Origin of the sequence: Rhodobacter capsulatus (assembly GCF_005144475.1) — a bacterium.
In the GTDB taxonomy this organism is placed as follows: Bacteria; Pseudomonadota; Alphaproteobacteria; order Rhodobacterales; family Rhodobacteraceae; genus Rhodobacter; species Rhodobacter capsulatus_C.
Genome location: NZ_SWJZ01000082.1, coordinates 55,791 through 96,233 on the forward strand (window position 1 = coordinate 55,791; position 40,443 = coordinate 96,233).

The following is a 40,443-nucleotide window of genomic DNA, read 5'->3' on the forward strand; positions in this document are numbered from 1 at the left end:
TGTCGAGCACCGGCGGCAGATCGCCTGCGACTTTCGGAATGTTGCGGATGAACCAGGCCGCCTGTTCCGAGGCCGGGCGGCAGAAATAGAAGAAGTGATAGCCGCCGACCGGCACGCCCGCCGCCCGCGCCGCGCTGGCGTTCAGATCGAAGCCCGGATCGACGCGGTCGCCGCCCTCGGTCGCCTTGAGCCAGGCAAAGGACACCCCCGCCCGCCGCGCCGCCGCCCAGTCGATCGCGCCCTGATACCGCGAGGCGTCAAGCCCGTGCACCGCATAATGCGCGGGCGTGATGCCCTGCCATTCATGCGGATCGGTGTCGCCAAAGCTCGAGGGCAGGCCCGGAGCGCGGTGATCGGCGGCGTCAAGCCTGCCGGGGGTCTCGAGCCGCCCCTTCACCGGACCGGAATCCGGTCGGCCGCCGCAGCCAAGAACCAGCGCGCAAAGCGCCGTGGTGAAAAGGATCGTGGAAATCCGCATGCCTGCCTCTGCCCGTGCTGGTCTGATTTGGCCCAAGGGTGACGCAAAACGCCCCCGCTGTCACGGGGGCGTGGCCGGGCTGGCGGAAATTTGCGACGCTCAGGCGGTGGTGGTGCCCGGTTGCTCGGCGGCGAGTTCGTCCCAGCAGGCAAGGGCATGCGCCGCATACATCATCGCCGGGCCGCCGCCCATCTGGATCGCCACCGCGCAGATGTCGGCCAGCTCTTCGCGGGTGCCGCCCGCGCGCATCATCGCGCCGATGTGAAAGCCGATGCAGGGCTCGCAGCGCTGCGCGATGCCCATGGCCAGCGCGATCCATTCCTTCTGCCGCTTGTCCATCACCCCGTTCTCGGTGATGGCCTTTTCCATTTCGCCAAAGCCGCGCATCGCCTCGGGGATGACCTTGCGCATCACCCGCAGCTCGCCGCGCATCGTCTCGATCTTCGTCTTGTAGCTCATCTGGGCCTCCTTATTTGAGACCTAGATATATTCACAGGTTGGAATGTCAATCGAAACGCGACGGGGCGAGCGCAGACAGAAGCACGCGGTCAAGCGCGGGGGCACGGCCCGCGATCAGATCGGCGACCAGCTCGGCCGCCGCAGGCGCCAGCTGGAAGCCATAGCCGCCCTGACCGGCCAGCCAGAAAAAGCCGGGGGCCGCGGTGTCAAAGCCGATCACCGGGGCGCGGTCCGGCGCAAAGGTGCGCAGCCCGGCCCAATTCGCCAGCAGCCGCGTCACCGGGGCGGTCACCGCCTCCTCATAGCGCGCCAGCCCCTCGGCCAGCACCATGTCATCGGCCCAGGCGTCCTGCGGTTCGGCCGGGTCCTCGTCGGCGGGCGAGACGATCAGCGCCCCGGCATCGGGTTTCATGTACCAGTCCTCGCCCCCGCCGATCACCATCGGCCAGCGGCGCACCTCCATCCCCTCGGGGGCGGGGATCCGCGCCATCGAGCGGCGCAGCGGCGTGAAGCCGAGGGTCTTCACCCCGGCCAGCGCGGCCACCTGATCGACCCAGGCGCCCGCGGCATTGATCAGGATCTTCGCGGTGAAGACGAGGCCCCCGGCCTCGACCTCCCAGCCGGTGGGCAGGCGGGTGATCCGGGTGGCGCGGGACCGGGTGCGGATCGTCGCGCCAGCCGCCCGGGCCTCGCGGGTGTAGCGGGCCAAAAGCGCGTCGGTGTCGATGTCCTTCGCCCGGTCGGCGTAACCGGCAAAGGCCACCGTTTCGGGGTTCAGGATCGGCCAGAGCGCCTGCGCCGCGGGGATCGTCAGCTCTTCCAGTTGAAAATGCTCAAGATGGTCGCGGAACCGGGCCTCGTGCCCCGCGTCATCCACCACCATCAGCCCGCGCGGGGTGAGCAGCCCGGACCCTTCGTAAAAGTCCTGCGAGGCGAGCGAGAGCGCCACCACCACCGGATTGCCGTAGCGCGGTTCATAAAGCGCGGCCGAGCGGGCGGAGGCGTGATAGGCCAGATCGGCCTCGGCCTCGAGCAGGGTCAGGCTGCCGAGCGGGGCCAGACGGGCGGCCGCGGACAGCCCCGCGATGCCACCGCCAAGAATGAGAAAATCGGTCTGCATGGCAGCAGGTTAGTGGGGCGCCCGGGCAAAGAAAAGGGAGATTGCATCGCGGCTTGTCGCGGGCGTAGGCTGAGCGCAGCCAAGGAGGGTGCGATGAAACAGGTTTGGATGCTTGGACTTCTGCTGGCTCTGGCGGCTTGCGGCGACAGCGTGCCGCTGGTGCCGTTCCTTTGAACCAAAACGGCCGGAACGAGGTTTCGTTCCGGCCTGTCCTCTCGCGCGCGGGGGCTTTCTGGTCGTGGCTCAGAGCCCCGGCCATATCGCCAGAACGCCGCGCTGGTCGAAGGTGGCGCCGCGCTTGGCGCCGAAATTGAACTGGGCCCCAAGGCCGAAGTAGGTTTCCGACCCGGCATTCTCGATTTCGGCGCTGCCAAGCTGGGCGGTGAGCGCAAAGCTGTCGATCCGGTATTCGGCTTCCAGTTGCGCCCGTGACAGGTCGTAGCCTTCGACGTCGAGAGTGTCGTAGGACGCGCCAAGGGTGAAAGCCTCGGTCGCGTCATAGCCGACGCCGATCCCCATCAACGTCCCGTCGATGTTGGCAAACTCTCCACCGGCGACATAGGCGTCTCCGTTGAACTGGCCTTGTTCGAAGCCGACTTCGGCGCCGTAGAAATTGTAGCCCTTGCCCTCGATCTCGTCACGGCCGAAGAAGGCCCCAAGCGAGGCGTTCTCGCTGGCATGATAAAGGCCGTGCAGCGCAACGCTGGCGGTGTCGGCATCCGAGAGGCCGAAGCGGCCAAGCGACAGATCGCCCTGCAGGCCGAAGTTGCGGTCGAAGCCGAGCTCAAGACTGCCCGAAAGGGCGGTCTTGCTGACGGTGCCTGCGTTGTCGTCGGTGAAGGCGCTGTAATCGATGCCAAGGCTGGCGCCTGTGACTTCTGCGGCCTGAGCGGCCGGGGCGCCGAGCGCGCCACATGCCAAGATGCAAAGGAAAATGCGTTTCATTCCTGCCTCCAAAATTGTTGTTTGGACGATCCTAGGCAGGACAAAGGGGGTGCACAACCTTGGATTGCCGCTCCTTGTGGCGACAACGTGACGCACCGCAGTATGATGTAGTGGCCCGCAAGATATGGAGCACGGAGCCGCTGGGGCTCCGTGCTGTGAGATCACGCCTGCAGCGGCCGGACCGAGATTTCGCCCTCGGCGCGGCTCTTCATCGCGGCGACGGCGGCGATGGAGGCGGCGGCGGTGGTGAAATAGGGGATCTTGTCATAAAGCGCGACGGCGCGGATTTCGCGGCTGTCCGACACCGACTGGTTGCCGTCGGTGGTGTTGAAGACCAGCGCGATATCGCCGTTCTTGAGGCGATCGACGATGTTCGGACGGCCCTCGTAGACCTTGTTCACCGCCTCGGCCTCGACGCCCTTTTCCTTCAGCCAGGCGCCGGTGCCGCGGGTGGCAACGAGCGTGAAGCCCATGGCGATCAGATCGCGCGCGGCCTCGGCCAGATCGTCCGACTTGTCGGCATCCTTGATCGACAGGAACACCCGGCCGCTTTCCGGCAGATGCGTGCCCGCGCCCATCTGCGCCTTGAGGAAGGCGCGCGGGAAGTTGCGGTCCCAGCCCATGACCTCGCCGGTCGAGCGCATTTCCGGCCCGAGCAGCGTGTCGACGCCCGGGAAGCGGGCGAAGGGCAGCACGGCTTCCTTGACCGAGAACCACGGCGTGTTCGGATCGGCCAAGGTCATCGGATCGGCGAAGGGCAGGGGGGTCTCCGGGCCCACACCTTCGGGATAGGCGGCGCGCTGCGGGAAGTTCGCCATCGGCTCGCCCGCCATCAGCCGCGCCGCGATCGAGGCAATGGCCGAATCGGTGGCCTTCGCCACGAAGGGCACGGTGCGGCTGGCGCGCGGGTTGACCTCCAGCACATAGATCACCCCGTCCTTGATCGCGAATTGCACGTTCATCAGGCCGACGACGCCCAGTGCCAGAGCCATCTTCTCGGTCTGCGCCTTCAGCTCTGCCACGGTCTCGCGCGAGAGCGAATAGGGCGGCAGCGAACAGGCGCTGTCGCCCGAATGGACGCCCGCTTCCTCGATATGCTGCATGATCCCGGCGACATGGACGGTCTTGCCGTCCGAAAGCGCATCCACATCCACCTCGATCGCGCCCGAAAGATAGCTGTCGAGCAGCACCGGGCTGTCGCCCGAGACATGCACGGCGGTGGTGATGTAGCGCTTCAGATGCTCGGTGTCGCGCACGATTTCCATCGCGCGGCCGCCCAGAACATAAGACGGGCGAATGACCAGCGGATAGCCGACACGGCCCGCGATTTCAAAGGCTTGCGCCTCGGTCGCGGCGATGCCGTTGACCGGCTGCTTCAGCTCCAGATCGTTGAGCAGATGCTGGAACCGCTCGCGGTCCTCGGCCAGGTCGATGGCGTCGGGCGTAGTGCCAAGGATCGGGATCCCTTCGGCTTCGAGCGCATTCGCCAGTTTCAAAGGCGTCTGGCCGCCGAATTGCACGATCACCCCGTGCAGCGTGCCGTTGTCCTGTTCGACGCGCAGGATTTCCAGCACATGTTCCAGCGTCAGCGGTTCGAAATAGAGCCGGTCCGAGGTGTCATAGTCGGTCGACACCGTTTCCGGGTTGCAGTTGATCATGATCGTTTCATAGCCCGCCTTCGTCAGCGCGAAGCAGGCATGGCAGCAGCAGTAATCGAATTCGATCCCCTGACCGATCCGGTTCGGGCCGCCGCCGAGGATCACCACTTTCTTGCGGTCCGAGGGCCGGGCCTCGCATTCGACATCGCCCATCGCCGGGACTTCGTAGGTCGAATACATATAGGGGGTCTGCGCCTCGAATTCGGCGGCGCAGGTGTCGATGCGCTTGAAGACGGCGGTGACGCCCAGATTGCGCCGCGCGCGGCGGACCTGGCCCTCGTCGCGGCCGGTCAGCTTCGCCAGACGCGCATCGGTGAAGCCCATCATCTTCAGCTTGCGCAGGCCCTTTTCGTCGAGCGGCAGGCCATGCTTGCGGATCGCGGCCTCGGCCTCGACGATCTCGCGGATGCGGGCCAGGAACCACGGATCGAAGGCCGTGGCGGTGACGATTTCGGCGTCGGTCAGACCGTGGCGCATCGCCTGTGCGATCAGCCGCATCCGGTCCGGGGTCTGGCGGGAAATCGCCTTGATCACCGCGGCCTTGTCGGGCGCGCCCTCGATGGCGATCTCGTCAAAGCCGGTCAGGCCGGTTTCCATGGACGCCAGCGCCTTTTGCACCGATTCGTGGAAGGTCCGGCCAATCGCCATCGCCTCGCCCACCGATTTCATCGCGGTGGTCAGCTCGGCCTTGGAGCCGGGGAATTTCTCGAACGCAAAGCGCGGGATCTTCGTCACGACATAGTCGATGGTGGGTTCGAACGACGCGGGCGTGACCTTGGTGATGTCGTTGTCGAGTTCATCGAGCGTGTAGCCCACGGCCAGTTTCGCCGCGATCTTCGCGATCGGGAAGCCGGTGGCTTTCGACGCCAGCGCGGACGAACGCGACACCCGCGGGTTCATCTCGATCACCACCATGCGGCCGTCGGCCGGGTTGATCGCCCATTGCACGTTCGAGCCACCGGTCTCGACGCCGATCTCGCGCAGCACGGCGATACTGCCGTTGCGCATGATCTGATATTCCTTGTCGGTCAGCGTCAGCGCCGGGGCGACGGTGATGGAATCGCCGGTGTGCACGCCCATCGGGTCGATGTTTTCGATGGAACAGACGATGATGGCGTTGTCGGCTTTGTCGCGCACCACCTCCATCTCGTATTCTTTCCAGCCCAGAAGCGATTCATCGATCAGCACCTGCGCGACGGGCGAGGCATCGAGACCCGAGCGCACGATGGCCTCGTAATCATCGCGGTTGTAGGCGACGCCGCCGCCGGTGCCGCCAAGAGTGAAGGCCGGGCGGATGATCGCCGGAAGGCCGATGTGTTCCAGATCGATCAGCGCCTGCCGCACGCCCGCAGAAATGTCGTATTTGCCGTTGTCCAGCTTCGGCGCGGCGATGATCGTGGCTTTCGGGTTTTCCAGCCCGATCCGGTCCATCGCCTCGCGGAAAAGCTTGCGGTCTTCGGCCATTTCGATGGCCTGACGGTTGGCGCCGATCAGCTCGACGCCGAATTTTTCCAAAACGCCCATGTCGGCCAGGGCAAGCGAGGTGTTGAGGCCCGTCTGCCCGCCCATCGTCGGCAACAGCGCGTCGGGGCGTTCCTTTTCGATGATCTTCGCCACGACTTCGGGCGTGATCGGCTCGATATAGGTCGCATCGGCCATTTCCGGGTCGGTCATGATCGTCGCCGGGTTCGAGTTCACCAGAATGACCCGGTAGCCTTCCTCGCGCAAAGCCTTGCAGGCCTGGGCGCCGGAATAGTCGAATTCGCAGGCCTGCCCGATGATGATGGGGCCCGCGCCGATGATGAGGATGGACTGGATGTCGGTTCTCTTCGGCATGGGGGGCCCCTTCATGGCATGGCGCGGCAAGACGCACCGGGCCGTGGGGGTCCGGTGCGCAAATTGATGGGGGTTATAGTCAGGTCGCGGCGCGGTGCAAGCATCATTCCATGCGCGGCGGGCGGATTTGACCGCGGCCGCGGGCGGGGTGGCTTGACTTTGCCCGGCCTTCGCGGTTGATCGGGCGTCGATACGACAAGCCCGGGAAAGGGGAGAGTGATGCACGCCTATCGCAGCCATACCTGCGCCGCCCTCAGCGCCGCGAATGCGGGTGAGGAAGTTCGTCTGTCCGGCTGGGTGCATCGGGTGCGAGATCACGGCGGCGTGCTCTTCCTCGACCTGCGCGACCATTACGGCATCACGCAGATCCTGTGCGACGGCGACAGCCCGGCCTTTGCGGCGCTGGAAAAGGTCCGCGCCGAATGGGTGATCCGCATCGACGGCAAGGTGAAGCTGCGCGATGCCTCGCTGGTGAACACCAAGATCCCGACCGGCGAGATCGAAGTTTACGCGAAAGAGATCGAAGTTCTGGGCCCGGTCGAGGGCGATCTGCCGGTGCAGGTCTTCGGCGAGCCGGAATATCCGGAAGAAACCCGGCTGACCTATCGCTTCCTCGATCTGCGCCGCGACAGCCTGCATCAGAACATGATGCTGCGCTCGAACGTGGTGCGCTCGCTGCGCAACCGGATGTGGGACCGCGGCTTCACCGAATTCCAGACGCCGATCATCACCGCCTCCTCGCCCGAAGGGGCGCGCGACTTTCTGGTGCCGTCGCGGCTGCATCCGGGCAAGTTCTATGCCCTGCCGCAGGCGCCGCAGCAGTTCAAGCAGCTGATCATGGTGGCGGGGTTTGATCGCTACTTCCAGATCGCGCCCTGCTTCCGTGACGAAGATCCGCGCGCCGACCGCAGCCCGACCGACTTCTATCAGCTCGACATCGAGATGAGCTTCGTCAAGCAGGAAGACGTCTTCGCCGCGGTGCAGCCGGTCATTCAGGGTCTTTTCGAGGAATTCGGAAAAGGCAAAAAGGTCGATCCGAACTGGCCGCTGATCGCCTATCGGGATTCTCTGATGTGGTATGGCTCGGACAAGCCCGACCTGCGCAACCCGATCAAGATGGCCGATGTGTCGGAACACTTCAGGGATTCCGGCTTTGCGATTTTTGCGAAACTTCTGGAAAACGACGGCACGGAGGTTCGGGCGATCCCCGCGCCCACGGGCGGCTCGCGCAAGTTCTGTGACCGGATGAATGCGTTTGCCCAGGCGAACGGGCTGCCGGGCATGGGCTATATCTTCTGGCGCAAGGCCGAGGACGGGTCGATGGAAGCCGCCGGTCCGATCGCCAAGGCGCTGGGCGCCGAGCGCACCGAAGCCATTCGCACGCAGCTGTCGCTGAACGAGGGCGATGCCGTCTTCTTCCTCGGCGGCAAGGCCGAGCAGTTCGAATCCGTCGCGGGCAAGGCCCGCAACGAGATCGGCCGCGAGCTGGGCCTGACCGAGACCGACACCTTCCGCTTCGCCTGGATCGTCGATTTCCCGATGTACGAGAAGACCGACGAGGGCAAGATCGACTTCTCCCACAACCCGTTCTCGATGCCGCAAGGCGGTCTCGAGGCGCTGATGGGCGATCCGCTCAAGGTCTATGCCTATCAATATGACCTCGCCTGCAACGGCTATGAGCTGGTCTCGGGCGGGATCCGCAACCACCGCCCCGATATCATGTTCAAGGCCTTCGAGCTGGCGGGCTACCCGAAGGAAGAGGTCGAAAAACGCTTCGGCGGCATGGTCAAGGCCTTCCGCTACGGCGCACCGCCGCACGGTGGCTGCGCGGCGGGCATCGACCGCATCGTGATGCTGCTGGCCGACACCGCGAACATCCGCGAGGTCATCATGTTCCCGATGAACCAGCGCGCCGAAGACCTGATGATGGGCGCGCCTTCGGAACCGATGAACGAACAGCTGCGCGAATTGCGGCTGCGGGTGCTGCCGAAAGAGGCGTGATCTTCACGCAAGCGTGAGCGAGAGGATGCCGAAGGTGACGACGGCATCCTTTCGTTTCTGCGTATCCTCTCTCGCAGGCGTCTGGGCGGGAGGGCAGGATGGAATTTTCGCAACTGGCGCAGGTGCGCTTCGGCTACGGCCCCGCGCCGGGCAAGCCCGGTCCTGCCGATGCCGAGACGATGCTGGCGACGCTCTCCGGTGCCGATGATCTGGCGGCGCGCTGGCCGGGGCTGACCACGGCGCAGGCGCTGGCCGAAGGCCGACGCTTTCAGGCCGCGCGGAAGGCCGCCAAACATGCCGATCCGGCCGGGGCCGAGGCCGCCGAAGCGGCGCTGACTGCGCAAAAGCAGCACATGGCGGGGCTCTTGCGCGACAATCTGCAGCTGTCGCTGGCCCGCGCGGTCGAGGCGCCGGACGGCTTTCGCGAAAGGCTCTGGGCGTTCTGGCGCGACCATTTCACCGTGATGGCGAAGCGGCGTCAGGATGTCGGTCTGTCCTGTGCCCACGGCGAGGCGCTGCGCCCCCATATCACCGGCAATTTCAAGACCTTGCTGCGGGTGGCCGAAACCCATCCGATGATGCTGATCTATCTGGATCAGACCTTTTCGATCGGGCCGAATTCGCGCCGCGCGCAAAAACGCCCCGGGCTGGGGCTGAACGAAAACCTCGCCCGCGAGGTGATGGAGCTGCACACGCTGGGGGTGGGCGGGCGCTACACGCAGGCGGATGTGCGTCAGCTGGCCGAGCTGTTCACCGGCATGCAGGCGGATTCGGGCGAGGATTTCGCCTTTGCGCCGAATCTGGCCGAACCGGGGGCCGAAACGGTTCTGGGCAAAAGCTATGGCGGCGATCCGGCGCGGCTTGAGGATATTCACGCCGTGCTGGAGGCGCTGGCGCTGCATCCTGATACCGCGCGGCATCTGGCGTGGAAACTGGCGGTGCATTTCGTCAGCCCCGAGCCCGATCCGGCGTTGGTGACGGCGATGGCCGAGGCCTATGCCGCGGCCGGGGGCGAGCTGATGCCGGTCTATCGGGTGCTGCTGACGCATCCGGCGGCGCGGCAGTCGCAGTTTGCCAAGGTCCGCCAGCCCTTCGACCATGTCGCCACCGGCTTTCGGGCGCTGGGTCTGGACGGGGCGGCGGTGATGGCCTGCGACGAGCGCATGATCCGCGCCACGGCGCTCGCGCCGATGCGGGCGATGGGGCAATCCTGGCTGGTCACGGACGGCCCCGATGGCTGGCCCGAGGAGGAGGCCGAATGGATCTCGGCGCAGCAGCTGGCGGCGCGGATCAACTGGGCGATGCGGGTGCAGACGCTCTTGGGGGTGCGGCCTGCGGATCCGATGGCCTTTGCCGAAGCGGCGCTGGGGCCGCGGCTTTCCCCCGCGCTGGCGCAGGCGGTGCCGCGGGCGGAAACCCGGGCCGAGGCGGTGGCGCTGGTGCTGGCCTCGGTCGAATTCACAAGGAGATGAACCGATGCTGACACGGCGTTTCTTGCTGAAAAGCGCGCTGCTGGCCGGGTGTTCGGCGGCGGCGCATCCGTTGACGACCGCGGTCACCTTTGCCGCCGTGCCGGGGGATCGGCGGCTGGTGGTGATCCTCCTGCGCGGCGGCATGGACGGGCTTGATATCGTGCAGCCCCATGGCGATCCGCTGCTGGCGCAGCTGCGGCCCGGCTTCGCCCTCGGGCCCGCGGCGGGGGCGGCGGATCTGGACGGGTTCTTCGGGCTGCATCCGCTGCTGGTGCCGAAGCTTCTGCCGATGTGGGCGGCGGGCGAGCTGGGCTTTGCCCATGCCGTCTCCACCCCCTACCGCGACAAGCGCAGCCATTTCGACGGCCAGGACATGCTGGAAGCCGGGACCGGCATGGATGTGCCGGTGTCGATGATCCGCGATGGCTGGCTGAACCGGCTGTTGCAAAGCCTGCCCGGGGCCACGGCCGAGACCGCCTATTCGGTCGGCGAGGAGGAGCTGCGCATCCTGTCCGGCGCGGCGCCGACGATGTCCTGGACGCCCGAGGCCTGGCTGGGCCTGTCCACGCAGGGGCGGCGGCTGCTCGAATCGATCTATCACGACGACCCGCTGTTTCGCGATGCCGCGGAAGATGCGCTGCGGATGACCACCCCCGAGGCGGAGATGGTCGGGGACGAGGCGGTGCCCGCGCCGCGGCGGCGCCCGGGCAAGCCCGAGGGGGTGAAGGTGCCCGGCCGCGATCCTCTGGCGGCCTTTGCCGCGGAACGGCTGCGCGGCGCGGCACGGATTGCGGCCTTTTCGCTGACCGGCTGGGACACGCATCGCAGTCAGGTCAATGCCCTGCGCCGCCCGGCCGAGCAGCTGGCGGCGGCGCTGACGACGCTGAAGACGGAGCTTGGCCCGGTCTGGGGGGAAACGCTGGTGCTGGCGATGACGGAATTCGGCCGCACGGCGCGGCAGAATGGCACGGCGGGTACCGATCACGGCACCGGCGGCGCGATGGTGATGGCGGGGGGCGCGCTGAAGGGCGGCAAGGTCTATGGCCGCTGGCCGGGTCTGGCCGAAGCCGATCTGTATGCCGGGCGCGACCTTATGCCGACGGCCGACAGCCGCGCCTATGCCGCCTGGGCGTTGGCGGGGCTTTTCGGCACGCCGCGCGACGCGCTGGAACGCACGATCTTTCCGGGGCTCGAGATGGGGACCGACCCGCGCTTTCTGGCGTGACTCAGGTGAAGAAGGCGGTCCAGGCGGTGCCGCCGACGGCGATGGCCAGGCTGGTCGCGCCGAGGCTGAAGCTGGTCCAATGCGCCACGTCGATCAGGCGCTGGTCGGTCAAAAGGCGCTGGGCTCGGGCTTTCATCACGGTCCTCTGGCAGGGGGAACATCAATCAGCATCCCGCCGGATTGCGGCGGGAATCGGGAAACATTCGTGCCTTTGCGCGACAATTGCGTCGTCGCGTCCGGGCGGTTAGCCTGATCCGAAAGGGGAGGGTGAAGATGAAACGATTTGGTGAGGCGGTGACCGGCTGGACGGCGCCGCGGTTTCCCGATGCCAGGGTGATCGACGGCCGGGCCTGCCGACTGGAGCGGCTGGAGGAACGCCACGCTGATGCGCTGTTTCGCGCCAACAGCGCGGACGAGGCGATCTGGGATTACCTGCCCTATGGGCCGTTCCCCTCCGAAGCGGGCTATATCCGCTGGGTCGGCGACATGGCGGCCTCGCGCGATCCGCTGTTCTATGCGGTGGTGGAAAAGGAGACGGGGCTGGCCTCGGGGGTGATGTCCTATCTGCGAATCACGCCAGACATGGGGGTGATCGAACTGGGGCACATCAACCTGTCGCGCGGGCTCTCGCGCTCGACCGCGGCGACCGAGGCGATGATCCTGATGATGTCCTGGGCGTTCCGGGCCGGCTATCGGCGGTTCGAATGGAAATGCGACGCGCTCAACATCCCGTCGCGCCGGGCCGCCGAACGGCTGGGGCTGAGCTACGAGGGCACGTTCCGGCAAGCCGCGATCGTCAAGGGGCGCAACCGCGACACCGCCTGGTTTGCCGCCACCGACAAGGATTGGCCGGGCCTGCAGGAAGCCTATGAGGCCTGGCTCTCCCCTTCGAATTTCGATGCCAAGGGGCATCAGATCGAGCGCCTCTCGGACCTGACGCGGCTGGTGCGCGTTGCCGCGGATCCGGTGCTGGCTGGGCAGTAGGGCTTTGCGTATTTGAGCCAGGAAAAAGCCGCGGGTTTCTTCTTGGTCCAAATACGCCCTTGTCCAGATCACCCCGGGGCGCGCGGTCTCAGAACCCCGAAGCTGCGGCAAGGCGGGCCTGCACGATCCCGGTGAGGCGCGAGATCGCGGCCGGGCTGGGGGCGGTCTTGCCGCCCAAAGCGGTGGCCGCCGATTCAAGATCGCCGTCATGCGCCGAGCGCGCCACCCCGGCGAGGAATTGCGCCACATAGCCCAGCACCGCGCCATCGGGACCGGCGGCCAGAACCTCGGCCACATGGCTCAGATCGTCGCGCAGCGCCAGCGGATCGGGCGAGACCTTGTCGTCGTTCATCGGCCGCACCCCGGCCGGGCGCACATCGGGCGGCAGGACCGAGAGCACCCGGGCCTGAAAGGCCACCAGCGAATCGAGCGGCTTTTCCATGAAGGCATCCGCCCCCGCCGCCATCGCCTGGGGCATCATCCCCGGATCGCCGGAAAGCCCGATCACCGCCGGGCTGCCGGGGCCATGGGCCTTGATATGGCGGATCAGATCGGCCCCCGAACCGTCGGGCAGGCCCATGTCCACCACCACCACGTTCGGGCGGTAGGTGGCCAGATGCCGATGCGCCGAGCGCAGGCAATCGGCGCGGCGGATCCGCGCCCCCGAACGCAGGCACAAAAGCCGCACCGCCTCGGAAGCGAAGCGGCTGTCTTCGACCAGAAGCACGGTCAACCCCAGCAACGGGCGTTCCGCGGTGGCGGGTCGGCAGGAGAGGAAGGAGTTCAGATCGTCGGTCATGGCGCCACCCTGGCAGAGGAATTGCGGTCCCATGAGTTAACGTTGCATTTGCCTAACGTTGGGTTAACGCAAACAACGAAAGCCAGGCTTGCATCGCGGTTTTCGCCCCCCTATGCGGGGAAAAGCAAAGGGAGGCCCACCATGATCGGACGTCTGAACCATGTCGCCATCGCCGTGCCGGATCTTGCGGCAGCGTCGGCGCAATATGCCAACACGCTTGGCGCAAAAGTAAATCCGCCGCAGGACGAGCCGGACCACGGCGTGACCGTGGTCTTCATCGAACTGCCCAACACGAAGATCGAGCTTCTTTACCCTCTTGGTGAAAACAGCCCGATTCAGGGCTTTCTGGACAAGAATCCCTCGGGCGGGATCCATCACATGTGCTTCGAGGTCGAGGATATCCTCGCCGCACGCGACAAGCTCAAGGCCGAAGGCGCCCGGGTGCTGGGCACCGGCGAGCCGAAGATCGGCGCGCATGGCAAGCCGGTGCTGTTCCTGCATCCGAAGGATTTCAACGGCTGCCTGATCGAGCTGGAGCAGGTGTAAGGCTTTCGGCTGGCGCGGTTACCGCTGCGCCAGCCGGTGAAACAGATGGGTGAAGGCCGCGGCCCCCACCACCGGCACGGCCAGGTTCAGGACCGGCACCGTCAGCGGCAGCGCCATCAGCGCGCCCGAGGCCCAGATCGTGCCCTTGTTGGCCGCATAAAGCGCCTTCGCCTCGGCCCGGCCCATGCGCCGCACCGCCGCCATCTGGAAATATTCGCGCCCGAGCAGATAGCCGTTCAGCGCGAAGAAGACGACGGGCGCCAAGGGCCCGACAAACAGATAGACGATCAGCGCGACAAGGTTCGCCCCCAGCACGACGCCGAAAAACCGCAGACTGTCGCCCAGCGTTTCCGACAGGCCGAGGCGACGCACCGGCGGCAGGCCGGGGTAATGATGGCGCTCGACCAGCTCGGCCACCTCGTCGAGGAAGAAGCCGGTGAAGATCGAGGCCACCGGCACCATCAGGAAGACCGAGGCGATCAGCATCACGCCGATCGAGGCGATCGACAGCGCCGGGTCGATCCAGCCGATTTCGCCGAAGAAGGGCAGGGTGATCGTGTCGGGAACGAACCAGCCGATCAGCTCGAAGAGGCCGAACCAGACGACGAGCAGCAGAAGGATGGCGAGGCCGATGCCCTTGAGCAGAACTTTCAGCGCGCCGGGACGGGCCAGATCGGCCCAGCCGCGCAGGAAGATGTCGAAGATCATGCGCTTACCCATGTGATGAGACGGTCAAGATCGGGGCGGGGGCGTTCGGGCGGCGGCGCCGTCTCGGTGCCGATATGGATCAGCCCCGCGACCCATTCGCCGGGGGCCAGCCCCAGCGCCGGGGCGGCAAAGCGCAGATCATGCGCCACCCAGCCGGTCAGCCAGGCCGCCCCCCAGCCCGCGGCCAGCGCGGCATTCAGAAGCTGCATCCCCGCCGCGCCAACCGACAGGGTCTGCTCGATCGCGGGCACCTTTTCGGTGGGCCGGGGCACGGCGATCAGCGCGACGCAGAGCGGGCTTTGCGCGAATTGCGACACGCCCTTGGCCGCCACCTCCTCGGGCAGAAGATGGGTGGCGGCGAATACCGCGGCTTCGTCGGCCAGCCGTTCCAGCGCGGGCTTTTCCAGCACGACAAAGCGCCAGGGTTCCAACTTGCCATGATCGGGCACGCGCGCGGCGATGGTCAGGATCTCGCGCAGCGCAGCGCGGTCGGGCGCCGGGGCGGCGAGCAGCTTCGGCGGCCGCGAGCGGCGGGTGGAAAGGAAGGTGAGGGTCGTCGCGTCGCGCAGGGCGCGATTGACGGTGCCGGGGGGAATCTCCATCGCACATCTCCTGTCTGCGCAAGATATCGGCGGTCGCGGCACGGATTGCAAGGACGGGCCTTGCCCGGCCGGGCGGGCGCGGTAGAAGGGGGCATGAGTGATCTGAGCCATCTTGCGCAACCGGGCGCGGAAATCGCGCTGCGCGTGACCCCCAAGGCCTCGCGCAACGAGATCGTCTTGGCGGAAGATGGCCTGCGCGCCTATGTGACGGTGGTGCCCGAGGCCGGCAAGGCCAATGCGGCGGTGGTGAAACTGCTCGCCAAAAGCCTGGGCGTGGCGAAATCGCGGCTGACCCTGATCCGGGGCGAGACCGCGCGCGACAAGGTGTTCCGCCTCGAGTGAGGCGGCCCGGGCAGGGGGCGCCGCCCCCTCTTTCGGCTGCGCCGAAATTCACCCCCGGGATATTTGAGGCAAGATAAACGGGCGCCTTTCACCTTGGTGCAAATATCCCGGGGGGAGGCCGCAGGCCGAGGGGGCAGCGCCCCCCTGCCCGCCGTGTGGATCGCGCAACGTCCGGGCGGATTTTCCCCCTGCGGCATCGGCGCATCTGGTCGCTGACGAATTTGTGAGTTTTCCTGACCAAAGGGTCGAAGCGGATCTTGGTTCGCATTTGGGCGCAGACAGTGCGCATGCCGGGCGGGTCGGGCTGTTCGGGAACGTGGTGTCTTGTCCGCGGTCCTGTCACATGTTCGGACTGGTCGGGGACGAAAAATGGTCGGATTTGGCAGATTGCTGGTCTTGCTCGCCGTCATGGCGATATCGGGATATTGGGTCTTGCGATTGTCGCTGGCGTCGCGAAAACGTGAAGCGCTCGAGGCGGCTTGGAATGAGGGCGCGGGTGATGCGCTGGATTTCGATGCCTATCTAAAGAGCGGAATGGCCGCATGGGAAAACAGCCTGCCGCAGCGCATCTTGCGTCTGGTGATGCTGCTGCCCTTCGCGGTCGTGGGCGCACTTGTCTATTTCGCCAACTGAGAGGTGAGCATGGGATACGTCAAATGGGTTTTCTGGCTGCTGATCGCGGTGATCTTCGGCAGCTTCCTGCACTACACCCTGCCCCGGCACGAAGTCGTGCGGGTCGTCAACATCTATCAGGAACGGCAGGATCCGAGCGGCTGGACCAGCATCTTCTGGTCGGGGCCGAAGGTGAAGACCAGCACGCAAAGCAGCTATGACGTGCAGTTCATCTCGGCGGTGACGCCCGAGGGCAAGCCGGTCGTCTATCGCAACGAGGACACGGGCTGGGGCTGGCCGCCCTATTTCAAATTCGACACCGCGAACCTGTCGACCCGGGCGGCCGACCTGCAATCGACGGGCGAGGCGCCGAAATGGGGGGTGATGACCTATTACGGCTGGCGCAGCGAGCTGTTCTCGATCTTCCCGAACGCGGTTTCGATCCGCAGCGTGGACGGGCCCGAGGTCTCGATCATTCCGTGGTTCAACATCATCTTCCTGACGCTGCTTGCGATGGCGATCCTGACGGTGCGGGCGCTGTGGATCCAGTTCCGGCGCAATGCGATCGACCCGGTGCTGGGTGATGTCGCCGATGCGATCGAGGATGTGACCGACCGCGCCGAATCGGGCGTCGACAAGGCCCGGGGCATGTTCGACGATCTGACCGGGAAGAAGTGACGACGGCCGGGGGCGCTGCCCCGCCGGGCTGCCACGGGCCGCCCTTTCGATCGGGCCCCCTTCCACCGGAAGGTGGCGCGATCCCCTCTCACCCCGAGGGATTTCGCGAAAGATGAAGGGAACCGCGTCCGGGATTCGGGCGCGGTTTTCGCTTACATGCCGTAGGGCATCCAGATGGTTTTCGTCTGCGTCGCCTGTTCCAGGGTTTCCCGCATCTCCTGCGCCGCCCAGTCGCGCAGCGTCGGGCACCAGGTCGCCTTCAGGCTGGCGGCACTTTCGCGTTCCACCATCGCGGCGCCCTCGGGGCTGCCCGCATACCAGAGCGCCGCCACATCGTCATGGCCCGCCAGCACCTTCGCCAGATCGTCGCGCGGGCCCGAGATCAGGTTCACCACGCCGCCCGGCACGTCCGAGGTGTCGAGCACCTGGGCGAAATCGGCCGCCACAAGGGGCTGCGCCATCGCCGGGATCGCCACCACGCGGTTGCCCGCCGCGATCGCGGGCAGCACCAGCGCGGCCAGGCCCAACAGCGGTTGGCGGTTGGCGCAGGCGATGCCCAGAACGCCCCAGGGCTCGGGCCGGGTCAGGGTCAGCAGCTGCGATTTCGTCTGGATCACCGCGCCTTCGATCTTGTCGGCCAGCGCGGCGGCGCGGAAGGCCAGCCGGATCGTCTGCGCGACCTCGGAGGGATCATGGCCGGTCCCGGTCAGACGCGCCTCGAATTCCGCGGCGCGCAGCGACAGGTTCTCGGCGAGGAAATAAAGCACCTGCGCGCGGGCGTGCCCGGTCAGCTTCGACCAGCCCGCCGCCTTGTGCGCGGCCTCGACGGCGTTGCGGATGTCCTTGCGCCCGCCAAGGGGGGCAAGGCCGATCTCCTGCCCCTGATGCGTGACGCGCCAGCTTTGCCCGCCCTCGGGGCGTTTCTGCGCGCCGCCGAGGTAAAGCTTCGCGGTGCGGTCGATCGGCTGCGGCAGGGCGGGCTCGGGGCTGGGGGCGGGGTTGAAATCCGGGGCAGGGGCCTCTGGCACCGGGGCCGTCGCGGGGCGGCGCAGGAAGGCCCGCAGACCGTCCCGCCCGCCGCTGCGGCCAAAGCCGCTGTCGCGCCTGCCGCCGCAGGGCGCGGCGGCATCAAGCAGGAGGTGGCAGTTGATCCAGACCGTTCCGGCCGCCAGTTTCGCCGCCACATCCTGCGCCAGCGTCAGGTTTTCGGTCCAGACCGAGGCCGCCAGACCGGAGCGCGTCGCATTGGCCAGTTCGACCGCCTCGGCGGGGGTGCGGAAGCTGGCCAGCGTGCCGATGGGGCCGAAGAGATCCTCGGTCACACAGGGGTTTGCGGGGGATGCGTCGATCAGCAGGCCCGGCGCGCAGAAGGTGCCGCGGGCAGGCAGGGGGGGCTCCGCCGTGATCAGCCGCGCGCCCGCGGCGATGCCCTTTGCCAAAAGCGCGTGCAGCTGCGCCAGAAGCGCGGGCGAGAGGACCGCCCCCAGATCGGTGCATTTGTCGAGCGGATCGCCAAGCCGCAGTTTCTGCAGCCGGGTCAGCAGGCGGGCGGTGAAGGTCTCGGCCACGGCCTCGGCGACGAAGATCCGCGGTCCGGTGGCACAGATCTGCCCCTGATGGGTCCAGGCGGCGGCGACGACGCCTTCGATGGCGGCATCCAGATCGGCATCGGCAAAGACGAGGACGGGCGACTTGCCGCCAAGCTCCAGCGTCAGCGCCTTGCCCGCGCCCGCCGTGGCCCTGCGGAGCGCGCGGCCGACCTCGGTCGTGCCGGTGAAGACGATCTGCTCGACGGGGGCGGCGGCCAGCGCGGCGCCGGTCGCCCCGTCGCCGGTGACGATGTTCAAAACCCCGGCGGGCAGGCCGATTTCAAGGCAGATCTCGGCAAAGGCGAGCGCCGAGAGCGGTGTTGCCTCGGCCGGTTTCAGCACCACGGTATTGCCTGCGGCCAGCGCCGGGGCGACCTTCGCGGCCAGCATCAGAAGGGGCGCCTGCGCGGGCAGGATCGCTCCGACGGTGCCCCGGGGCACAAGGCCGGGAAAATCGTCAGCGCATAATTCCGCCCAGCCGGCGTGGTGGTAGACATGGCGGATGGCCAGCGGAAGGTCGAAGTCGCGGGTCTCGCGGATCGGCTTTCCACTATCCAGAACTTCCAGAATTCTGAAAAACGCCTCGCGTTTCTGCAGGGTCCGGGCGATGGCATAAAGCCATTTCGCCCGCTCATGCCCCGACAGCGCCGCCCAGCCGGGGGCGGCGGCGCGCGCGGCGGCGACCGCCGCGGCCACTTCTGCCGCGCTGCCCCGGGTGACCTCGGCCAGGGTCTCGCCCGTGGCCGGGTTTTGCACCGCGACGACCGTGCCGGGCGGCGTCATCGCCCCGCCGATCAGATGGCCAAAGCGGCCGCGGGCCTGCAGCCAGGCCGTCACCTCGCCCGAGGCTTCGGGGGCGGGGCCATAGTCCATCGTCTCGAGGATCTCGTTCACGGAAGGCATCTTTCCCTCAGGCAAGCGCGTGGCGGTGGCTGGCGGCATAGCGGCCGGTGACATGGGTCTCAAGCTGGCGTTCGATATCGCCCAGCATCGAGGAGGCGCCCAGACGGAACAGCGTGGGCCGGAGCCAGTCGGTGCCCAGTTCTTCCTTCATCAGGATCTGCCAGTTCAGCGCATCCCTGGCGGTCTTCATTCCGCCCGCGGGCTTGAAACCGATCTTCACGCCGGTCCGCGCGCCATAGTCGCGCGCCGCCCGGGCCATCGTCAAGGACACCGGCAGGGTGGCATTCACCCCCTCCTTGCCGGTCGAGGTCTTGATGAAATCGGCCCCAGCCTGCATCGCCACCATCGCGGCCTTGTAGACATTCGACAGCGTCTGCAGATCGCCGGTGGCCAGGATCGCCTTCATATGCGCCGCGCCGCAGGCTTCGCGCATCGCCGCGATCTCGTCATGCAGCTGCGCCCAATCGGCCCGCAGCACCAGCGCGCGCGAAATCACGATGTCGATTTCCGCCGCGCCCTCCTCGACCGCGTAACGGATTTCGGCCAGCCGCAGGGGCAGCGGCATCAGCCCGGCGGGAAAGCCCGTCGCCACCGAGGCCACGGGAATATCCGTGCCCCGCAAGGCCTTGATCGCCGCCGCCACCATCGTCGGATAGACGCAGACGGCCGCTGTGGTCAGCGTGTCCAGCCCAAGCCCCGACAGGATGTGATCGGCCAGCGGCCGCCGCGCCTTGGCGCAAAGCCGCGCCACCCGCGCCTCCGTATCGTCGCCCGAAAGCGTCGTCAGGTCCATGCAGCGGATGGCATTCACCAGCCAGGCCGCCTGCCATTGCCTCTTCAGCGACCGGCTGGCCAGCAGATGCGCGGCGCGGGCCTCGGCGGCGGGGGTGTTGACGGCGATCTCCTCGAACCAGCTGCGGTCGAGGGGGGTGCCGGGGTTGCGAAGCTGGGGATCGGTCATGGCGGGCCTGTGGTTGCGTGCAGGCAGGCTAGCGGTTGCCGCCCCGGGCTTCAATGACCGGCAAAGGCGCAAATTCCGCCCGCGATTTACTCTGACGTGCCGAAACTTCGCAAAACCGGCGGGAAATCGTTGCAGCAAAAGCCGTTTTGCGCATTCTGGCGACATTTGAGGTGATCATGACGATGATGGCGTTGCGAATCGAAGAACGGGTGGCGTTTGCCATCGAACGGCTGCTGCGGGCGGACGACTCCTGGCGCAGTCTGGTGCGCGACATGGTCGATCGCTGGCCCGAGGAGCCGCCGCTGGAACTGGGCTTCACGCTGGTTTCGGCGGCTTCGGCGATCGAAAGCTCTTTTGCGGAAGGCAGCCCCGCGCGCGAGGCGGCGATGCAGGGCTATCGGCTGGCGGCGCTGATCAGCATGGATGTGCATGCGATGCAGCTTCTGGGCATGGATTGCGACCGGGCCGACCATCTGCTGGCCTATTGGGATATCGACCCGTTTTTCGCAAGACTCTGAATGTTCCGAAAATGGAAAAGCCCCGCCGAGGCGGGGCTTTCGGGATCGGGCCCGGGGCGGGTCCTCAGGCGTTGGCGGCGCGGATCTGGTCGGCGCGGCCCTTGTCATAGGTGATGCCCTTGTCGTCGAAAAGCTTGTCCAGCTCGCCCGAGAGCATCATTTCGGTGACGATGTCGCAGCCGCCGACGAAGTCGCCCTTGACGTAAAGCTGCGGGATCGTCGGCCAGTCGGAATAGTCCTTGATGCCCTGACGCACCTCGGCGTCGGCCAGGACGTTGACGTCCTTGTAGGTCACGCCAAGGTAGTTCAGCACGCCCGCGACGCGGCTGGAAAACCCGCATTGCGGCATGTCCTTCGTGCCCTTCATGTAAAGGATGACGTCGTTTCCGGCGATGTCGGCCTTGATCTGGTCGAGTGCGGTCATGGGAGGGGTCCTTTCTGCGAAACGTGAACCGCGGCTCATTCGGCCTTGGTGGTCAGGGCAAGGGCATGCAGCGGCGCATTCGGCCCGTCCATCGCGCCTTTCAGCGTGGCGAAGACGGCGCGTTGCTGCTGCACCCGGTTCAGCCCCTTGAACGAGGCGTCGATCACCTCGGCCCCCCAATGGTTGCCGTCCCCGGCAAGGTCGGTGATGGTGATCTTCGCATCGGGAAACCCGGCGCGGATCAGGGCTTCGATGTCACTGGCTTCCATCGGCATGGGCAACTCCTTGTTCTGGGATCAATCTAGGCCGCGGGCGCAGGGGCGACAAGGGCCAAGCACCGGCTGCGCGTGCCAAGTGACGCAGCGGGCAAGCGCCGCGGCGAGGACGGGTATCGGGACGGGGGCAAATCTCGCCGAACTCCGGGGCGGCGCTTGTGCCCGCCCCGGAGCGTGCGTTTTCAGCCTTCGACGGCGGCGGCGAAGGCGGTGCGGTAAAGCGTGCTCAACGCGGCCAGCGGCGCGGTGTCGGCGCCAAGGGCGACCGTCGTGCCGCCGAAGATGCCGACGCGGTCGAGCGGAACGCCCGCGGCCTGCGCCGCGGCTTCCAGCGCTTCGGCCCCGGCCTCGTCGCAGGCGACCAGATACCGGGCCTGATCCTCGCCGAACAGCTGGGCGATGTCGCTGCTGTCAAGCTGCACGCCGATCCCGGCAGCTTCGGCCATCTCGAAGGCCGCCAGCGCCAGACCGCCATCGGTCAGATCGGCCGCGGCTTTCAGCACCCGGCCATTGGCGCGGATGAATTCGCCATGCTTGCGTTCATCGGCCAGATCGACCGGCGGCGCGTCGCCCGCTTCGATCCCGAACGCCTCGGCGGCCAGCGCCGATTGGCCCAGATGGCCATGGGTGACGCCGATCACCAGCGCGATATCGCCCGCCTCCGGCAGCCCGCCGATCAGATCGTCGAGCGATTTCAGCAGACCGACCGCGCCGATCGTCGGCGTCGGCAGGATCCCCGAGCCGTCGGTTTCATTGTAAAGCGAGACGTTGCCCGAGACGATCGGGAAATCCAGCGCCTTGCAGGCCTCGCCGATACCTTTGATCGCGCCGACGAACTGGCCCATGATTTCCGGTTTTTCGGGATTTCCGAAATTCAGGTTGTCGGTCGTCGCAAGCGGCAACGCGCCCACGGCGGAGAGATTGCGATAGGCTTCCGCCACCGCCTGCTTGCCGCCCTCGAACGGGTTCGCCTTGACGTAGCGGGGCGTCACGTCGCTGGTGAAGGCCACGGCCTTGTCGGTGCCATGGATCCGCACGACCCCCGCGCCCAGACCCGGACGGCGCACGGTGTCGCCCATCACCTGCGTGTCATATTGCTCGAACACCCAGTTTTTCGCCGCATAGTTCGGCGAGCCGATCAGCGCCTTCAGACCCGCGATGGGGGTGATGTCCGGCAGCGCGCCCAGCGGCGCCGCGGCGGGCGTCTCCACCCAGGGACGGTTGTATTCCGGCGCCGCCGAAGACAGTTTCGACAGCGGCAGATCGGCCTTCACCGCGCCCTTGTGCACGATCAGGAAGCGGTCTTCGGCGATCGTCTCGCCGACGATGGCGAAATCCAGATCCCATTTTTCAAAGATCGCCCGCGCCTCGGCCTCTTTCTCGGGCTTGAGCACCATGAGCATGCGTTCCTGGCTTTCGGACAGCATCATCTCATAGGCGTTCATGTTCTTTTCGCGCTGCGGCACGGCGTCAAGGTTCAGCTTGATGCCAAGCCCGCCCTTGTCGCCCATTTCCACCGCCGAACAGGTCAGGCCCGCGGCGCCCATGTCCTGGATCGAGATCACCGCATCGGTCTGCATCAGCTCCATGCAGGCTTCCATCAGGCATTTTTCTGTGAAGGGGTCGCCGACTTGCACGGTCGGGCGTTTCTCCTCGATCGTGTCGTCGAATTCCGCCGAAGCCATGGTGGCCCCGCCGACGCCATCGCGACCGGTCTTGGCGCCCAGATAGACGACCGGCATGCCGACGCCCGAGGCGGCGCAGTAAAAGATGTTGTCGGTCTGCGCGAGACCCGCGGCAAAGGCGTTCACCAGGCAGTTGCCGTTGTAGCTTTTGTGAAAGCGCACTTCGCCGCCGACGTTCGGCACGCCGAAGCAGTTGCCGTAGCCGCCCACGCCCTCGACCACGCCCTTCACCAGATGCGGGGTTTTCGGATGGCTCGGCACGCCGAACGAAAGGCTGTCCATCGCCGCGATCGGCCGGGCGCCCATGGTGAAGACGTCGCGCAGGATGCCGCCTACGCCCGTCGCCGCGCCCTGATGCGGCTCGATGTAGCTGGGGTGGTTGTGGCTTTCCATCTTGAAGATGATCGCCTGCCCGTCGCCGATATCGACGACGCCCGCGTTTTCGCCGGGGCCGCAGATCACCTGCGGGCCGGTGGTGTGCAGGGTGCGCAGCCAGACCTTGGACGACTTGTAGGAACAATGCTCGTTCCACATCGCCGAGAAGATGCCCAGCTCGGTGAAGCTCGGCGCGCGGCCGATGATCTCGAGGATGCGCTGATACTCATCCGGTTTCAGCCCATGGGCGGCAATCAGGTCGGGGGTGATCTGCGGCTCGGTCATCGGCTCCTCCGGCATCGGCTTTGGCTTCCCTTAGAACATCGGGGCCGGTCGGGGAAGGGGAGAGCAGGGCTTGCGCAAGGTTTTTGCCCGCGCGGCGTGGCGCCGATGCACGCGCCGATGCACGCAGGGGGCGACGGCGCGGCGAAGCGACATGCCGCTGATCCGAAACGACACCCTGCCGCAGAATAAAAAAAGGGCCGAGACAAGCTCGGCCTTAGTCCAACAGGGAGGTAGAAGGTGATGCGCGTTTCCGCAACTCATCGCCTTCGAAGCCCGATTTATGGGCAGAATAAGAACGGTTCAAGGAGAATCATGCTGCGGGTGCAGCATGGCTGCTATGCGTTGCGCGAATGTCTGGTTTCGCTTGGCAGTTGCAGGCCTGCCGGGCTCACTCGACGGCCGTATCGCCGGTCTGCGCGCGGCGATAGGCGAGGATCTCTTCCTGCACGAAATCGCGGAAGGCATTGACCCGGCGCGAGGAGCGCAGTTCCTCGGGATAGGCCAGAAAGACCGGCACTTCGACCGACTCGACCGCGGGCAGGACGCGTTCCAGATGCGGGAAATCGGCGGTCAGATAATCGGGCAGCACGCCGACGCCGATATGGTTCAGGACGCCCTGCAGCACGCCGAAATAATTGTTCACCATCAGCGTCGAAGGCACGCCATGCGCCATCACGCTTTGGGTCAGCTGCGCCCCCGCCTGCACCTGCGGCGTGGCGGGGTTCTGGCAGATCAGCCGGTGTTTCGACATTTCCTCGATCCGCTCGGGGCGGCCGGCGCGGGCGATGTATTCGGGCGTCGCATAAAGCCGCATCCGGATGTTGATCAGCCGCTTGCGGATCAGGTCGGCCTGCGCCGGTTCCTTCATCCGGATCGCCACATCGGCCTCGCGCATCGGCAGATCCAGCACCCGTTCCTCAAGCAATAGGTCGATCTTCAGATCGGGATAGCGGTCGTAAAGCTTCACCAGCCGCGGCGCCAGCCACATCGTGCCGAAGCCGACCGTGGTCGTCACCTTCAGCTCGCCGAAGACCTCTTCCTCGCTGTCGCGGATGCGCGCGGCGGCGGCATCCAGCTTTTTCGCCATCGTCGAGGTGGCGTCGAACAGCAATTCGCCCTGTTCGGTCAGGATCAGGCCGCGGGCATGGCGGTGAAAGAGGGTGGTGCCAAGCGATTCTTCCAGCGCCCGGATCTGCCGGCTGACGGCCGATTGCGACAGGTGCAGCGCATCGCCGGCATGGGTCAACGACCCGGCATCCGCCACCGCGTGGAAGATGCGCAACTTGTCCCAGTCCATGCCTTGCACGACGCCACCTGTTCATACCCGTTCTGCATCGGCTGCATACCTAAAACGCCGTCTCTTCACAAATGGCTTTCGGCCAAATTCACTGTTAGCGCGTAAACTTTGTTGTCGCAGCGACTTTTGTGCATCCATGCAGAGGTTGCGGGAGGGCCAACGCGCGCAATTGGCGTTTATTTCCGCGTCCGAGAGGCTTAGAACCAAGGAAAGCGCGGTTCAGGCGCAAACGGGTGGAGAGACAGGCATGGCAGTTGGTGTTTTCGACAGTGGGCTGGGCGGTCTGACGGTCTATGAGGCGGTCTCGAAACGGCTGCCCGAGGTGGCCTTCGTCTATTACGGCGACAATGCCCATGCGCCCTATGGCGTGCGTACCCCCGACGACATCTACAACCTGACCTGCCGCGGCGTCGAACGGCTGTGGGACGAGGGCTGCGATCTGGTGATTCTCGCCTGCAACACCGCCTCCGCCGCGGCGCTGAAGAAGATGCAGGAACACTGGATCCCGAAGGACAAGCGGGTGCTGGGCGTCTTCGTGCCCTTGATCGAGGCGCTGACCGAACGGCAATGGGGCGACAATTCCCCGCCGCGCGAAGTGGCTGTGAAACATGTGGCGCTGTTCGCGACGCCCGCCACTGTGGCCTCGCGCGCCTTCCAGCGCGAGCTGGCCTATCGCGCCATCGGGGTCGATGTCGAGGCGCAGCCCTGCGGCGGCGTCGTCGATGCGATCGAGGCGGGGGACGAGATTCTGGCCGAGGCGCTGGTGCGCTCGCATGTCGAGGCGCTCAAGCGCCGGATGCCGCACCCCGAGGCGGCGATCCTCGGCTGCACCCATTACCCCTTGATGCAAAAGACCTTTCAGGAGGCCTTGGGGCCGCAGGTCAAGGTCTATTCCCAGGCCAATCTGGTGGCCGAAAGCCTGGCCGACTATCTGACCCGCAAGCCCGAATTCCTGGGCCCGGGCACGGTGTCGAAATTCATCACCACCGGCGATGCGGCCTCGGTTTCGATGCATGCGACGCAGTTCCTGCGCCACCGCATCAGCTTCGAGGCCGCCTGAGGCTCAGCCGAAGCGGTTCGGCCCCGGCGTGCCGCGCGAACACATGAACACCAGCATCGTGATGCTGTAGCCCATCATCAGCAGGAACAGGATCCCGAAAAGGCCAAGCGCCGTCGCATCCGGCGGGCTTCCGTTCGCCTGAGCTGCGGCGGCAAGAAGGCCGATGAGAAGGCCGACCGGGATGAACGCCAGATAGAAGCCGCCGACCCACCAGCCCGAGCGGTCGGTGTCATGCAGTCGCCGCACCGTCACCGAGAGCGAGGGCAGAAAGGTCGCCAGCGAGACAAGGCCGCTCAGCGCCGCGCCGTCGCGGCCCATCACCGCTTCCAGAAAACCGCCGACAAAGCCCAAAAGCAGGCAGAACAGGAAAAACCACCAATATTCCGAGCGGCTTGCCCGGCCCCGGAAGGTGACATAATTCTGGAAGCAGACCTTGATCGCCTCGGGGAAGCTGCGCGCGGGGGCGGCACCCGAAGCGGCTGCGCCATAGGATCCGGCCCCCGGATAGGCTGCGCCCGGATAGCCCGTCCCGCCAAAGGCGGCGGCGCCCGGCATCGCGGGCGGTCCGGCCGGCGGCGGCGCTGCCGGGGCAAAGGGCTGGGGTGCAAAGGCGAAATGCCGGTCTGCCCGTTCCCAATTCGCCATCCCGCCGGACCAGACCAGCGTGTCGGCCTTGACCCGTCCGGCCCGGATCAGATCGCGGATCACCAATTCGTCCACCGGGCCTTCGCTCTTGCCCGCCCATGCGTAATGCCACGCCTTCGCCATGAAACCCTCGCGCAAACTTTGCTTGCGTGGCACCTTAGCCTGAGGCAGGACGGGGCGACAATTGCGGAGACGAAAATGACCCAGAAAATCGCCATCCTCGGGGCTTCGGGCTATACCGGCGCCGAGCTTGCCCGCATCATTGCGACCCATCCCGAGATGGAGATCACGGCGCTCTCGGGCGACCGGAAGGCCGGGATGCGCATGGGCGAGGTCTTTCCGCATCTGCGCCATATGGGGCTGCCCGATCTGGTGAAGATCGAGGAGATCGACTTTTCCGGCATCGATCTGGCCTTTTGCGCGCTGCCGCATGCGACCAGCCAGGCGGTCATCGCCGAATTGCCGCGGGATCTGAAGGTGGTGGATCTCTCTGCCGATTTCCGGCTGCGCGACGCGGCCGACTATGAAAAATGGTATGGCAAGCCGCATGCGGCGATGGATCTGCAGGCCGAGGCGGTCTATGGCCTGACCGAATTCTACCGCGAAGAGCTGAAAACGGCGCGGCTTTGCGCGGGCACCGGCTGCAATGCCGCGGCGGGGCAATATGCGATCCGCCCGCTGATCGAGGCGGGGGTGATCGATCTGGATGAAATCGTCATCGACCTGAAGGCGGGGGTGTCGGGGGCCGGGCGCTCGCTGAAGGAAAACCTTTTGCATGCGGAACTTGCGGGCGGCACCATGCCCTATTCGGCGGGCGGCAAGCATCGGCATCTGGGCGAATTCGATCAGGAATTTTCCAAGGTGGCGGGGCGGCCGGTGCGGGTGCAGTTCACGCCGCATCTGATGCCCTTCAACCGCGGGATTCTGGCCACCGTCTATGTCCGCGGCACCCCCGAAGACATCCATGCCGCGCTGGCCAGCCGCTATGAAAACGAGGTTTTCCTGGAGGTGCTGCCCTTTGGTCAGCTGGCCTCGACGCGTTCGGTCGCCGGGTCGAACTTCGTGCATCTGGGCGTGATCGGCGACCGGCTGCCGGGCCGCGCGGTGGTGACGGTGGCGCTTGACAACCTCACCAAGGGCTCTTCGGGGCAGGCGATCCAGAACGCCAACCTGATGCTGGCCCTGCCCGAAACCCTGGGGCTGATGCTGGCCCCGGTCTTCCCGTAACGCAGGGGCAGGACGATGAGAAACCTGAAGAAAACGCGGCGCATCCAGATTCTGCTGGTGGCAGGGGGGGCGCTTGTGCTCTCGACCGCGCTGATCGGCTACGGCATGCGCGACGGCATCAACTTCTTCCGCGCGCCCTCGCAGATCGTCTCGGAGCCGCCCGCCGCGGGCGAGGTGTTCCGTCTGGGCGGTCTGGTCGAGGAAGGCACGCTGGTGCGCGGGCAGGGCGAGGACATCACCTTCAAGGTCACCGATGGCGGCGCCTCGGTTCCGGTCAGGTTCACCGGCGTGCTGCCCGACCTCTTTGGCGAGGGCAAGGGCATGGTCGGCACCGGCGAGATGCAGGGCGATACTTTTGTCGCGCGCGAAATCCTGGCCAAGCATGACGAAAACTACATGCCCAAGGAAGTGACCGAGGCGCTGAAAGATCAGGGCGTTTACCGCGACCCGGCCAAACCCGAGGGCTGAGCGCGCTCGCTTGTGCCGACGTTAACCCGCATTCACGAGGCTTTCCCCGGCAGCCAAGGGGAGAGCCATGAAATCGGTCACCGATATTGCCCGCGAAATCGTCGCCCGCGAGGGCGGCTATGTGAACGACCCCTCCGATCCCGGGGGGGCGACGAATTATGGTGTCACGCTGGGCACGCTGCAACGGCTTGGGCTGGATCTGAACCGCGACGGGGTGGTCAGCCCGCGCGACCTGCGGCTCATTTCCCCCGATCAGGCAGCCGAGATCTACGTCACCCATTACTTCAAGGCACCGAAGCTTGATCAGCTGCCCGCGGGGCTGCAGGCCTCGGTCTTCGACATGCAGGTGAATGCCGGGGCGCATGCGATCCGCATCCTGCAGGCGTTGCTGGGCCGGATGGGCCATCCGGTCGCCGTCGATGGCGTGCTGGGGCCGCAGACGATCACGGCGGCGCAGGCGGCCGCGGCGCGGGAGCCGCAGCTTTTCGTCGATGCCTACGGGATTGCGCGGCGGAACTACTATTACGATCTGGCCGAGCGCCGCCCGGCCAGCCGCAAATATGCGACGACACGGGCGGGCACCAAGGGCGGCTGGATCCTGCGCGCCGAGGAATTCATCTCGCCCCGCTTCCATCTGAGCGCGGCGCAGCATCGGGCACGGGTGGCGGCATGGGGCTGATCGGGACGATTCTGGGCTCGCCCGCGGCGACGAATGCCATCGGCACGGCGGTGACCTCGGTGGCCGAGGTCTTCACGCCGAATGCGACGAAGAAGATGGAGGCCGATGCGGCCGCCTGGCAGGCCGCGCTCGATGAACACGGGGCCGAGTTCCAATATGTCCGGCCGGGGCTTTTCGATCGCTTCGTCAATGGGTTGAACCGGCTGCCGCGGCCGATGCTGGCCTTGGGCACGCTGGGGCTCTTCGTCTATGCGATGATCGACCCGGCGGGATTTTCGACCCGGATGGTCGGGCTGAACGCGGTGCCCGAGCCGCTCTGGTGGCTTCTGGGCGCCATCGTCGGGTTCTATTTCGGCGCGCGGGAGTTTCATTACAACCGCATCCGTAGCGCGCCCGCCCCGACCTCCGCCCCAGCCTCCGCCCCGCCCGAGGACAACCCGGCCCTGACCGAGTTCCTGTCGAAAGGCGCGGCCGGGGCCGCCCCCGCAGCGTGATCAATGCATCCGGGTGGGCCGGTCAAAGACCTTCCGGCCCATCAGCGAGGCGACCAGATCCACCATCAATTCCGCCGTCCGCCCGCGCTCGTCCAGAAACGGGTTCAGCTCGACCAGATCGAGCGAGCTGACAAGCCCGGATTCGTGCAACAGCTCCATCACCAGATGCGCTTCGCGAAACGTCGTGCCGCCCGGCACGGTGGTGCCCACCGCGGGCGCGATCGACGGGTCAAGGAAATCGACATCGAGCGAGACATGCAGCAGCCCGTTTTCCGCCCGCACCCTGGCCAGAAATTCGCGCAAGGGCGCGCCGATGCCGCGTTCATCCAGCACCCGCATGTCGGCGATCTCGATCTCGGCCGGGATCAGCGCGGCTTCCTCGGCATCGTCGACGGAACGGATGCCCAGCATGCAGATGCGGTGAGGTGGCAGCGGCGCGGGGAAGGGCGGGAAAGCGTCAAAGCCGGGTCGCCCGGCGATATAGGCGACCGGTGTGCCGTGCAGATTGCCCGATTGCGTGCTCGCCAGCGTGTGGAAATCGGTATGGGCATCAAGCCAGAGCAGGAAGAGCGGCCGTCCAAGGCTGGCCGCATGCGCCGCCATACCCGCGACCGAGCCGAGCGAGAGCGAATGATCCCCGCCCAGGAAGATCGGAAAGCCCTCGGCCGCCGCCGCCTGCCCGGCCTGTGACAGGGCTTCGGTCCAGCCGACGGTTTCAGCCAGATGATGCACGGCGGGGTTTTCATGCGCCATCGGCGGATGGGCGACCGGCGCGACATCGCCGCGGTCGATGACGTGATGGCCGAGCCCGGTGATCGCCTCGGCCAGCCCGGCGACGCGATAGGCGGCCGGGCCCATCAGACAGCCCGCGCGCTTTTGCCCGGTATCGACGGGCGCCCCGATCAGGATCACTTTCTGGGACATGGCGGGTTCCTTTCGCAGCAAAGGGAAGGGGGCTGTCTGCCCCCTCTTCGGGCTTTGCCCGAATTCACCCCCGAGGATATTTGAGGCAAGATAAAGCTGCATGACTTTCATCTTGCCGTAAATATCCCGGGGGAGTCCGCTTGCGGACGGGGGCAGAGCCCCCTTATTCCCGCCGACCGGCGAAGCGCTTCGCCCAGTCTTCGCGTTCTTCGTCGGTGATCTTGCGGAAGAGGTTCTCCGGCACCGCAAAGGCATGGCCCGCGGGCAGGGTGCGGATGGCGGCATCCAGATCCTCGGGCCAGGACCAATCCTCGCAATCAAGCGCCGTCATGATCGCCTGCGCCGCATCCGGGATGAAGGGGCGCGACAGCACCGCATAAAGCCGGATCAGGTTGAGCGCGAAGGCGATGATGCCGCGCGCGGCGTCCTCGTCGGTCTTCACCACGCTCCAGGGCGCGGCGGCCTGCAAATATTCGTTGCCCAGCACCCAGAGCGCGCGGAGTTCCTCGGCGGCGCGGCGGACGTGGATCTCGTCCATCGCCTTTTCGTAAGCCGCCAGCCCGTCGCGGAACTGCGCCATCAGCGCGGTTTCCCGCTCGGTCAGCACCACCGTCGCGGGCATTTCCGTGCCGAATTTCGAATTGCAGAACTTCGTCACCCGGCTGACAAGGTTGCCCAGCACGTCAGCCAGATCCTTGTTCACCGAGGCCTGGAAATTCTCCCAGGTGAATTCGGCATCGGCGCTTTCGGGCGCGTGCGACAGAAGCCACCAGCGCCAGTAATCCGAGGGCAGGATGCCGAGCGCCTGATCCATGAACACCCCGCGCCCGCGCGAGGTGGAGAACTGGCCGCCGTCATAGTTCAGGTAGTTGAAGGACTTGATGTAATCGACCAGTTTCCACGGCTCGGCCGAACCAAGGATGGTCGAGGGGAAACTGAGTGTGTGGAAGGGCACGTTGTCCTTGCCCATGAACTGGGTATAGGTCACGTCACCCGCGCCCTGATCGAGCCGCCACCAGCGCGCCCAGTCGCCGCCGGTCTTCTCGGCCCATTCCTGCGTGCCCGCGATATATTCGATCGGCGCGTCGAACCAGACGTAGAAGACCTTGCCCTCCATCCCCGCCCAGGGCGCGCCCGGAAATTGCGCCGGAACGCCCCAGCTCAGATCGCGGGTGATGCCGCGGTCCTGCAGACCCTCGCCGTCGAACAGCCATTTCTTCGCGATCGAGGTCGACAGCACCGGCCAGGTGGTCTTGCTGTCGATCCAGGCGGCCAGCTTGTCCTTCATCGCCGACTGGCGCAGGAACAGATGCTTCGTCTCGCGCATTTCCAGATCGGTCGAGCCCGAGATCACCGAGCGCGGGTTGATCAGATCGACCGGGTCAAGCTGCTTCGTGCAATTGTCGCATTGATCGCCGCGGGCGCTTTCAAAGCCGCAATTCGGGCAGGTGCCCTCGATGTAGCGGTCGGGCAGGAAGCGGCCGTCGGTCACCGAATACATCTGTTTTTCGGTGACTTCGCGGATCAGCCCCTGATCGGCGAGCGCGCGGGCGAAATGCTGGGTCAGGGCGCGGTTCTGCGGGCTGGAAGACCGGCCGAAGTGATCGAAGGACAGCCGGAAGCCGCCCGCGATCGCCGCCTGCACGTCGTGCATTTCGGCGCAATAGTCGGCCACGGGCTTGCCCGCCTTGGCCGCCGCCAGTTCCGCGGGGGTGCCGTGTTCGTCGGTCGCGCAGATGAACATCACCTCGTGGCCGCGTCCGCGCAGATAGCGCGCGTAAAGATCGGCCGGCAGCTGGCTGCCCACGAGGTTGCCCAGATGCTTGATGCCGTTGATATAGGGAATCGCCGAGGTGATGAGATGACGCGCCATGACCCTTGCCCGCTTGCCGCAACTGCAGCCCTTTAGCGTGGCGGGCCGTCGCTGGCCAGAGGGTTTCGCCCTTTTGTCCGCGCGACCTGCGACAGTCCGTCTTATGGAACGACACAATCTCGTGCTTGCGGAACTGAACGAAGCAGTGCACACCTTAGACGTGTGGCGGCCCCTCCCCGTCACCATGCAGCGGACTCCAGAATGGACTACTCCTGGCCCACTCGCGGGGCGCCGGAAGATGGCGTCGTCGCAATCGATGCGCAGGGCCGCATCGATTATCTGAACGCTGCGGCTGCGGCGCTTTTCGGCTATGTCCCGGAGGCGCTGCTGGGCGAGACGCTGGAAATCCTGATCCCTGAACCGCAGGCCGCTGTCCATGCGCGATTGCGTCGCGCCTTTGCCGCGGGCAAGGTGCCGCTGGCGATCGGGCGGATGCGCGCGGTGCGCGGACGGCGCCGCGACGGCACCGAGATCGCGCTGCATGTCATCCTGAAACGCGATGCCGATACAGGACGGGTCTTCGCCTTCCTGCATCCGCTGGAGCGGCCGATCCGCGCGGGCATCGAGGGCCGCGAGGCGGGCGAGGATCCGCTGACCGGCCTGCCCGACCGCCGTGCGCTGCGCAGCGATCTGGATGCGGTGCTGACCCGCGCCGATCCGGCGCAGCCGCAGGTCTGCCTGCTGTTCGTCGAGATCGACCCTTTCGCCGGCAACCGTGCCGCCGTCGATCCCGCCCATCACGAGGCGCTGATGCGGTCCTGTGCCGACCGGCTTGAGGGGCTCGAAACCGAGGCCGTGCAGCTTTATCGCTCGGGCGAGGACGGGTTCGTGTTTCTGATGGTGCAGGAGGCGGGGGCGGCGATCCCCGTCCCCGGGACGCAGCTGACGCGGGTGATGGCGGCGCTGCGGGCACCGTTCGAGATCGGCGGTCAGCCGCTGCATCTGGAATTCGGCATCGGCCATGCCTGCGCGCCCGAACATGGCGCCCATGCCGGCGAGCTGATCGCCAATGCGGCGCTGGCGCTGGCGCTGGCGGCGTCGAAGGCGGCGTTCAACCGCCCCGTCGGCTATGACGAAAGCCTGCGCAACCGGGTCGAGCACCGGCACCGGCTGTTGCGCGATCTGCGCGCCGCGGTCGAACGGCGCGAATTCGAGCTGTTCTACCAGCCGCAGGTCGATTTGATCAGCGGGCAGATCGTGGCGCTGGAGGCGCTGTTGCGCTGGCGTCACCCGGAATGGGGGCTGCTTCTGCCGGGCGCCTTCATGGAGGTGCTCAGCGCTTCGGAACTGTCGCTGGCGGTGGGCGACTGGGTGCTGCGCGAGGCCTGCACCCAGGTCGCGATCTGGAACCGGCGCCGCAAGACGCCCCTGACGGTGGCGGTGAACATCTTCCCGCGCCAGTTCGACCGCGACATCCTGCCCGCGGCGATCACCCGCGCCCTGGCCGAAAGCGGCCTGCCGCCGCGGCTGCTCGACATCGAGATCACCGAAAACATCGTGATCGACCCCGCCACGCAAAGTTCCGAGGTCTTCGAGGCGCTGACCGCGACCGGGGTGGCGCTGGTGCTGGACGATTTCGGTACCGGCTATGCCTCGCTCACCTGTCTGGCTCGACATCCGGTGCAGAAACTCAAGATCGACAAGAGCTTCGTCGCCGGGCTCGACACCGGCCCGGGCTATCGGGCGATCCTGAAATCGCTGCAGGCGCTGGCCGGGATGCTTGGGCTCGGCACCGTGGTCGAGGGGGTGGAAACCGAGGAAACCGCGGCGCTGATGCGCGATTTCGGCTTCGAGGTCGGGCAGGGCTTTTTCTGGAGCCGGCCGATGGAGCGCGAAGACTGCGCCCGCGCGCTGGGAATTGTCGGGCAGGTGGTGGATGCCTGGGCGTGATTGTTAATTGAGTGGCCGATCAAAAACGACTTCTTGAACGGCAAAAGCGACAAAATTCTTGATGTTTTCCCGGCGCTGCAACAGGGTGCAGGCGAAAGTGATTCGATCCACAGAGGTTCGGGGGAAGGTCTCGGGATGCACACGGAAGCGATTGCCCGCAGCTACAAGCGCTGGGCGCCGATCTATGACAAGACTTTCGGCAAGATCACCCATGCCGGGCGCCATCACGCCGTGCGCGAGGTGAATGCGACCGGCGGCGCGGTGCTGGAGGTGGGCATCGGCACCGGGCTGGCGCTGGATCTGTATGAACCCTCGAAAGTTGCGGTGACCGGCATCGACCTCTCGCCCGACATGCTGGCCAAGGCGCAGGCCCGGGCCGAGGCGCAGGGGCTGCGCAACGTCGCCGGGCTGCACATCATGGATGCGCGCGAACTGGCCTTTGAGGACGAAAGCTTCGATCACGTCGTGGCGCTGCACATCATGTCGGTGGTGCCCGAGCCGCGCCGGGTGATGACGGAAATGGCGCGGGTCTGCCGCGTCGGCGGCACGGTGCTGATCACCAACCATTTCGCCCGCGAAAAGGGCGGCTGGGGCGTTGCCGCGAAACTGGCCGCGCCGATGGCCGATGCGCTGGGCTGGCATTCCGACTTCGCCCGCGCCGAGGTGATGTCCGAACCGCGGCTGAAACTGGTCGAGGAAACCCGCCTGCCGCCCTTCGGTCTGATGACCTATCTGCGCTTCCGCCGCGTCGCGTAAGCGTCGGCCCCGCCCTCAGGGCAGGGCCAGGATCACATGGCTCGACTTGATCAGGGCCGTCGTGTCCACGCCGGGGCGCAGATCCAGCGTCTCGGCGCTTTCGCGGGTGATCGTCGCGGTGATCGTCTTCGCCCCGCCCAGATCCAGCGTGATCTCGCTCGAAAGCGCGGCATCGATCCGCTCGATCACCCGGCCCTGCAGCCGGTTGCGCACCGAAAGCCGTTCCGGCACGCCCGCCCCCGCCAGCAGGACGAAATTCGATTTCACCAGCGCCAGCACCTCGGAGCCCGGCGCCAGCCGCATCTCGGCGGCCGACCGCGCGGTGATCACCGCCGTCAGCTCCTGCCCCTCGCCCAGCCGCATCCGCACCTGCGCCGCCACGTCATCGGCCGCCACCGCCCAGACCTTGCAGGCCCAGGCATTGCGTGCCGAGGTCCGCAAGGACAGACCCCGCAGCACCTCGGCCGGATCAAGGTTCAGGCTTTTCTCGAAACTGGACAAAAGCTTGGCCACGCCCTCCTCGATCGCGCCATAGGCCGCGATCAGCTTTTCGCCCGCGGGCGTCAGCGCCGCGCCGCCGCCCGCCTTGCCGCCCGGTGCCGCGGTGACGACCGGGGCGGACAGCAGGTTGTTCATCGCCTGCACCCCGTCCCAGGCGGCCTTGTAGGACAGCCCGACCTCGCGCGCCGCCGCCGAAATCGAGCCCGTGCGCCCGATCGCCGCCAGCAGCGCCACCCGCTCCGCCCCCATCCGCGCGCCCGTCCGTTCCAGCACCAGCGCCCCGCGCACCCCGTCCGTCATCGTCGCCTCCCGTTTTGTCGCCGCCATTGTGGCGCAAACCGGCCCCGGGGGCCACTGCCGCAAGCGTCCCGCCGACTCGCCCTCAACGTCGAAACCGGCAAATCCGTTCGCGTGACGCCTAATTTATGGGCAATGTTCCGAAAACGGCCCGTTTCGGCATCACTTGGCACGGGATATGAAGCTTGGGGTGATAACGACGCCACTCACGGCCGACAAGTCTCTGCCCTTCCGGAAAAACCGTCGCTATTAGTCAGGGCTATATAACGAACCGCTTCGAGACCCGCCATGAACGAACAGCCCCTCACCGCCGCCCTGAGCCTGCAACGCGCGGGGGCGCCGCGGGTGGGCGGCGACCGGATCCGGCTGCTCGAAGCGATCGCCCGTCACGGCACGATTGCCGCCGCCGCGCGCGAGGTCGGCCTGTCCTACAAGACCGCCTGGGATGCGGTCGGCACGCTGAACAACCTGTTCGAACAGCCGCTGGTCGAGGCCGCGCCGGGGGGCCGCACCGGCGGCAATGCCCGCGTGACCGAGGCGGGGCAGGCGCTGATTGCCGGGTTCGATCTGCTGGAAGGCGCCCTGACCAAGGCGCTGGGCGTGCTCGAAGGCGGCGTCACCGCGCCGGAAAAAGCCCTCAACACGCTTTGGAGCCTGACGATGCGTACTTCGAACCGCAACACCCTGCGCTGCACCGTCACCCGTGTCACCCTTGGCGCGGTCAATGCGGAGGTGGAGCTGGCCCTGACCGATGGCCACAGCCTGACCGCCGTCATCACCGAACGCTCGGCCACCGAGATGGGCCTGGCGCCGGGCGTCGAGGTCTTCGCGCTGATCAAGGCCAGTTTCGTGATGCTGGCCGCGGGGGGCGATCCGGGCCGGATTTCCGCCTGCAACCGGCTGACCGGCATCGTCGCCGCCCGCACCGACGGGCCAGTGAACAGCGAGATCATCCTCGATCTGGGCAATTGCAAATCGATCACCGCCGTCATCACCCACACCAGCGCCGATGCGCTGGGGCTCGCCCCCGGCGTGCCCGCCACCGCGCTGTTCAAGGCCAGCCATGTCATCCTGGCGATGCCCTGAGCCCTCTTCCCCGACAGAAAGGATCTCGACATGACCCACTTCCCGCAATCCCTGCGCGCAGGCTCGACCGCGCTTGCGCTGGTGCTGGCGCTGGCTGTTCCCGCCGCCGCGGGCGAGGTGATCGCCGCCGTCGCCGCCAACTTCACCGAACCGGCGAAGGAAATCGCCACGCTCTTCACCGAAAAGACCGGCCACACCGTCACCTACACCTTCGGCCCCTCGGGGCAGTTCTACACCCAGATCACGCAAGGGGCGCCGTTCGAGGTCTTCCTGTCGGCCGATGCCTCGCGCCCGAAAAAGGCGATCGAGGAAGGCTACGCCGTCGCGGGCACCGATTTCACCTATGCGGTGGGCAAGCTGGTGCTGTGGTCGGCCGATCCGGCCCGGGTCGATGACAAGGGCGCGGTGCTGAAAACCGATCTCGAACATGTCGCGATCGCCGATCCGAAATCCGCCCCCTATGGCGCCGCGGCGATCGAGGTGATGCAGAAGCTTGGCGTCTATGAGACGCTGGAGCCGAAGCTGGTCACCGGCAAAAGCATCACGCAAGCTTACGAATTCGCCGCCACCGGCAATGCGCCGGTGGGCTTCGTCGCCTATTCGCAGGTGATCGGCAAGGAGGGCGGCTCCAGCTGGATGGTGCCCGCCGATCTTTACAAGCCGATCAAGCAAGATGCCGTGCTGCTGAAGACCGGCGCCGAGGATGCGGCGGCAAAAGCCTATCTTGATTTCCTGAAGACGCCGGAAGCCTTGGAAATCATCAAGAAATACGGTTACGTCACCGAATAAGGCCGATGACGGAGGGGATTCTGTTCGACGCGGAGATGCTGACGACACTGGCGCTGACGCTGAAACTGGCGACGGTGACGACAGTGCTGCTGCTGGCTCTGGGAACCCCCCTTGCCTGGTGGCTTTCGCGTGGCGGCGGTCTTTGGAAAGAGATCGTCGCCACGCTGGTCTCGCTGCCGATCGTGCTGCCGCCGACGGTGCTGGGCTTTTATCTTTTGATCGCGATGGGGCCGCATTCGCCGCTGACCGATCTTCTGGGCTTCAAGCTTTCGTTCACCTTCGCGGGGCTGGTCGTCGGCTCGGTCGTCTATTCGCTGCCCTTTGTCGTCAATCCGATCCGCAACGCCTTTGCCGCGATGGGGCCGCGCCCGATGGAGGTGGCGGCGACCCTGCGCGCCTCTCCCTTGAACGCGTTTTTCACCGTCGCCTTGCCGCAGGCGACGCCCGGGCTGATCACCGGGGCGATCCTTGGCTTTGCCCATACGGTCGGCGAATTCGGCGTCGTCCTGATGATCGGCGGCGGCATTCCGGGGCGGACCAAGGTGCTCTCCGTCACCATCTTCGACTATGTCGAGACGCTCGAATGGGACAAGGCGCATGTGCTGGCGGGGGGCATGCTGGCGATGTCCTTCGTGGTGATCCTCGCCATGATGCTGATCGAGCGCCGCTATGGTGCCGGAGCCCGGCGATGATTTCGGCGCATTTCACCGGGCGGCAGGGCGATTTCACCCTGGATGCGGCGTTCGAGGTGCCGGGGCAAGGGGTGACGGCGCTTTTTGGTCCCTCGGGCTGCGGCAAGACCACGGTCCTGCGCTGCATGGCCGGGCTGGCGCGGTTGCCGGGCGGGCATCTGACGGTGAATGGCGTGACCTGGCAGGAGGGGCGCCACATCACCCCGCCGCATCGCCGCGCGGTGGGCTATGTGTTTCAGGAAGCGAGCCTTTTCACCCATCTCTCGGTGCATGAAAACCTGATCTACGGGCTGAAACGCGCCCGCGGTCCGCTCAGGATTTCCGAAGCCGAGGTGACGCAGCTTCTGGGCATCGCGCCGCTTCTGAGCCGCCCCACCGCGACGCTTTCGGGCGGTGAGCGGCAACGCGTCGCCATCGGCCGGGCGCTGCTGTCGCAGCCGGAACTGCTTTTGATGGACGAGCCGCTTTCCGCGCTCGACCGGATTTCCCGTGACGAGATCCTGCCCTATCTCGAACGGCTGCATGCGAGTTTGCAGATGCCGGTGATCCTGGTCAGCCATGACCTGTCCGAGGTCGAACGGCTGGCCGATACGCTGGTGCTGATGGAGGCGGGCCGGGTGCGCGCCGCGGGCCCCATCGCCGCGATGCAGGCCGACCCGAACCTGCCGCTCATTCATCGCCCCGACCTGGCCGCGGTGATCGAGGGCACGGTGGTGGCGCTCGACCCCGCTTATGGGCTGAGCACCCTGCAGGTGCCGGGCGGGCGGATCGTCGTGCCGGGCAACCTTGGCCCGATCGGCACCGGGCGGCGGTTGCGCGTGCCCGCGACCGATGTCAGCCTGGGCCGCCATGCGCCCTCCGACACCACGATTTTGAACGCCCTGCCCGCGGTGATCCTTGGCGCCGAGGCCGCCGAGGGCTATCAGGTCACCGTGCGGCTGGCATTGGGCGAGACGGGCGAGGGCGCGAGCCTTCTTGCCCGCGTTTCGCGCAAGTCCTTTGACACGCTCGGGTTTCAGCCCGGGGAAAAGGTGGTGGCGCGGCTCAAGGCGATGGCGCTGAGCGCGCCCGCGCAGACCGGAGGGTAAGGGATGTTCCTGATCGACGACACCGCGCTGATGGCGCTCATTCGCGAAGACGTGCCCGCGGGCGATTTGACGACGCGCAGCCTCGGCCTGGCCGCCGAGCCGGGCGAGATGACGATGCGGGCGCGCGGGGCCATGACCGTCGCCTGTTCCGAAGAGGCCGTGCGGATCCTGCAATTGCTCGGCGCCGAGGCCTGGATCGCCACCGCCTCGGGGCGGCAGGTCGAGGGCGGCGAGATGCTGCTTTTCGCCCGCGGGCAGACCGAGGCGCTGCTGGCGGGCTGGAAAGTGGCGCAGAACCTGATCGAATGGGCCTCGGGTCTGGCGTCTTCGGCCACGGCGATCGTCGCGGCGGCGCGGGCGGTGAACCCGGCGGTGACGGTGGCCTGCACCCGCAAATCGGTGCCGGGCACGCGGGCGCTGTCCCTGCGCGCGGTGACTGTGGGGGGGGCGACGGTGCATCGCACCGGGCTGTCGGACAGTGTCCTGCTGTTTGCCGAGCATCGCGCCTTTGGTGGTGACGACGCTTTGGCCAGCCAGATCTCCCGGCTGCGCGCGATCTGTCCCGAGCGCAAGGTGGTCGTCGAAGTGGCCGATGTCGCCGAGGCTTTGGCCGCCGCGCAGGCCGGGGCCGAGGTGCTGCAGCTGGAAAAATTCCCGCCCGAGCAGGTGGCGGCGGTCGTGGCCGGGCTGGGCCCCGACTGGCGCGGCCATGTTGCGGCGGCGGGCGGCATCACGGCCGCGAATGCCGCCGCCTATGCGGCTGCGGGGGCGCAGGTTCTGGTGACCTCGGCCCCCTTCGCCGCGCCGCCGCGCGATGTCGCCGTCTGGATCGGACCGGCCTGATCCTTACGCGGTAATGGCTTGTTTTTGGGTCATTCTTTCGCGGTAGAGCGCAAGGATGGCGGGCTCGATGTAGTCATGCGCCCAGGTGTCGCGGGCGGTGATGCCGGCTGCGGCCAGGCCCTCGCGCGGGCAGTCGCCGATCCTTGCGACCAGAACCGTGTCGATGCCGTCAAGCGTCGCGATGACCCGATCGAGCCGGTCGTCGGCGCCGCCGCCGTCCACGCAGTAATTGTCGCAGCGGCGGTGAAAGGCGAAGCGTACGCCCGAAGCGTCGACCTCGAAGACCTGGAACTCGGTCGCATGGCCGAAATGCTGGTTGATCCGGCCGCCGCCCTGGGTCGTCACCGCCACCAG

41 protein-coding genes and 1 pseudogene (1 of these 42 cut by a window edge) are annotated in these 40,443 nt (G+C 66.6%); 21 read left to right on the top strand and 21 right to left on the bottom strand.

The annotated features are described in order from the left end of the window. The 5 genes from FBT96_RS16500 to carB all read right to left on the bottom strand — a co-directional run. Positions 1-478, bottom strand: partial view of a glycoside hydrolase family 25 protein gene (locus FBT96_RS16500; RefSeq protein WP_136908545.1) — the 5' portion only. It extends 356 nt beyond the left edge of the window; only the first 478 of its 834 coding nucleotides appear in the window; its start codon is at positions 476-478; its stop codon lies beyond the left edge, outside the window. 99 nt (positions 479-577) lie between these two features. Further along, positions 578-937, bottom strand: a complete 360-nt coding sequence (locus tag FBT96_RS16505) for a carboxymuconolactone decarboxylase family protein (RefSeq protein ID WP_074552981.1) — start codon at positions 935-937, stop codon at positions 578-580. 46 nt (positions 938-983) lie between these two features. Further along, on the bottom strand, positions 984-2,057 hold the full coding sequence (locus FBT96_RS16510; protein WP_136908547.1) for an NAD(P)/FAD-dependent oxidoreductase: 1,074 nt from the start codon (positions 2,055-2,057) through the stop codon (positions 984-986). Between the two features lie 243 nt (positions 2,058-2,300). Next, positions 2,301-3,002: a porin gene (locus tag FBT96_RS16515; protein WP_136908549.1), complete on the bottom strand. Its 702-nt coding sequence runs from the start codon at positions 3,000-3,002 to the stop codon at positions 2,301-2,303. Positions 3,003-3,163: 161 nt separating this feature from the next. After that, positions 3,164-6,496 (bottom strand): carbamoyl-phosphate synthase large subunit, encoded by a 3,333-nt coding sequence (gene carB, locus FBT96_RS16520; RefSeq protein WP_136908551.1) that lies wholly within the window; start codon positions 6,494-6,496, stop codon positions 3,164-3,166. Between the two features lie 219 nt (positions 6,497-6,715). Here carB and aspS point away from each other — a divergent pair, with 219 nt between their 5' ends. The 3 genes from aspS to FBT96_RS16535 all read left to right on the top strand — a co-directional run bounded on the left by aspS (position 6,716) and on the right by FBT96_RS16535 (position 11,194). Continuing rightward, on the top strand, positions 6,716-8,497 hold the full coding sequence (aspS, locus tag FBT96_RS16525) for an aspartate--tRNA ligase (protein WP_136908552.1): 1,782 nt from the start codon (positions 6,716-6,718) through the stop codon (positions 8,495-8,497). 98 nt (positions 8,498-8,595) lie between these two features. After that, entirely contained in the window at positions 8,596-9,969 is a 1,374-nt protein-coding gene (locus FBT96_RS16530) for a DUF1800 domain-containing protein (RefSeq protein ID WP_136908554.1), read from the top strand. A gap of 4 nt (positions 9,970-9,973) precedes the next feature. Then, positions 9,974-11,194: a DUF1501 domain-containing protein gene (locus tag FBT96_RS16535; RefSeq protein WP_136908556.1), complete on the top strand. Its 1,221-nt coding sequence runs from the start codon at positions 9,974-9,976 to the stop codon at positions 11,192-11,194. Position 11,195: 1 nt separating this feature from the next. Here FBT96_RS16535 and FBT96_RS21470 read toward each other — a convergent pair whose 3' ends face one another. After that, positions 11,196-11,330 carry a hypothetical protein gene (locus tag FBT96_RS21470; RefSeq protein ID WP_283234941.1) on the bottom strand — a complete coding sequence of 45 codons (135 nt, stop codon included), beginning with the start codon at positions 11,328-11,330 and terminating at the stop codon, positions 11,196-11,198. 137 nt (positions 11,331-11,467) lie between these two features. Here FBT96_RS21470 and FBT96_RS16540 point away from each other — a divergent pair, with 137 nt between their 5' ends. After that, on the top strand, positions 11,468-12,178 hold the full coding sequence (locus tag FBT96_RS16540; protein WP_136908558.1) for a GNAT family N-acetyltransferase: 711 nt from the start codon (positions 11,468-11,470) through the stop codon (positions 12,176-12,178). A gap of 88 nt (positions 12,179-12,266) precedes the next feature. Here FBT96_RS16540 and FBT96_RS16545 read toward each other — a convergent pair whose 3' ends face one another. Then, positions 12,267-12,977, bottom strand: coding sequence for a response regulator (locus tag FBT96_RS16545; protein WP_136908560.1), 711 nt, complete (start codon positions 12,975-12,977; stop codon positions 12,267-12,269). A 141-nt stretch (positions 12,978-13,118) separates the two neighbouring features. Here FBT96_RS16545 and mce point away from each other — a divergent pair, with 141 nt between their 5' ends. Beyond that, entirely contained in the window at positions 13,119-13,523 is a 405-nt protein-coding gene (gene mce / locus FBT96_RS16550) for a methylmalonyl-CoA epimerase (protein ID WP_013066282.1), read from the top strand. An 18-nt stretch (positions 13,524-13,541) separates the two neighbouring features. On the opposite strand, the gene FBT96_RS16555 is transcribed toward mce, so the two are convergent. Further along, positions 13,542-14,231, bottom strand: a complete 690-nt coding sequence (locus FBT96_RS16555; RefSeq protein WP_136908562.1) for an EI24 domain-containing protein — start codon at positions 14,229-14,231, stop codon at positions 13,542-13,544. Then, positions 14,228-14,833 (bottom strand): nitroreductase family protein, encoded by a 606-nt coding sequence (locus tag FBT96_RS16560; RefSeq protein WP_136908564.1) that lies wholly within the window; start codon positions 14,831-14,833, stop codon positions 14,228-14,230. Before FBT96_RS16560 ends, FBT96_RS16555 begins: the two co-directional genes overlap by 4 nt. Positions 14,834-14,926: 93 nt before the next feature. Between FBT96_RS16560 and FBT96_RS16565 the strand changes: the two genes are divergently transcribed. From FBT96_RS16565 to FBT96_RS16575, 3 genes are all read left to right on the top strand, one after another. After that, positions 14,927-15,175: a DUF167 domain-containing protein gene (locus tag FBT96_RS16565; protein WP_136908566.1), complete on the top strand. Its 249-nt coding sequence runs from the start codon at positions 14,927-14,929 to the stop codon at positions 15,173-15,175. A 369-nt stretch (positions 15,176-15,544) separates the two neighbouring features. Beyond that, complete coding sequence (locus tag FBT96_RS16570; RefSeq protein ID WP_136908568.1) at positions 15,545-15,808, top strand: hypothetical protein; 264 nt, start codon at positions 15,545-15,547, stop codon at positions 15,806-15,808. A gap of 9 nt (positions 15,809-15,817) precedes the next feature. Beyond that, the gene (locus tag FBT96_RS16575; RefSeq protein ID WP_136908570.1) at positions 15,818-16,465 is read left to right on the top strand and encodes a DUF1523 family protein; all 648 of its coding nucleotides are present in this window, start codon (positions 15,818-15,820) and stop codon (positions 16,463-16,465) included. Positions 16,466-16,617: 152 nt separating this feature from the next. Here FBT96_RS16575 and FBT96_RS16580 read toward each other — a convergent pair whose 3' ends face one another. The 3 genes from FBT96_RS16580 to FBT96_RS20830 are packed head-to-tail and all read right to left on the bottom strand — an operon-like array spanning position 16,618 to position 20,141. Continuing rightward, positions 16,618-18,957, bottom strand: coding sequence for an aldehyde dehydrogenase family protein (locus tag FBT96_RS16580; protein WP_136908572.1), 2,340 nt, complete (start codon positions 18,955-18,957; stop codon positions 16,618-16,620). A gap of 7 nt (positions 18,958-18,964) precedes the next feature. Further along, positions 18,965-19,918: a deoxyribose-phosphate aldolase gene (deoC, locus tag FBT96_RS16585; RefSeq protein ID WP_136908574.1), complete on the bottom strand. Its 954-nt coding sequence runs from the start codon at positions 19,916-19,918 to the stop codon at positions 18,965-18,967. 28 nt (positions 19,919-19,946) lie between these two features. Continuing rightward, entirely contained in the window at positions 19,947-20,141 is a 195-nt protein-coding gene (locus tag FBT96_RS20830) for a hypothetical protein (protein ID WP_169583535.1), read from the bottom strand. Here FBT96_RS20830 and FBT96_RS16590 point away from each other — a divergent pair. Continuing rightward, a complete protein-coding gene (locus tag FBT96_RS16590) occupies positions 20,128-20,436 on the top strand; it encodes a hypothetical protein (RefSeq protein WP_169583537.1) in 309 nt (102 codons plus the stop codon). The genes FBT96_RS20830 and FBT96_RS16590 overlap by 14 nt on opposite strands. A 64-nt stretch (positions 20,437-20,500) precedes the next feature. Here FBT96_RS16590 and grxD read toward each other — a convergent pair whose 3' ends face one another. The 4 genes from grxD to FBT96_RS16610 form a co-directional block, all read right to left on the bottom strand. Then, entirely contained in the window at positions 20,501-20,860 is a 360-nt protein-coding gene (gene grxD / locus FBT96_RS16595) for a Grx4 family monothiol glutaredoxin (protein WP_136908578.1), read from the bottom strand. Positions 20,861-20,895: 35 nt separating this feature from the next. Further along, entirely contained in the window at positions 20,896-21,135 is a 240-nt protein-coding gene (locus FBT96_RS16600; RefSeq protein WP_013066292.1) for a BolA/IbaG family iron-sulfur metabolism protein, read from the bottom strand. Positions 21,136-21,317: 182 nt separating this feature from the next. Further along, a complete protein-coding gene (purL, locus tag FBT96_RS16605) occupies positions 21,318-23,480 on the bottom strand; it encodes a phosphoribosylformylglycinamidine synthase subunit PurL (RefSeq protein ID WP_136908580.1) in 2,163 nt (720 codons plus the stop codon). A 388-nt stretch (positions 23,481-23,868) separates the two neighbouring features. After that, a complete protein-coding gene (locus FBT96_RS16610) occupies positions 23,869-24,777 on the bottom strand; it encodes a LysR family transcriptional regulator (RefSeq protein ID WP_136908582.1) in 909 nt (302 codons plus the stop codon). Between the two features lie 247 nt (positions 24,778-25,024). Here FBT96_RS16610 and FBT96_RS16615 point away from each other — a divergent pair, with 247 nt between their 5' ends. Then, positions 25,025-25,837 (top strand): glutamate racemase, encoded by an 813-nt coding sequence (locus FBT96_RS16615; protein WP_136908584.1) that lies wholly within the window; start codon positions 25,025-25,027, stop codon positions 25,835-25,837. Positions 25,838-25,840: 3 nt separating this feature from the next. Here the strand turns inward: FBT96_RS16615 and FBT96_RS16620 are convergent, their stop codons facing one another. After that, complete coding sequence (locus tag FBT96_RS16620) at positions 25,841-26,605, bottom strand: DUF805 domain-containing protein (protein ID WP_013066296.1); 765 nt, start codon at positions 26,603-26,605, stop codon at positions 25,841-25,843. Between the two features lie 75 nt (positions 26,606-26,680). Here FBT96_RS16620 and argC point away from each other — a divergent pair, with 75 nt between their 5' ends. The 4 genes from argC (at position 26,681) to FBT96_RS16640 (ending at position 29,350) form a co-directional block, all read left to right on the top strand. Then, positions 26,681-27,709: an N-acetyl-gamma-glutamyl-phosphate reductase gene (gene argC, locus FBT96_RS16625; RefSeq protein WP_136908587.1), complete on the top strand. Its 1,029-nt coding sequence runs from the start codon at positions 26,681-26,683 to the stop codon at positions 27,707-27,709. Positions 27,710-27,724: 15 nt separating this feature from the next. Continuing rightward, entirely contained in the window at positions 27,725-28,177 is a 453-nt protein-coding gene (gene ccmE, locus FBT96_RS16630; RefSeq protein ID WP_136908589.1) for a cytochrome c maturation protein CcmE, read from the top strand. A gap of 67 nt (positions 28,178-28,244) precedes the next feature. After that, on the top strand, positions 28,245-28,856 hold the full coding sequence (locus FBT96_RS16635) for a holin-associated N-acetylmuramidase (protein WP_136908591.1): 612 nt from the start codon (positions 28,245-28,247) through the stop codon (positions 28,854-28,856). Beyond that, a complete protein-coding gene (locus FBT96_RS16640; protein ID WP_136908593.1) occupies positions 28,847-29,350 on the top strand; it encodes a holin family protein in 504 nt (167 codons plus the stop codon). Before FBT96_RS16635 ends, FBT96_RS16640 begins: the two co-directional genes overlap by 10 nt. Here FBT96_RS16640 and rocF read toward each other — a convergent pair whose 3' ends face one another. Next, positions 29,351-30,274: an arginase gene (gene rocF / locus FBT96_RS16645; protein ID WP_136908595.1), complete on the bottom strand. Its 924-nt coding sequence runs from the start codon at positions 30,272-30,274 to the stop codon at positions 29,351-29,353. 163 nt (positions 30,275-30,437) lie between these two features. Then, a complete protein-coding gene (gene metG, locus FBT96_RS16650; protein WP_136908597.1) occupies positions 30,438-32,147 on the bottom strand; it encodes a methionine--tRNA ligase in 1,710 nt (569 codons plus the stop codon). Positions 32,148-32,348: 201 nt separating this feature from the next. Here metG and FBT96_RS16655 point away from each other — a divergent pair, with 201 nt between their 5' ends. Continuing rightward, positions 32,349-34,037, top strand: a complete 1,689-nt coding sequence (locus FBT96_RS16655) for a putative bifunctional diguanylate cyclase/phosphodiesterase (protein WP_136908599.1) — start codon at positions 32,349-32,351, stop codon at positions 34,035-34,037. A 135-nt stretch (positions 34,038-34,172) separates the two neighbouring features. Further along, positions 34,173-34,793, top strand: a complete 621-nt coding sequence (locus FBT96_RS16660; protein ID WP_136908601.1) for a class I SAM-dependent methyltransferase — start codon at positions 34,173-34,175, stop codon at positions 34,791-34,793. Between the two features lie 15 nt (positions 34,794-34,808). Here the strand turns inward: FBT96_RS16660 and mopB are convergent. After that, positions 34,809-35,631 (bottom strand): annotated as a pseudogene (gene mopB / locus FBT96_RS16665) (molybdenum-pterin-binding protein MopB). Between the two features lie 248 nt (positions 35,632-35,879). Between mopB and mopA the strand changes: the two are divergent. The 5 genes from mopA to modD are packed head-to-tail and all read left to right on the top strand — an operon-like array spanning position 35,880 to position 40,089. Next, positions 35,880-36,677 (top strand): molybdenum-pterin-binding protein MopA, encoded by a 798-nt coding sequence (mopA, locus tag FBT96_RS16670; protein WP_136908605.1) that lies wholly within the window; start codon positions 35,880-35,882, stop codon positions 36,675-36,677. Positions 36,678-36,707: 30 nt separating this feature from the next. Next, entirely contained in the window at positions 36,708-37,466 is a 759-nt protein-coding gene (gene modA, locus FBT96_RS16675) for a molybdate ABC transporter substrate-binding protein (RefSeq protein ID WP_136908608.1), read from the top strand. A gap of 5 nt (positions 37,467-37,471) precedes the next feature. Then, a complete protein-coding gene (gene modB / locus FBT96_RS16680) occupies positions 37,472-38,158 on the top strand; it encodes a molybdate ABC transporter permease subunit (protein ID WP_136908610.1) in 687 nt (228 codons plus the stop codon). After that, positions 38,155-39,246, top strand: a complete 1,092-nt coding sequence (gene modC, locus FBT96_RS16685) for a molybdenum ABC transporter ATP-binding protein (RefSeq protein WP_136908612.1) — start codon at positions 38,155-38,157, stop codon at positions 39,244-39,246. The genes modB and modC overlap by 4 nt, the downstream gene beginning before the upstream one ends. 3 nt (positions 39,247-39,249) lie before the next feature. Further along, on the top strand, positions 39,250-40,089 hold the full coding sequence (modD, locus tag FBT96_RS16690; RefSeq protein ID WP_136908614.1) for a ModD protein: 840 nt from the start codon (positions 39,250-39,252) through the stop codon (positions 40,087-40,089). Between the two features lie 3 nt (positions 40,090-40,092). On the opposite strand, the gene FBT96_RS16695 is transcribed toward modD, so the two are convergent. Continuing rightward, the coding region (locus tag FBT96_RS16695; RefSeq protein ID WP_283234942.1) for a NifB/NifX family molybdenum-iron cluster-binding protein at positions 40,093-40,443 on the bottom strand (351 nt) is incomplete at its 5' end.

Coding starts and splice junctions, on each gene's coding strand:
- FBT96_RS16505 (WP_074552981.1), bottom strand. CDS start 937: ATGAGCTACAAGACGAAGATCGAGACGATGCGCGGCGAGCTGCGGGTG.
- FBT96_RS16510 (WP_136908547.1), bottom strand. CDS start 2,057: ATGCAGACCGATTTTCTCATTCTTGGCGGTGGCATCGCGGGGCTGTCC.
- FBT96_RS16515 (WP_136908549.1), bottom strand. CDS start 3,002: ATGAAACGCATTTTCCTTTGCATCTTGGCATGTGGCGCGCTCGGCGCC.
- carB (WP_136908551.1), bottom strand. CDS start 6,496: ATGCCGAAGAGAACCGACATCCAGTCCATCCTCATCATCGGCGCGGGC.
- aspS (WP_136908552.1), top strand. CDS start 6,716: ATGCACGCCTATCGCAGCCATACCTGCGCCGCCCTCAGCGCCGCGAAT.
- FBT96_RS16530 (WP_136908554.1), top strand. CDS start 8,596: ATGGAATTTTCGCAACTGGCGCAGGTGCGCTTCGGCTACGGCCCCGCG.
- FBT96_RS16535 (WP_136908556.1), top strand. CDS start 9,974: ATGCTGACACGGCGTTTCTTGCTGAAAAGCGCGCTGCTGGCCGGGTGT.
- FBT96_RS21470 (WP_283234941.1), bottom strand. CDS start 11,330: ATGAAAGCCCGAGCCCAGCGCCTTTTGACCGACCAGCGCCTGATCGAC.
- FBT96_RS16540 (WP_136908558.1), top strand. CDS start 11,468: ATGAAACGATTTGGTGAGGCGGTGACCGGCTGGACGGCGCCGCGGTTT.
- FBT96_RS16545 (WP_136908560.1), bottom strand. CDS start 12,977: ATGACCGACGATCTGAACTCCTTCCTCTCCTGCCGACCCGCCACCGCG.
- mce (WP_013066282.1), top strand. CDS start 13,119: ATGATCGGACGTCTGAACCATGTCGCCATCGCCGTGCCGGATCTTGCG.
- FBT96_RS16555 (WP_136908562.1), bottom strand. CDS start 14,231: ATGATCTTCGACATCTTCCTGCGCGGCTGGGCCGATCTGGCCCGTCCC.
- FBT96_RS16560 (WP_136908564.1), bottom strand. CDS start 14,833: ATGGAGATTCCCCCCGGCACCGTCAATCGCGCCCTGCGCGACGCGACG.
- FBT96_RS16565 (WP_136908566.1), top strand. CDS start 14,927: ATGAGTGATCTGAGCCATCTTGCGCAACCGGGCGCGGAAATCGCGCTG.
- FBT96_RS16570 (WP_136908568.1), top strand. CDS start 15,545: ATGGTCGGATTTGGCAGATTGCTGGTCTTGCTCGCCGTCATGGCGATA.
- FBT96_RS16575 (WP_136908570.1), top strand. CDS start 15,818: ATGGGATACGTCAAATGGGTTTTCTGGCTGCTGATCGCGGTGATCTTC.
- FBT96_RS16580 (WP_136908572.1), bottom strand. CDS start 18,957: ATGCCTTCCGTGAACGAGATCCTCGAGACGATGGACTATGGCCCCGCC.
- deoC (WP_136908574.1), bottom strand. CDS start 19,918: ATGACCGATCCCCAGCTTCGCAACCCCGGCACCCCCCTCGACCGCAGC.
- FBT96_RS20830 (WP_169583535.1), bottom strand. CDS start 20,141: ATGGCAAACGCCACCCGTTCTTCGATTCGCAACGCCATCATCGTCATG.
- grxD (WP_136908578.1), bottom strand. CDS start 20,860: ATGACCGCACTCGACCAGATCAAGGCCGACATCGCCGGAAACGACGTC.
- FBT96_RS16600 (WP_013066292.1), bottom strand. CDS start 21,135: ATGCCGATGGAAGCCAGTGACATCGAAGCCCTGATCCGCGCCGGGTTT.
- purL (WP_136908580.1), bottom strand. CDS start 23,480: ATGACCGAGCCGCAGATCACCCCCGACCTGATTGCCGCCCATGGGCTG.
- FBT96_RS16610 (WP_136908582.1), bottom strand. CDS start 24,777: ATGGACTGGGACAAGTTGCGCATCTTCCACGCGGTGGCGGATGCCGGG.
- FBT96_RS16615 (WP_136908584.1), top strand. CDS start 25,025: ATGGCAGTTGGTGTTTTCGACAGTGGGCTGGGCGGTCTGACGGTCTAT.
- FBT96_RS16620 (WP_013066296.1), bottom strand. CDS start 26,605: ATGGCGAAGGCGTGGCATTACGCATGGGCGGGCAAGAGCGAAGGCCCG.
- argC (WP_136908587.1), top strand. CDS start 26,681: ATGACCCAGAAAATCGCCATCCTCGGGGCTTCGGGCTATACCGGCGCC.
- ccmE (WP_136908589.1), top strand. CDS start 27,725: ATGAGAAACCTGAAGAAAACGCGGCGCATCCAGATTCTGCTGGTGGCA.
- FBT96_RS16635 (WP_136908591.1), top strand. CDS start 28,245: ATGAAATCGGTCACCGATATTGCCCGCGAAATCGTCGCCCGCGAGGGC.
- FBT96_RS16640 (WP_136908593.1), top strand. CDS start 28,847: ATGGGGCTGATCGGGACGATTCTGGGCTCGCCCGCGGCGACGAATGCC.
- rocF (WP_136908595.1), bottom strand. CDS start 30,274: ATGTCCCAGAAAGTGATCCTGATCGGGGCGCCCGTCGATACCGGGCAA.
- metG (WP_136908597.1), bottom strand. CDS start 32,147: ATGGCGCGTCATCTCATCACCTCGGCGATTCCCTATATCAACGGCATC.
- FBT96_RS16655 (WP_136908599.1), top strand. CDS start 32,349: ATGGACTACTCCTGGCCCACTCGCGGGGCGCCGGAAGATGGCGTCGTC.
- FBT96_RS16660 (WP_136908601.1), top strand. CDS start 34,173: ATGCACACGGAAGCGATTGCCCGCAGCTACAAGCGCTGGGCGCCGATC.
- mopA (WP_136908605.1), top strand. CDS start 35,880: ATGAACGAACAGCCCCTCACCGCCGCCCTGAGCCTGCAACGCGCGGGG.
- modA (WP_136908608.1), top strand. CDS start 36,708: ATGACCCACTTCCCGCAATCCCTGCGCGCAGGCTCGACCGCGCTTGCG.
- modB (WP_136908610.1), top strand. CDS start 37,472: ATGACGGAGGGGATTCTGTTCGACGCGGAGATGCTGACGACACTGGCG.
- modC (WP_136908612.1), top strand. CDS start 38,155: ATGATTTCGGCGCATTTCACCGGGCGGCAGGGCGATTTCACCCTGGAT.
- modD (WP_136908614.1), top strand. CDS start 39,250: ATGTTCCTGATCGACGACACCGCGCTGATGGCGCTCATTCGCGAAGAC.